This is a genomic window from Acidovorax sp. sif0632 (assembly GCF_019218805.1).
GTDB classification, from domain to species: Bacteria; Pseudomonadota; Gammaproteobacteria; order Burkholderiales; family Burkholderiaceae_C; genus Acidovorax; species Acidovorax facilis.
Map to the genome: position 1 here is coordinate 56,539 of NZ_JAHUWW010000003.1, position 57,408 is coordinate 113,946.

A 57,408-nucleotide genomic window follows, 5' to 3' on the forward strand; every position below is an offset into this window, starting at 1 on the left:
CCCAGGTCTTGCGCAGGTAGGCGATGTCTTCAGCCAGCTCCGCATCGGTCGAATCCTCGCCGTTGGTGCGCAGAATGAAGCCGCCGCCACCGCCCGTGGATTTATCGCCCACCAGCGCCTGCAGCCGCGCGCGCAGCGCATCGCGCTCGGCAGGCGGAATCTTCTGCGACACGCCCACATGGTCGTCCTGCGGCAGAAACACCAGCAGGCGCCCGGCCACGCTGATCTGCGTGGACAGTCGTGCGCCTTTGGTGCCAATCGGGTCCTTGATGACCTGCACCATCAGCGCCTGCCCCTCGAACACCTGCTTTTCAATCGGCACCTGCGGCTCGTTCTTGCGGGCGAATGCTGGCGGCTCGCCATCGGGCTGGCGCTGCCACACATCGGCCACATGCAAGAAGGCCGCACGCTCCAGGCCGATGTCGATAAAGGCGGACTGCATGCCCGGCAGCACGCGCGACACCTTGCCCAGGTAGACATTGCCCACCAGGCCGCGCTCCAGCGTGCGCTCGATGTGCAGCTCCTGCACGGCGCCGTGCTCCACCACGGCCACGCGGGTTTCCTGGGGCGACCAGTTGATCAGGATGTCTTGTTGCATGGCGTTGTTGTTGTCTGTTGTTGCTGTCGCCTAGATGGCGAAACCTGCCGCGCGCAGCAGCTGTGCCGTCTCGTACATCGGCAGCCCCATGATGCCCGAATAGCTGCCCGCCAGGTGCTCCACATACGCCGCCGCCCGGCCCTGGATGCCGTACGCCCCCGCCTTGCCCAGTGGCTCGCCAGTGGCGACGTAGGCGTCGATCTGCGCGGGCGTCATCGCGGCAAAAGTGACGCGCGACACCGACAGCGCGCTCAGGCGCTTGGGGCCCACCTGCAGCGCCACGGCGGTGAGCACGCGGTGCTCGTGGCCCGCCAGCTCGGCCAGCATGCGCGCGGCATGGAGCGCGTCGTCGGGCTTGCCGTAGATGGTGCGGCCCAGCGTCACGGTGGTGTCAGAGCACAGGATGGGCGCATCGGGCAAACCACGGCGGGCACGCCGGGCCACAGCCGCGTCGAGCTTAAGGGCGGTCACGCGCTCCACATAGGCCGTGGGCGCTTCACCGGGCAGCACCACCTCGATGGCTTCCGCGTCTTCGGGCTCGTCGCCGTCCACATTGGGCAGCAGCAGTTCGTGGCGCACGCCCAGTTGCTCCAGCAGCTGGCGCCGGCGGGGGCTTTGGGAGGCGAGGTAGATGAAGTCAGGCATGAACAGATTTTGATTAAAAATCGGCTCTAGCGCTTACCCATCAAGCGCTAGTAGCTATAAAAAATATAGTATTCCACCCACACCCCGATCCAGGCCTCATTCTCGGTGGTAGGGGTGCCCCGCGTTCACCGACCAGGCGCGGTACAGCTGCTCGATGAGCAGCACCCGCACCATGGCGTGTGGCAAGGTCAGGTCCGAGAGGCGAATGCGCTCGTGCGCGCCCTGGCGAAAGGCCGGGTCCAGCCCGTCGGGGCCGCCGATGACCAGAGCCACATCGTCACCGCCCAATTGCCAGCCTTTCAAGCGCTCGGCCAGAGCCTTGGTGGTGAGATTGGTGCCGCGCTCATCCAGCGCCACCACGCGCGTGCCACGGGGGATGGCCGCCTCGATGCGCTCGCGCTCGGCCGCGTAGAGCGTCTCCAGCGTCTTGGAGCCGCGCGGTTCGGTCTTGACGGCTTTGAGTTCGACCTTGAGCTCCGGCGGAAAACGCTTGGCGTAGTCGTCGTACGCCGTCTGCGCCCAGTCGGGCACGCGCTGGCCCACGGCCACGATCAGCAGCTTCATGGCAACTCAGGCGCGGTGCGCGGGTACAGGTGGTAGTCGATGGGCCGAGGCTGCAGTCACTTGCGGCCCGGTGCCCTCTTGACGGCGGGCTTGGCGGCTGCTCCGCCACGCGCGGGTGCGGGCTTGGCGGCAGCGGTCTTGCTACGGGGGGCCGATGGCTTGACGACCACGGTCTTGATCGGTGCCTTGGTCGCTGCGGGCTTCTTGGGGGCAGTGGCTGGCTTTGCGGGCGCCTTGGCCGGTGCGGCCTTGGCACTGCTGCTTTTTGCAGGGGTCTTGGCTGGGGCCTTGGCGATGGCTTTGGCAGGTGCTTTTGCGGTTGTCTTGGCTGCAGGTTTGGCAGCAGATTTAGCAGGTGCGGCAGCTGACTTGGCAGCTGTTTTGGCCACGGCCTTGACCGTAGCTTTGCCCGACCGGGCCGGCACGGCTGGTGCCGTTGCCTTTTTGGCGGTCGCCTTGCCTGCAGCCTTGGCATCGGACTTGGCAGCCTTCTGGGCCGACTTCTTTTCGGCCAAATCGGTGGCAGCGCTGGAAACAGGCTTGGCGGCGCCCAGCTTCAGGCGCACGGGCGTATCGCCCCACAGCTCTTCCAGGCGGTAGTACTGGCGGATGGCGGGCTGCATGATGTGCGCCACGGCGGCGCCGCAGTCCACGATGATCCATTCGCCGTTGTCTTCGCCTTCGATGCGCGGCTTGGTAAAGCCCGCTTCCTTCACCGCGTCGCGCACGCTGGCGGCCAGGGCCTTGGTCTGGCGGTTGGAGGTGCCCGATGCCACGATCACCCGTTCAAACAGCGGCGAGAGATGCTCGGTGTTGAAGACCTGGATGTCTTGCGCCTTGACGTCCTCCAGTCCATCAACGATGGCGCGCTGGAGTTTGGTAACGTCTTTTTTGGCGGCGGTTTCCGATTTGGTGGAGGTGGTCATCAGGCGGTGATTAGAGAGGAAATGGAATCAATATAGCGTGCAACGCAGCGCGCAACCAGTGGGGCTGCGCCTTGGGTGTTGCGCAGCTGTTGCGCGTTGGCGCTGCGTCCGTTTGAGGTGTTTTTGGCCTCTTGCGCTGGTGTGAAAAGCGCGGGCAGCTATTGAAATTATAGCTTTTGCGCTTTTCAAGGCTTTCAAACCGCTGCAGCCGACTCGCCAGCCAGCCAGTCGCGCCGCAGCAGAAAGCGCTGCGTGAGATCAGCTTCGGCGGAATCGGCCGCATCCGAACGCTGGTACGACCACGCCACCAGCGGCGGCATGGACAGCAAAATGGACTCGGTGCGCCCACCCGACTGCAGGCCAAAATGTGTGCCCCGGTCCCAGACCAGGTTGAACTCCACATAACGGCCGCGACGGTAGAGCTGGAAGTCCCGCTCGCGCTCGCCGTAGGGCGTGCCCTGGCGCTTTTCCACGATAGGCAGGTAGGCCTTCAAAAAGGCGTCGCCCACCGACTGCGTCATCGCCAGGCTTTGCTCAAAGCCCAGCTCGGAGAAGTCGTCATAGAACACGCCACCCACGCCTCGCTGCTCGCTGCGGTGCTTGAGGTAGAAGTATTCGTCACACCATTGCTTGAAGCGCGGGTACTTGTCGTCACCAAAAGGCGTCAATGCATCACGGCAGGTGCGGTGAAAGTGCACCGCATCTTCCTCAAAGCCGTAGTACGGCGTGAGGTCCATGCCACCGCCAAACCAGCAGGTCGGCGCTTGCCCAGGGTGACCAGCCGCGATCATGCGCACGTTCATGTGCACCGTCGGCACGTAGGGATTGCGCGGGTGGAACACCAGCGACACGCCCATGGCCTCGAACGGTGCGCCCGCCAGCTCGGGCCGGTGCTGCGTGGCCGAGGGTGGCAGCTGGGGGCCGCGCACATGGCTGAAGCCGCAACCCGCGCGCTCGAACACGCGGCCGCCTTCCATGATCTTGGTGATGCCGTCGCCTTGCAGTGGCTCCCCGGGAGGCTTGCTCCAGGCGTCGGCCAGAAAGCGTGCACTGCCCTCGCCTTCAGCGGCTTCCACGGCTTCCAGCGCATCGGTGATGCGGGCCTGAAGGCCCTGCAGATAGCCGCGCACACGGGTCACCGTGTCGGCGGTGTTCAGGCTTTGTGCATCTGCCATCAGCTTTTCAGGGCACGGAAGCCGATATCGCGGCGGTACTGCGCACCATCGAACTGGATGCCGCGCGCCACGTCATAGGCACGCTGCTGCGCCTGCTTGACGCTGTCGGCCAGCACCGTCACGCACAACACGCGGCCACCGGTCACGCTGACCACACCGTCTTTCAGCTGCGTGCCCGCATGGAACACCACGGCATCGTCCGCCTCGGCTGGCAGGCCGGTGATGGGGTCACCCTTGCGCGGGTTCTCCGGGTAGCCATGGGCGGCCATGACCACGCCCAGTGCGGTGCGGCGGTCCCATTGCAGTTCCATCTGGTCGAGCTTGCCGTCAGCGGCAGCAGCCATCACGTCGCTGAAGTCGCTTTTCAGGCGCATGAGGATGGGTTGCGTCTCGGGGTCGCCCATGCGGCAGTTGAATTCGAGCGTCTTGGGCTGGCCCTTGGCGTCGATCATCAGGCCGGCGTACAGGAAGCCGGTGTAAGGGATGCCATCCTTTTCCATGCCACGGATCGTGGGCAGAATGATCTCGCGCATGGCGCGGGCATGTACATCGGCCGTGACCACTGGCGCGGGCGAATACGCACCCATGCCGCCGGTGTTGGGACCTTCGTCGCCGTCTTTGAGGCGCTTGTGGTCCTGGCTGGTGGCCAGGGCCAGCACGTTCTTGCCATCGCACAGCACGATGAAGGAGGCTTCCTCGCCTTCGAGGAATTCCTCGATCACCACGCGCGCGCCACCTTCGTTGTGGGTCACGCCGTATTTGTTGTCCACCAGCATGAAGTCCACAGCATCATGGGCCTCCTGCAGCGTCATGGCCACGACCACGCCCTTGCCCGCCGCCAGGCCGTCGGCCTTGATGACGATGGGCGCGCCCAGCCGGTCCACAAACGCGTGGGCCGCAGCGGGGTCGGTGAAGGTGTCGTAGTCGGCGGTGGGGATGCCATGGCGGCGCATGAAGGCTTTGGAAAAGGCCTTGGAGCTTTCGAGCTGGGCAGCAGCCTTGGTGGGGCCGAAGATGCGCAGGCCATTGGCACGGAACTCATCGACCACACCGGCCGCCAGTGGCGCCTCGGGGCCCACCACCGTCAGTGCGATCTTTTCGGCCTGCGCCCACACACGCAGTTCGCGCACGTCGGTGATGGCCACGTTCTCGAGCTTGGAATTCAGCGCGGTGCCGCCGTTGCCCGGCGCCACGTACACCTTGGTCACCTTGGGGGACTCGCTCAGTTTCCACGCCATCGCGTGTTCACGGCCGCCGCCACCAATCACAAGTACTTTCATAGGAACCTTTGGTGAACCCTGCTCGCAGCGCTGGGCTGCTTGGCGGGGTTCGGGGAAATATCAGTCGGAAAACAAGTCAGCGCAAGAAAAAAGCGGCGGTCCACAGGCGCAATGTCACAGGGCAGCGTTGTGGTAGACCTCCTGGGTATCGTCCAGGTCCTCCAGCACATCCAGCAGCCGCTGCATGCGCGCCGCGTCGTCGCCCGTCAGTTCGATGGTGTTTTCAGGCCGCATGGTCACGCCCGCCACTTCGGGCGTCAGGCCTGCCGCTTCCAGGGCATTCTTCACGGCTTCAAAGTCGGCGGGGGCGGTCAGCACCTCTACTGCGCCGTCGTCGTCGGTCACCACGTCTTCGGCCCCCGCCTCCAGCGCCACTTCCATCACCTTGTCTTCGCTGGTGCCGGGGGCAAAAATCAGTTGGCCGCAGTGCTTGAACTGAAAAACCACCGAGCCCTCGGTGCCCATGTTGCCACCGTGTTTGCTGAACGCGTGTCGTACTTCGGCCACGGTGCGCACCCGGTTGTCGGTCATCGTGTCGATCATGATCGCTGCGCCACCAATGCCATAGCCCTCGTAGCGGATTTCCTCGTAGGTCAATCCCTCGGCGTTGCCCGTGGCCTTGTCGATGTTGTACTTGATGCGGTCGGCGGGCATGTTGGCCGCCTTGGCCTTGTCCACCGCCAGGCGCAAGCGGGGGTTGGCTGACAGGTCGCCGCCACCGGCGCGGGCGGCCACAGTGATTTCACGAATGATGCGGGTCCAGATCTTGCCGCGTTTTTCATCCTGGCGCCCTTTGCGGTGCTGGATATTCGCCCATTTACTGTGTCCTGCCACGAGAAGTCCTTTTGTATTGATTTAATCTAGTCGGTGGATTTTACTTTTTGCCGAACCCGTACCCCCGAGGAAACCCGAAATGGCCGAACCCCTCCTGATTGCCAAGCACGACACCATCGAATGCCACCTGCTGCCCGGCCTGGCCAACCGCCACGGGCTCATCACCGGAGCCACCGGCACGGGCAAGACCGTCACCCTGCAGACGCTGGCGGAAAACTTCTCGCGCATTGGCGTGCCGGTGTTCATGGCCGACGTGAAGGGCGACCTGACCGGCGCCAGCCAACCCGGCAAGATTGGCGACAAGCTGGCGGCGGTGCTCAAGGAGCGGGGCCTTCCCCTGCCCGCCCCCCTGGCCTGCCCCACCACGCTGTGGGACGTATTTGGCGAACAGGGCCACCCTGTGCGCGCCACGGTGTCGGACATGGGCCCGCTGCTGCTGGGCCGCATGCTCAACCTGAATGAAACCCAGCTGGGCGTGCTCAACCTGGTGTTCAAGATCGCCGACGACAACGGCATGCTGCTGCTGGACCTCAAAGACCTGCGCGCCATGCTGCAGTACGTAGGCGACAACGCCAAAGAGTTCACCACCGAATACGGCAACGTGAGCGCCGCCAGCGTGGGCGCCATCCAGCGCGGGTTGCTGCAGATTGAGCAGCAGGGCGGCACGCAGTTCTTTGGCGAGCCCATGCTCAACATCCAGGACTTCATGCAGACCGTGGACGGCCACGGCGTGGTCAACATCCTGGCGGCCGACAAGCTCATGAACTCGCCGCGCCTGTATGCCACCTTCCTCTTGTGGATGCTGTCTGAGCTGTTCGAGCAACTGCCCGAGATCGGCGACCCCGAGCAGCCCAAACTGGTGTTCTTCTTCGACGAGGCCCACCTGCTGTTCAACGAGGCGCCGAAAGTGCTCATCGAGCGCATCGAGCTGGTGGTGCGCCTGGTGCGCTCCAAGGGCGTGGGCGTGTACTTCGTCACACAGAACCCGCTCGACATCCCCGACAGCGTGCTGGCCCAGCTGGGCAACCGCGTGCAGCACGCGCTGCGCGCCTTCACTCCGCGTGATCAGAAGGCCGTGAAGGCCACGGCCACCACCATGCGGCAAAAGCCGGGCCTCGATATCGAGACCGCCATCACCGAACTGGCCGTGGGCGAGGCGCTGGTGAGCTTTCTGGACGCCAAGGGCCGCCCGAGCGTGACCGAGCGCGTGTTCGTGCTGCCGCCCGGCAGCCAGCTCGGACCCATCACAGCGCAGCAGCGCCAGGTGCTGGTGGCCAACTCGCTGGTGGCGGGCGTGTACGAAAAGGTGGTGGACCGCGAGTCAGCCTACGAAAAACTCAAGGGCCGCGCCGCCGAAGCCAGTGCGCAGGCGCCTGCCAATGGCAAAGGTGCACCCGCCAACACGGAAGACAGCGGCGGCGGCCTGATGGGCGGGCTCAATGACGTGCTGTTTGGCAGCACCGGTCCGCGCGGCGGCAAACGCGACGGCTTGGCCCAGACCATGGCCAAGTCGGCGGTGCGCACCATGGGCACCACCATCGGCAAGGAAATCCTGCGCGGGGTGCTGGGCAGCATTTTCGGCGGCAGCAAGCGGCGTTGAACGCAGGGGGGCACAGATTCCGCCCCTCCCCTGCTCAGCGCCTCCAAGCGCGGCCCCATCACGGCAGCTTCGGCATGCGATGGTGCTGGGGGTAACCCCCGCGTGACCATCTGGCGACACCACCCAAAGTGTCATCAATCAGTCACCAAACAGCCGTGAAATCGCCACACAACAACAAAAAAGGAGGGACGATGAAGCGCATCGACAACGTTCTGCTGTGGTGGGGAAGCAAGGTCGTGCTGCTGGCGATTGCCGTGTGGGTGGCCGCCATCGTCGGGATCTTCGCGGGCGCCTGGCGCCTGCGGTGGCCCTGGATTCTGTATTTTTTGGCCACAGTCATCATCACCGCCCTGGTGATCCAGTGGACCAACGCGGTCCGCCAGCGCTATATCCGCGAGGCCCCCCTGCCCCGCTTTCTGCAGCGCAAGCTGCGCGAAACCTACCCCCACCTGAGCACCCGCGACTGCGAGCTGGTCGAACGCGGCCTGCGCCAGTTCTTCATGGCCTGCCTGCGCGGCAACAAACAGTTTGTGGCCATGCCCTCCAAGGCGGTCGACGCGCTGTGGCATGAGTTCATCCTGCACACCCAGGCCTACAAAGCCTGGTGCCACAACGCCCTGGGCTTCTTTTTGCACCACACACCCGCCGAGGCGCTGGGTAAAAAGGCGCGCCACAACGATGGCCTGCGCCGCTGCTGGTACTGGGTATGCAAGGAGGAGTCCATCGACCCCAAGGCCCCCAGCCGCCTGCCCCTGCTGTTCGCGCTGGATGCCAAGTTCGCCATTGCCGGCGGCTTCACCTACGTGCCCGACTGCTCCGACATCGCCCGCAAGAGCGACGCGGGGGGCAGCGGGGGAGACAGCTACTGCGGCACCAGCTTCTCGGACGGCAGCTACAGCGGCAGCTCGGGCGACTTTGGCGGCGCCGAAAGCTCGGATGGAGGTGGAAGCGACGGCGGAGGGGATGGCGGCGGCTGTGGTGGCGGGGGAGGCGATTGACAGACTGTGCCTGTAGACGTCCGCCGCCCGTTCTGCCGCACGCGCGCAAAAGCACTCATGTTTTCATAGCTGCCAGCGCTTACCAGATAAGCGCTGGCAGCCAAAATAGCTCAAAGTCACCCAGGCGACGACCCGACCTGCATTCACCGGTCTACAGTGGCACCCCATGAACACCCTCACCTGCTTTTCCCTCAGCATCACCGACCACGTGGCCCATCTGGTGCTGAACCGCCCCGAGGCCATGAACACCATGCACCCCACCTTCTGGCGTGAGCTGGACGAGGTGCTGGCCCAGCTCAACAAGGCGGGCGAAGCGCGGGCGCTGGTCATCAGCAGCACCGGCAAACATTTCAGCGCAGGCATGGCGCTCGAAACCTTTGGCGGCGCCATCACCATGGACGACCAGAGCCCCGAGGGCCGCGCCGCCATCTTTGACTTGCTGACCGACATGCAGGCCACCTTCACCCGCCTCGAAAGCCTGCGCATCCCCGTCATCATGGCCATCCACGGCGGCTGCATCGGCGGCGCGGTGGACATGGTCACCGCGAGCTGCATCCGCTACGCCACGCAGGATGCGTTCTTCTGCATCCAGGAGATCAACATCGGCATGGTGGCCGACGTGGGCACGCTGCAGCGCCTGCCCAAGCTGATCCCGCTGGGTGTGGTGAAAGAGCTGGCCTACACCGGCCGCCGCCTGAGCGCAGCCAAGGCCCTGGGCTACGGCCTCGTCAACGAAGTGTTCGAGACCCAAGAAGCAATGCTTGCCGCCGCGCTGCAGTGCGCGCAAGAGATCGCCAGCAAGCCGCCCGTGGCCATCTGGGGCACCAAACAGGCCGTGAACTACGCCCGCGACCACAGTGTGGAAGACAGCCTGCGCCAGATGGGCTGGCTGCAAGGCGCCATCTGGAGCAACCAGCATGTGCGCGAGTCGGTCACGGCGATGAAGCAAAAGCGCGCGGGCGACTTCCCGGCACTGACGCCGCTGCAACGGTTCAGCGAGCTGGGCTGACCCGCCATCAACCATCAAAATCTATAGCTGCTCGCGCTTGCCACACAAGCGCGTAAGGCCATTTTGGATTGAAACCACGCGGCAACCCGCTATCATCCGAGGGCTGAAGGGGCAAGCGTTTGCCCCGCCACCAGGGATGCCGCCATGACCTTGCCCAGCCTCACCCCGCCCACCTACGACGACGTGGCCGCCGCCGCGCACCGGCTCAAGGGCATGGCGCACCACACGCCGGTGCTGCGCTCCACCACCGCCGACGACCTGCTGGGTGCGCAACTGTTCTTCAAATGCGAGAACCTGCAGCGCACCGGCGCCTTCAAGTTTCGGGGCGCCTTCAACACCCTGGCCCAGTTCACCGATGAGCAGCGCGAGCGCGGCGTGCTGGCCTTTTCGGCCGGCAACCACGCGCAGGCCATCGCGCTGTCGGCCCGCATGCTGGACATGCCCGCCGTCATCGTCATGCCCGCAGACGCGCCCTCCTCCAAGATGGCGGCCACACGGGCCTACGGCGCCCAGGTCGTCACCTACGACCGCTACACCGAAGACCGCGAAGCCATCAGCCGCCACCTGGCGCTGGAGCGCGGCATGACGCTGGTGCCGCCGTTTGACCACCCGCACGTCATTGCGGGCCAGGGCACCGCCGCCAAAGAACTGTTTGAAGAAGTGCCCGACCTGGACTACCTTTTTGTCTGCGTGGGCGGTGGCGGCTTGCTGGCAGGCAGCCTGCTGGCCGCGCAGGCCCTGGCACCCCAGTGCCGCGTGGTGGGTGTCGAGCCCGAAACGGGCAACGACGCCCAGCAGTCGCTGCGCGCCGGGCACATCGTGCGCATCCCCACGCCCCACACCATCGCCGACGGCGCGCAAACCCAGGCGCTGGGCGAGCTCACCTTCCCCATCATCCGCGACCATGCCGAAGACATCATCAGCGTGAGCGACGAACAGCTCATGCAATCCCTGCGCTTCTTTGCCGAGCGCATGAAGATCGTGGTGGAGCCCACCGGCGCCCTGGCCTATGCGGGTGCGCAGGCCTTCTCTGGCGCTGACAACGGAGGAAAGCTGCTGCACGGTGAGCGCGTGGGCGTTCTCATCAGCGGCGGCAACGTTGACCTGTCGCGCTATGCGCGGTTTCTGGCGGACTAGCCCGCGCCCCCCTGAGTCGCCTGCGGCGCCTTCCCCTCAAGGGGACGCCGCCAGTGGCCTGGCGAAGCCAGTTCCACGGCGTCCACTGGCCTGGGCCGCGCCAGTTTTTACGGGCGCTGGCGCAAGTACCGTCAAAATACCGCCACCCCTTTCATTTCTACCTGTAGACCATAGGCCTCGCCATGAGCACTGCCAGCACCAACAACAACGTCACCGTCATCACCCACCCCCTCGTCCAGCACAAGCTCACGCTCATGCGCCGAAAGGACGCCAGCACCAACAGCTTTCGTCGCTTGCTGGGGGAGCTAAGCACGCTGATGGCGTATGAAGTCACGCGCGACATGCCGCTGCAGGACATCGAGATTGAAACCCCGCTGGAGACCATGACCGGCAAGGTCATCGACGGCAAGAAGCTGGTGCTAGTCTCCATCCTGCGCGCGGGCAACGGGTTCCTGGATGGCATGCTCAACGTGGTGCCCGGCGCCCGCGTGGGCCACATCGGCCTGTACCGCGACCCGGCTACGCTGCAGCCCGTGGAGTACTACTTCAAGATGCCGTCCGAAATGGACGAGCGCGACATCATCGTGGTGGACCCCATGCTGGCCACCGGCAACTCGGCCTCCGCCTGCGTAGACCGCCTGAAAAAGCTCAACCCCCGCTCCATCAAGTTCGTCTGCCTGCTGGCCGCCCCCGAAGGCATCGCCACCATGCAAAAGGCACACCCCGACGTACCGATTTTCACCGCAGCGATTGACCGCGAACTGAGCGACCACGGCTACATCCTGCCGGGCCTGGGCGATGCGGGCGACCGGATTTTTGGCACCAAATAGGCCACGCACCCGCAAAAAAGCCCCGCAAATGCGGGGCTTTTTTGATACTGCAGTACCGCAGTTCAGCAGATGGCTCCAGGGAGCTGCTGCATGCACTGGTGCGAGGTTGTGTTCGAACGGCCGGGCGCGGGTGCGTTTGCCTTTGCCGTAACCGAGCCAGCCGCTAGGCCTTTCACCACGGCATCCCCGGTCTGAAGCGATCGGTCGAACACCAGCGACTCGCCAAATACCAGCTCCACCCAGGTCGGGTAGGTGTAGGCTGTACCACGGTTATGGTCCACCACTGCGCCGATGACGCCGCCAAGGACGATATTCCCCGCCATCCCGCCATTGGGGCGGGATATCAAGCGTGCGTTGGCTGGCTGCTCTCCATTCTTCGTGCAGACGATCGTCATATCGCCCGCTGAACGGCGCAGTGCCTGCGTGCCACCAGACTTGAAGCTTGTCGATCCATAGTCGTTAGTTGCCACACAGTCGGCGCCAGCTACCACCGCGCCACTCTTTTGCCTTGTATCCACGCGGACGCCGTGGGTGGTGTCGTTCGTTACCGAAGCACACCCGACCAACGTCATTGCGGTTGCCACTGCCATCAATGCTTTCACAAGAATCCCTCCCAAGTCATTTTGTAGTCACACACAAGCGCTTCGGGCGAGTTCAGGGGAACCTCGCAAGGCCCCGTCTTCAGCGCCGCCCTGGCATCCATCCAATGAATTCAAGGAACATCTGAAAACTCCCCGCGCCGTCTCGTACCAGCCAGCCGGTCCAGACGCCCTCATTCGAGCGCAGGATGGTAGTGCGAGAAATACGCTCGACAGCGATGGGCTTGCGAATTTCGGGGGCTACCGAAACACAATGTTCTAACGCTTGCATCTTGCAATCAAGATACCGCCATGCCCTTTGTGTGCATACTTATTGCTTGGACCCGAGCGCACGTCCCCTTTTGTTGCATTTCACAAGGACCCCAACCATGACCACTCGCCGCATCTTCACTGGCAGCCTGCTCTGCACCTCCATGGCCCTGTCCACAGCCCTGACGCTTGCACCATCACTGGCCACAGCGCAGTCCAAGCTCAAGGTCGCGGCGATCTACACGGTGCCCTTCGAGCAGCAATGGGTCAGCCGTATCCACAAGGCCCTGAAGGCCGCCGAAGCACGTGGCGAGATCGAATACAAGGCCAGCGAGAATGTGAGCAACGCCGACTACGAGCGCGTGATGCGCGAATACGCCACCGGCGGCAACCAGCTCATCCTGGGCGAGGCCTTTGCGGTGGAAGCCGCCGCCCGCAAGGTGGCCAAGGATTTCCCCAAGACGTCCTTTCTGCTCGGTTCCTCCGGCAAGCCGCAGGCGCCCAACTTCAGCGTGTTCGACAACTACATCCAGGAACCCGCGTACCTCAGCGGCATGGTCGCGGGCGGCATGACCAAGACGAACAAGATCGGCATGGTGGGCGGCTTCCCCATCCCCGAGGTCAACCGCCTGATGCACGCCTTCATGGCGGGCGCCAAAGAGACCAATCCCAAGGTCGAGTTCACCATCACCTTCATCAACAGCTGGTTTGACCCGCCGAAGGCCAAGGAAGCCACCTTTGCAATGATCGACAAAGGCGCCGACGTGCTCTACGCCGAGCGCTTTGGCGTGAGTGACGCGGCCAAGGAAAAGGGCAAGCTCGCCATCGGCAACGTGATCGACACCCAGCCGCAGTACCCCGACACGGTGGTGGCATCGGCCATCTGGCACATGGAGCCCAGCATCGACCGTGCGCTCAAGCTGATCAAGGAAGGCAAGTTCACCGCCGAAGACTACGGCCCGTACTCGATGATGAAGCACAAGGGCTCTGAACTCGCGCCGCTGGGCACGTTCGAGAAGAAGGTGCCCGCCGACATCGTGGCCAAGGTCAAGGCGAAAGAGGCCGACATCCTGGCGGGCAAGTTCACCGTCAAGGTAGACGATAGCCAGCCGAAATCGACGGCCAAGTAAGCACTGAATGTGGCGGGCACCCACCCTGCCCGCCCCTGTTCCAGTCTGTGCACAGGCCACCCCAGCAAAGCGGTGGCCTGTTTGTTTTTTCGCGTTGACTGCGCGCACCGCTGTTTTTCTTTGACGAGGCACCACACCCATGCAATCCCTCCCCGCCGCCAAGCCCTCCCTGATCTCCCGGTGCACACGCCTGCTGGGCACCCTCACCCTCGCCGCCGTGGTGGCAGGCTGTGCCGCCACCGCGCCCGGCAAGACGGTGGTGCGGCTGGACGACACGCCCCGCATCGCCGTCATCTCTGCCTTCGCCCCCGAGCTGACCGTGCTGCTGCCCCAGGTGCAGCAGGCCGCCAAACACAGCATCAACGGCGTGGAGTTCACCACCGGCACGCTGGAGGGCAAGCCTGTAGTGGTATTCCTCTCCGGCATCAGCATGACCAACGCGGCCATGAACACGCAGTTAGTGCTGGACCGCTTCAACGTTAGTCATGTGGTCTTCAGCGGCATTGCGGGCGGCGTCAACCCCAGCCTGCACATTGGCGACGTCACGGTGCCCGCGCAGTGGGGCCAGTACATGGAATGGCTGATGGCGCGTGAGGACAAACCCGGCAAGTACAGCGCCCCCGCCTGGATGAAAAGCGAGCTGACGATGCCCGCCTTCGGCATGATGCACCCGCGCCCCGTGGAAGTGCGCTCGGCAGCCCAGCCCAAGCTCTCCAAAAAATTCTGGTTTGAAGCCGACCCCAAGATGCTGGCCACTGCCCGCAGCCTGCAGAACGTGGGCCTGGAACACTGCCTGGCCGCCATCTGCCTGAAACAGCGCCCGCAGCTGGTGGTGGGCGGCAATGGTGTGTCGGGCCAGGCCTTTGTGGACAACAAGGCCTTCCGCGAATACGCGTTCAAGACCTTCGAGGCCAACGTACTAGACATGGAAACCGCCGCCACCGCCATGGTCGCACACAGCAATGGCGTGCCCTACATCGCGTTCCGGTCGCTGAGCGACCTGGCCGGTGGTGGCGAGGGCGAGAACGAAATGGGCACCTTCATGGGCCTGGCGGCGGCCAATTCGGCGAAGGTGCTGCGGGCCTTCCTGGCAGCGTGGAAGTGAGCGCGATGAACATACAACGGCCTTCGCGATGCGCCGGTAGCCCCTCCCCCCTCGCGGGGGAGGGGTTGGGGAGAGGGGGAAGCTGGAAACCGGCGCCGCGCTGGGTACGTAAGCCTCGCCCCCTCTCCCCCACCCTCTCCCGCGAGGGGAGAGGGAGCGAAAGCCAACGGCAGCTAGCGCGCGGCACGGTGGAGGACTGACATGCCCCATGTCCTGCGCCTCACCCACATCACCAAACGCTTCGGCAAGCTCGTCGCCAACGACAGCATCAGCCTGACGCTGGCGCGCGGCGAAGTGCTGGCCCTGCTGGGCGAAAACGGCGCGGGCAAGTCCACGCTGATGTCCATCCTGTTCGGGCACTACGTGGCCGACGAAGGCAGCATCGAAGTCTTCGGCCATCCCCTGCCGCCCGGCCAACCGCGCGCGGCGCTGGCGGCGGGCATTGGCATGGTGCACCAGCACTTCACGCTGGCCGACAACCTCACGGTGCTGGACAACGTGCTGCTGGGTAGCGAGCCGCTGTGGCAGCCCTTCTCGCGCCGCAGCGAAGCGCGGGCCAAGCTGCTGGCCGTGTCGCAGCAGTTTGGCCTGCCCGTCAGCCCCGATGCGAAGGTCGGCAGCCTCTCGGTGGGCGAGCGCCAGCGGGTCGAAATTTTGAAAGCGCTCTACCGGGGCGCCCGCATCCTGATCCTGGATGAACCCACTGCCGTGCTCACCCCGCAGGAGAGTGAGGCGCTGTTCGACACCCTGGCGCAGATGGTGGCGCAGGGCCTGTCCATCATCTTCATCAGCCACAAGCTGGGCGAGGTGCTGCGCGTATCGCACCGCGTGGCCGTGCTGCGCCAGGGCAAGCTGGTGGCCGAGGCGCCTGCGCAGGGCACTACCCAGGGGCAGCTCGCGCAATGGATGGTGGGCCATGCCATCGAAGCCGCCAAGCGCCGCCCCGCAAAGAATGTGGGCGAGCCCATCTGCGTCCTGACCCACGTGAGTACAGCCCCCACCGGGCGCGACCGGTTAAACGATGTGTCCCTGGCCCTGTGCGCAGGCGAGATCGTGGCGATTGCAGGCGTGAGCGGCAATGGCCAGGTGGCGCTGGCCGATGTGTTGTGCGGCGTGCGCAACACCACATCAGGCCAAGTCATGCTGCGTGGCGCACCGCTGCCAGCCCGGCCCGCGTGGCTGGTCGGCCAAGGCGTGGCCCGCATCCCCGAAGACCGGCACGCCGTGGGCGTGGTGGGCGATTTGCCGCTGTGGGAGAACGCGGTTTCCGAACGCCTGCGCAGCCACTGGTTTGCGCACCCGTGGTTCCGGGCCTTCTGGATCAAGCGCGGCGCTGCACGACAGCATGCCGAGCGGGTGGCCAAGACTTTTGACGTACGCGGCGGCGGGCCGGATGCGCCTGCGCGGTCGCTGTCGGGCGGCAACATGCAAAAGCTCATCCTGGGCCGGGCGCTGATGCCGCCACAGAATGGCGCGGGCAACACCGCGCCCGCCCCCCAACTCATCGTGGCGCACCAGCCCACCTGGGGGCTGGACATTGGCGCGGTGATGTTTGTGCAGCAGCAGCTCATCAACGCTCGCGACAGTGGTGCTGCGGTATTGCTGATCTCCGACGACCTGGACGAAGTGCTGGCGCTGGGTGACCGCGTGGCAGTGATGCACGACGGGCACTTGAGCGAGGCCCAGCCCGCAGAAGACTGGACGCGCGAAGCCATCGGCCTTGCCATGGCCGGTGCGACCCACTGAGCGACAACAAGAAAAATCCATGAGACTCGAAAAACGCAACCACACCTCCCCCGCCGCCTATGTGCTGGCACCGGTGGGCGCCGTGGTGTTCACATTGATCGTCAGCGCCCTGCTGGTGCTGTGGGCCGGTGCGCCCGTGGGCCAGACTTATGCATTGCTGCTGCAAGGCGCGTTCGGCTCAGTGTTCGCGCTGACCGAAACCCTCACCCGCGCCACGCCGCTGATCCTGACCGGGCTGGCGGCCGCAGTGGCCTTCCGCGCCCGGCTGTTCAACATTGGGGCTGAAGGCCAGCTCTATGCAGGCGCGCTGGCCGCCGTGGCCGTGGGCGGCATGCACGGCGGAACGGGACTGGAGTGGTCGCCCTACCTGCTCTTCCCGCTCATGATGCTGGCGGCTGCGCTGGCCGGGGCCGCGCTGCTGCTGGGCCCGGCGCTGATGAAGGCGCGGCTGGGGGTGGACGAGGTCGTCACCACGCTGCTGCTCAACTTCATCATGCTGCTGCTGGTGTCGGCCCTGCTGGATGGGCCGATGAAAGACCCGCTTTCCATGGGCTGGCCGCAGAGTGTGGCGCTGCAGGGCGACCTGGAACTTTCCAAGCTGGTGCCGCAGACGCGGCTGCACACGGGGCTGCTGTGGGCCATCTCTCTGGCAGTGATGCTGTGGGCGCTGCTGGCGCGCACGGTGCCGGGGTTTGACATTCGCGCCGCCGGGGCCAATGCGCGCGCTGCGGCCTTCGCAGGTGTGCCCATCACCCGCACCGTGGTGCTGGTCGCCCTGCTCTCGGGCGGGCTGGCGGGGCTGGCGGGGGCTATCGAGGTGGCGGGCCGCACTGGGTATGTGACGCTCGACATGTCCCCCGGCTACGGCTACAGCGGCATCGTGATCGCGATGCTGGCGGGGCTGCACCCGCTGGGCGTGATTGCGGCGGGCACCTTTGTGGCGGGCGTGCTGGTGGGGGCTGACAGCATGAGCCGTGCGGTGGGCGTGCCGACCTACATTGCGGATGTGATCGTGGCGACCTCGCTGATCGCAGTGCTGGTGGCGGGGCTGCTCACGCAGTACCGCGTGCGCTGGAAGTGAGGGCGGCATGAACCTTCATTCACACCAAAATTTCAAGAAAAATGGGCCGTTACCGCGCGTCCATCATGCCTTTTTAGCTATCAAAAACAAAGCAAACCATGCCGGAGCAGCCGCATGACCGAACTGCTCGACATCCTCGCCAACCCTGCGTTCTGGATCGCCACACTGCGCGTGGCCACCCCGCTCATCCTGGGCACGTTGGGGGTTTTGCTGTGCGAACGCGCGGGTGTGCTCAACCTGGGCATTGAAGGGATCATGGTGGCCGGGGCCTTTACCGGCTGGCTCACGGTGTATGCAGGCCATGGATTGTGGACCGGGGTGCTGGTGGCGGCGCTCACCGGCGCTGTCTTCGGGCTATTGCACGCCTGGCTGACCGTGGGGCTTGCGCTGTCGCAGCATGTGTCGGGGCTCGGCATCACGCTGCTGGCCACGGCGCTCAGTTACTACGGCTACCGCGTGAGCTTCCCCAAGGTCAACACGCCGCCCACCATCGAGCCGTTTGCACCGATGGAGTGGCTGGGCATTCCTATCCTGTCTGCGCAGACGCCGCTCACGCTGCTGGCCCTGCTGCTGGTGCCGCTGCTGGCCTGGGTGCTGCTGCGCACACCGCTGGGATTGGCCGTGCGCATGGTGGGCGAGAACCCGCAGGCGGCCGAAGGCCAGGGCATCTCGGTGGCGGCCACACGCACGGGCGCCATCGTGGCGGGCTCGGCGTTGATGGGCGTGGCGGGGTCATTTCTCACGCTGTCGGCCTTCAACGCGTTTTTCTTCAACATGATCAACGGCCGCGGCTGGATCTGTGTGGCGCTGGTGGTGTTTGCCTCGTGGCGGCCCGGCAAGGCGCTTCTGGGCGCGCTGCTATTCGCCTTCTTCGACGCGCTCCAGTTGCGACTGCAGCAGGCGGGGGATGCATGGCTGCCGTACCAGGTGTATTTGATGCTGCCCTACCTGCTGTCGATCCTGGCGCTGGTGCTGGTGGCGCGTAAGGCGGCGTATCCGCAGGCGCTGATGAAGCCGTATCGCAAGGGAGAGCGATGAAGCTTGTTCCACATACTTTTGCCCGTTGGCTGGCCCCGGCTCTGCTGGCCTGCGCGGGCCAGGCCCACGCACTGGGGATGGAGATGCCGTATGAATCCTTTGCCACTGCACCCGATGTGGACTGGATCAAGGTCTGCGGCCAGTGGCCCGCGCCCGAGCAGCCCGGAGAAAGCCGCGGCATGTATCGCATCGTGCACGCCACACGCTACGCGCAGTCGTTCTTGTACCTGCAATGGATCGTTCGCGACGGCACCGACAGTGCCACCGAGGTCCACTCCGAGAGCTTTGCGCAGATCAACAACGACCACGCCTCCCTCACGCTGAGCCAAATGAACTGCCAGGCCACGCGCCGAGGCATTCGTTTCACGGCCCGGGCGGAGTCGGGCCATGGAGACCGTGCTTTCCGCATCACCATCGATGCAGGGCACAAGCCAGGCGATGTGCGTTTTCGCACCAACCAAAGGCGTTGAGCCCCCTGCCGACCATGCCCGCCACGCAGCTTCATCCCATCGCACCACCCGTGTTGCCAGCCACGGTGCTGGCACGTTGGCAGTTCAACACCACCGACGCCAACCCGACCACGGTGTTGCCCGATGGCTGCAGCGACCTCATCCTGCATACCAATGCGCGCGGCCAGTCTGACTGGCATATCTCTGCATTGGCCGATGCTGCAATGGTCGTGCCGGGGCGTGCGGGCGAACAATGGCTGGGCTTTCGCCTTGTACCGGGCACCCGCATTGACGCGCCAACCTTGTTGAGGTCTGCACAAGCTATCTGGCAGCAAGCCCAGCACCGCGCAGGGCGGCCCCCCTTCAGCTTTGCCGGTGGTGGCACAACGGCGCCGGAAGCCTTGTTGCTGGAAGCCATCGACCAGCACACCCGCGCGGACCCGCGTGCGCAAGAAGCGCTCCGCTCGCTGGCGCATTGCCGCACCGTAGGCGCGGCGGCGCACAGCCTGGGAGTCTCAGAGCGCAGCCTGGAGCGCCTGACCCAACGTACCACCGGCCAAACGCCCCGCTTCTGGCGCGCCCTGGCCCGCGTGCGCAGAGCAGCACAGGCCTTGGGCACTGTACAACCGCTGGCCGAAATTGCGGCGGATCACGGCTATGCCGACCAGGCGCACTTCAGCCGCGATTGCCTGCGCTGGCTGGGGCAAACACCTGCGTCGTTGCGCAGCACACCGCAACTGCTGGCCACGGTGGCACAGGCGGGCTATGACTGATTCTTGTATGAACTTAGCGCTGATGACGGGGCGATGCTGCCAGCGCAGAAGTGATCCCCACAGTTCAAGCGGTCGGCGGCCCCACAGGCGTGCACAGCTCCACCAGCGCCCCGTTGATATCCGCCACATAGGCCACGGTCTGGCCCCAGGGCATCTGCTCCGGCGCCTGCACCAGGCGCGCACCGGCATCCACCGCGCGCTGCACAGCGGCGGCCACGTCGGCCGTGGTGAACGCGATCTCGAAACTGGGCGCATCGGCCGACGCGCGCTGCGGGTTCTTGCCCAGCTCGGCCATCAGCCGCAGCGACGAGAAGGCCAGTGCGGTGGCTCCGGTGTCCAACTCGCCAAAGTCGCCTGCCTCGTGCACAAAGCGGCGAGCAAAGCCGAAGGCAGCTTCGTAAAAAGCGATGGTTTTGGGAACGTCTTCGACGTAGAGAATCGTGTAGCCAAATTGCATGAGAGCTGCCTTTGTAAGAATGGATGCGCTAAAACGTTGATGCGCAAAGCGAGACCCAGAGCTTAGGCACAGAGCCCGCTCACGTCTTGAAAAAACCCGACACTACGACCTGAACCGCCCACGCCATGCTCGACCTGCTCATCACCCACGCCACCCTGCCCGATGGCCGCCAGAACATGTCCATCGCCGTGCAGGACGGCCGCATTGCCGAAGTGACCGAGGGCCTGCAAGCGCCCGCGCATGAGACGGTAGATGCCGGTGGCCTGCTGGTGAGCCCACCGTTTGTGGATGCGCATTTCCACATGGATTCGACCCTGAGCTACGGCCAGCCGCGCGTGAACGAGAGCGGTACGCTGCTGGAAGGCATTGCGCTGTGGGGCGAACTCAAGCCCACGCTGACGCACGAGGCCATCGTGCAGCGCGCGCTGCAGTACTGCGACATGGCCGTGGCGCGCGGGCTGCTGGCCATCCGCAGCCATGTGGACACCAGCCACCCCAGCCTGCTGCCCGTGCAGGCCCTGCTGGATGTGAAACAGCGCGTGGCGCCCTACCTGGATTTGCAGTTGGTGGCTTTCCCGCAAGACGGCGTGCTCCGCGCCCCCGGCGGGCTCGACAACCTGAAACGGGCTCTGGATATGGGCGTGGACGTGGTGGGCGGCATTCCGCACTTCGAGCGCACCATGGCCCAGGGGGCCGAGAGCGTGAAGATCCTCTGCGAGCTGGCCGCCGACCGCGGCAAGCGCGTGGACATGCACTGCGACGAATCCGACGACCCGCACTCGCGCCACGTCGAAACCCTCGCCTTTGAAACCCAGCGCCTGGGCCTGCACGGCCGGGTGACCGGCTCGCACCTCACCTCCATGCACAGCATGGACAACTACTACGTGAGCAAGCTCGTCCCCCTGATGGCCGAGGCCGATCTGGGCGTGGTGGCCAACCCGCTCATCAACATCACCTTGCAGGGCCGCCACGACACCTACCCCAAGCGCCGGGGCATGACCCGCGTGCCCGAGCTGATGGCCGCAGGCCTCACGGTCGCGTTTGGCCACGACTGCGTGCTGGACCCCTGGTACAGCGGCGGCAGCGCCGACATGCTGGAGGCCGCGCACATGGGCCTGCACGTGGGGCAGATGACCAGCCAGGCTGCGATGCGGCAGTGTTTTGACGCGGTGACGGTGAACCCCGCGCGTCTGCTGGGGCTGGAGGGTTACGGCATTGCGCCCGGCTGCCACGCCGACTTTGTGTTGCTGCACGCGCGCAACCCGGTGGAGGCCATCCGCCTGCGCGCTGCGCGGCTGGAGGTGTGGCGGCGCGGCCAGCGGGTAGCGAGCAGCCCAGCGCCGGTGGCACAGTTGCGCCTGCCAGGGCGGCCAAGCAGTACAAATTTCATTTCAACGGGCAGCTCTTGAGGTCTGTCGCAGTTCGCATGCCTCGACGCCGAACGCCACGACCTCGGGTGACCCAGCGTGCCAGACGGCTACCATCGGGACACTCCAGCGGGGAATGATCATCTCGTGCTGCACCACCTCCAGCGCCTGAACCCCTTGGTCGCTTTCGCCATGCACAAACAACTCCTCCTCTTCATTGCGGCGCTGACATTCAGCGCCACTGCCAGGGCGGAAGCAAGCCTTGCGGATCTGATTTTCATGATGCCCAAGCTCGTCTTGATGGGTATCTACAACGAGTTGGCCAGGCCCTGGCTGCTGGCGGGCCTGTGGGGCGCTGCCGCTTTGTTCTGGCTGGTGCGCGCCATCACCGGCCGAGATGCCGTCGGCGAACTGCTGGATGCGTTCACCTATCCACGCAAGCCCTGGATCAATACCAGCAGCTACGGTGCCATGGCTTTGCTGGCAATGGCCACGCTGCTTTATGTGCTGATGGGCTATGCCCTGTGGGGAGCCCCCCAACGCTATGGGGGGCCCAGTTTCCCGCAGCATTCAGCACAGCCATCGAAGGGGCCTGTCGTCAAGCACACCCTGCCCTACCCTCATGGCAAATCACCAGATAACCGGCGAGGCGAATGGCCCAAATCCAGTGGCCGCTTACTCGGCCAACCTTACCTGGCCGCTGGTGGGGACACCCTGATCACGCTAAACAATCCCGGCGATGAAGGACTATGGGTGCGCCTGTGCGCAGCGGATGCCAACCCCTGTTCCCCGCTGAGGCAGGCCTACTTGTCGCCCCGCGGAGGCTACACACTGGACCGCGTGGACGAAGGCAAATACCGCGTGATATTTACCCAGACCAGTGGCAAGAACCTGTCAGGAAGCACCCGCGTGTTCTCAGTCACCGGAGACCGAAGGGGCAGCTTCAATCTGCCCCTGAAAGAATTCGACACCAAGCCCTGAAACTCTCGCCCGGTGTGGGACACAGGAAGCGCTGGTGCACTCATGCCATGCGCGCAATCGTCTTGCGAAACCGCGCCAGCGCCAGGCTGAACAGTACCGCCCCAATGCCCAGCAGCCACACCAGCGACGGCCACACCACCGCCCAGCCCGCGCCCCGGTAGAGGATGGCCTGGGCCAGTTCGGTGAAGTGCGTGGTGGGCGCCAGCGCCATCACGTACTGCACCCACAAGGGCATGCTCTCGCGGGGCGTCATGCCGCCGGACAGCATCTCCAGCGGCATCATGACCAGCACCATCAGCAGCCCGAACTGCGGCATGCTGCGCGCCACCGTGGCCATGAAGATGCCCATGGACGTGGTGGCGAACAGATGCAACGTGGCCCCCAGCAGAAACAGCGGCACCGAGCCCTCGATGGGCACGCCAATCGCCCAGCGGATCACCGCCGTGAGCGACACCCAGGTAGCGACCAGCACCACCAGCGCCATGGCCCAGACCTTGGCCAGCATGATCTCGCCCGGGGTGACAGGCATGACCAGCAGGTGCTCCACTGTGCCATGCTCGCGTTCGCGGATCAGCGCGGCGCCGGTGAGGATGATGGAGAGCATGGTCACAATGTTGATCAACTCCATCAGCGACCCAAACCACGCAGGGTTGAGCGCCGGGTTGAAGCGCGAGCGCACCGTCAGCTCGATGGGCTGCTCGGCCACGGTGCGGTCGCGCTGCACGAACTCCGCCACTTCCAGCTGCACAATCTGCTGCACCGCCCCATTGGCCGCAAACGCCTGCCCCATGCGCGTGGCGTCGATGTTGAGCTGCACCTGCGGCACCCGGCCCGCCAGCACGTCGCGCTGGAAATGGGCGGGAATATGCAGCACCAGCGTGAAGCGGCCAGCATCCAGCAACGGGTCTACCTCGCGCATGCTGATCATGGCGGGGCGTGTGAACTGGGGCGCATAAAACGCCGTGGCGATGCGCCGGGACAGCGCCGAGTCGTCCTCGTCCACGATGGCAATGGGCACGTGGTACAGCGTCTCAGGCTGCGCCATGCCCGCCGAATACACCGCCAGCGTGGTGGTGTAGACGATGAGGAACAGCATGGCCGGGTCGCGCCACAGGCTCCATAGCTCCTTGATGCCTAACCGAAATATGTTCGACCACCGGCCACGCAGTGCCATGTCAGGTCTCCTGCTTTTTGAGGAGCGCAATGGCGGTGCCGATGATGATGGGCACCGCCACCAGCATGGGCCAGAACTCGGCCTGCAAATCCTGCAGGCCCAGCGCCTTGTTGAACACGCCCCGGCTGATGGTGAACATGTGGCTGGCCGGGTAGGCCTCTCCGAACCAGCGCGCAAAGCCCGTCATGGACGACACGGGGTTGATGAGCCCCGCAAACTGCACGGCCGGAATAATCGTGCCCACCATGGCAAAGAACATCGCCGCAATCTGGCTGCGCGTGACGGTGGAGGCCAGCAGGCCCATGCCCGTGGAGCACAGGCTGAACACCACGGCGGCCAATGTCAACGTGGCAAAACTTCCGGTCATCGGCACGCCAAACACCGTCACGGCCGCCAGGCACATCAGGCCAAAGTTGAACAGCGCCAGCAGCACATAGGGCAGCTGCTTGCCCAGCATGAATTCGGTGCGTGTGGTCGGCGTGACATACAGGTTGATGATGGAGCCCAGCTCCTTCTCGCGCACCACAGCCAGGGCCGTGAGCATGGCGGGCAGCATCAGCAACAGCAGCGGGATCACGGCAGGCACCATGGACGGCAAGCTGCGCACGTCGGGGTTGTAGCGGTAGCGCGGCTCCACCTCCAGCAGGCCCCGGGGCACAACGCCCGTGCGGCTGCGGCTTTGCTCCACCAGCCATTGCTGGTGCAGGCCCTGGGCGTAGCCGATGACGGTTTCGGCACGCTGCGGCATGGCCCCGTCCACCCAGGCGCCGATCTGCACCGGCTGGCCGCGTGCCACATCGCGTGCAAAGCCGGGCGGGATCTCCAGCGCCAGCGATATCTCGGCGGATCGCATGCGTGCATCCAGCTCGGCATAGGTGGTGATCGGCGGCTGCTCGGTGAAGTAGCGCGAGCCTGCCAGGTTCAGCGTGTAGGCACGACTCAGCGCGGTCTGGTCGCGGTCCAGCACGGCAAAGCGCAGGTTCTCCACGTCCATGCTGATGCCGTAGCCCATCACGAACATCAGGATCAGCGAGCCCAACAGCGCCATGGCGCCCCGCACCGGGTCGCGGCGCAGCTCCAGCGCTTCGCGCCACTGGGTGCTGTGGATGCGGGCCAGGCTCTGGCGCAGTCGAGTGGGCCAGGTGGGGGCGTTGGGTGCGTGCCCAGGTGATGGGGTGGGCGGTGCCGTAGCCGCAGCAGGTTCCTGGGCCGGCGCGGTGCCAGCAGCGTCTTCCAGGTAGCCAATGAAGGCCTCTTCCAAGGTGGCCGCACCCCGCTTGGCCACGATCTCCTGCGGCGCCGCGCTCTCCAGCACCCGCCCCGCGTGCATCAGCGAGATGCGGTCGCAGCGCTCGGCCTCGTTCATGAAGTGGGTGGAGATGAAGATGGTGACCTTGTCGCGCCGCGCCAGCTCCACCATCAGGCGCCAGAAGTTGTCGCGCGCCATGGGGTCCACACCCGATGTGGGCTCGTCCAGAATCAGCAGCTCGGGCTGGTGCACCATGGCCACGGCCAGCGACAGGCGCTGGCGCATGCCCAACGGCAGCTTCATGGGCAACGAACTGCGCACGGCCTGCAGGTCAAAGCGCTCCAGCATGGCCGCCACGCACGCGGGCACCTCGACCTCGGGCACGTGGAACAGGCGGGCATGCAGCACCAGGTTCTGCTCCACCGACAGCTCGCTGTACAGCGAGAACGCCTGCGACATGTAGCCCACGCGCCGCCGTGTGGCCATGTCCTTGGGGTCCACCGGCTGGCCAAACAGCCAGGCCTGGCCTTCGCTGGCGGGCAGCAGGCCGGTGAGCATCTTCATGGTGGTGGACTTGCCGCAGCCATTGCTGCCCAGAAAGCCAAAAATCTCGCCGCGCTGGATGCGAAAGCTCACATGGTCCACCGCCACAAAGTCGCCAAACCGCATGGTGAGGTCGCGCGCCTCGATGGCCACATTGGCGGCGTCATCCGCCTGCGACCGGTCCAGCGGCGGAATCTGCACCGCCCGGTGGCCCCGGCGCTTGGCCTCGGGCAGCAGGGCCACAAAGGCCTGCTCCAGCGCATCATGCCCGGTGCGGGCCATCAGCTCGGCAGGCGTACCGGTGGCCAGAATGCGCCCTTCGTCCATGGCCACCAGCCATTCAAAACGCTGAGCCTCTTCCATGTAGGCCGTGGCCACGATCACGCTCATGCCCGGCCGCGCGGCGCGGATGCGGCCGATCAGGTCCCAGAACTGCGCGCGCGCCAACGGATCCACGCCGGTGGTGGGCTCGTCCAGGATGAGCAGGTCGGGGTCGTGGATGAGCGCGCAGCACAGGGCCAGCTTTTGCTTCATGCCGCCCGAGAGCTTGCCTGCAGGCCTTGCCAGAAAAGGATATAGCCCCGTGCTGCGCGTGAGCTCGTCAATGCGGCGGCGCCGCTCGGCCGCGTCGTGCCCGAACAGGCGGCCAAAAAACTGCAGGTTCTCTTCCACCGACAGCGTGGGGTACAGGTTCTTGCCCAGGCCCTGGGGCATGTAGGCGATGCGGGGGCACACCCGGCTGCGGTGGCGGCTGTGGGCCATGTTGCCGCCCAGCACCTCCACGGTGCCCTGCTGCACCGCGCGTGCGCCCGCCACCAGCGCCAGCAGGCTGGACTTGCCCACGCCATCCGGCCCGATCAGGCCCACCATGCGGCCCGCGGCCACTTCCAAATCGATGTCTGCGAGCGCCACCGTGCGCCCGTAGCGCTGGCCCACGCCACGCAGGCGGGCCACGGGTGCCGCGCTGCCGGGGAGGTTCACTGGCCGGCCTTGACAGCGAGATTAGCGGGCCATTCCACTGCGGGGTCTACCCGCAGCCAGGCCACGCCGGGCAGGCCGGTCTTGACCTGGTCCTGGTGGCGCAGCAGCAGCGCCTTGTCGATCTGGGCCCGCACGCGGAACATGAGCTTCTGGCGCTCGCTGGCGGTCTCCACCGTCTTGGGGGTGAACTGCGCGGTGCTGGCGACAAACGAGACTTCTGCAGGAATCACAAAGCCCGGCGCAGCATCGAGCACGATGCGCACCTCGCTGCCCAGCGCCACGCGACCCGCCACGGTCTCTGGCAAAAAGAAGATCATGTACACGTCGCTCAGGTCCACCAGCTGCAGCACCCGTGCGCCCGCGCCCACCACCTCGCCGGGCTGCACCACGCGGAACTGCACACGGCCATCGCGCGGGGCCTTGAGTTCACTGTCGGCCAGCTCCACATCGATCCGCGCGAGCGTGGCCTGAAGCGCGCGCACGTTGGCCTCGGCACTGGTCACCTGCGTCCGGGACGCGCCAATACCCGCCTGTGCGGCCTTGGCCTGTGCTTTGGCAGCGGTCACAGCGGCCTGCTGGCTGCGCACCTTGGCGCGGTCATCGTCGAGCAACTGGCTGGAGAAAAAGCCTTCGCGCGCCAGCTGCTCAGAGCGCGGCAGACGGCGGCGGGCAGTGTCGAGGTCGCTCTCGCGCTGGGCCACCACGGCCAGCGCGGCCTGGTAGTCGCTTTCGCGCTGGGCCACCTGCACCTGGGCGCTGCTGATGGCCAGCTGCGCCTGCTGCAGCCGGGCCACGGCCTCTTCGCGCTGGGCCTGCAGGCCGTCGATCTGCATCCGGGCCAGGGGTTGACCGGCTTTTACAAAGTCGCCCTCGGCCACCAGCACCTCCAGCACCCGGCCCGCCAGCTTGGTGGCCACGGCGATCTCGGTGGCCTCGATGCGGCCGTTGCCGCTCACAAAACCCGGGCCTGGCCCCTGGGCCTGCCAGGGCGCCCAGCGCAGCAGCAGCCATCCCCCCAGCAGCACCACGGCCAGGGCCGCGGCGATCTTCCATTGCTTGCTCATGGTCCATCCTTGTGGGCACATGGGCCCATCGGGGGATGGTAGCTTTGCACTCAACGTTGCCCCAAGCTGCAGCACGCCCTCTCTTGACCTGCATCAATCGTCCCCCCAACATCCGGCCTGCACCGGCCGCGCGTGGCTCTCACAACCGAAACCCATGACCGCCTTCACCCCCCGCCCCTTTCCGATACTCTCGCCTGGCTGCTGGGCCGTCCTGTCAGCGCCGAAGACGGGCTGCCGGAAGATGAACTCGCTGCCGCAAGCCATCGCCTGGGGTGCCAGGTGCCCCCTGCCCTGCACGCTTACTACGCCGCCGTGGGCAGGCGTGCCGATTTGATGGCCGGTTTTCAGCGGTTTGCGCCGCTGCAGGATTTGGAGTGCCTGGGCGACAAGCTGCTGTTTCTGGAAGAAAACCAGGCCGTGTGCTGGTGGGCCACCGATGCGCAGCAGAGGGTATGGCAAACCACCGACCTGGACGCTCCCGACTGGCACGAGGAAGACGTGGGCCTGGATGCGTTTTTGCACACCATCGCCTACTACCAGATGGCCCAGGGTGGCTACCCGTTCTACGGCATGCGCGCATGCCATGGGTTCTCAACGCAGGGGGACCTGGCAGCGCTGCTTCACGCCATGCAGGCGCAGGCCGTGGTGGATGTAGCGGGGCTGCGCATCTTCACCGTGGGGCCGCAGGCGCTGGTGTGGTATCTGCATGCCGAAGGGGCGCTTGCAGAGCCGGGCTTGTTCCTGAGCGCCCTGGACGGCGATCGCTTTGAGGCGCTGTGCGCCCAGTGGGACTTTGACGATCTGGGCTGATCTGACAATCAGAAAATGTTAAGAAAAATGGCTCCGGCACTTATTAAACAAGCGCTAGTAGCTATATTATTTGCAGCAAACAATCTCAGTCAGGGTTGAATTCCGCGGCCCACACCGCACGCGTTGCACCAGCCCTCCACTCAGCCCCGCACATCAAAAGCCGACAGGTGATTGGCCAGGTGCATGGCGTGCGCCTGCTCGTACTGCGCGCGGCTCAACGCCCCGTAGGCAAAGTGCGGCTGCAGCGGCCCGGCATGGGCGGCAAAGTCCTGCACGGCCTTGCGCAGCCGGGCCAGGGCCGCTGACGCGTCGGGCGTGGACGCATCCAGCGCGGGCGCGCCGGGAATGGGTTCTGCCAGGTTGTGGCTCATGCGGCCGCGCAGGGCAAACACGTTGAAAGCTGCTGCACCCAGCGTGTTCTGGAACAGCGCCGACTTGGGGGCCGGAAAACCCTGCAGCGAGAACTCGATGCTCTGTGCGCAGTGCTCCAGCGTCTGCGACCAGTTCCAGGCCGTGGCGGGTGCCAGCGGCTGGACCGCCGCGCCTGCAAGGCGTTCTACCTCTTGCATGGCGCCCGCCAGGGTGCCAAAGACGAGTTGCCGATCGTTTCCGGGCCGGTAAAGCAGATAACCAGCACCAGAGACCGCCACCACACCCAGGGTGGTCAGCCCCGTACCCGATCGGAGGAACGCCCTGCGCGGTGCAGCGGGTGGGGTAGGCGACACATCGAACGGGGCGCCCGGATTGCTGCCGTGGGGATTGATTGCCATGGGATGGTGGTCAGGTTGTTGTGGGCCGAAGGGGTGCCCGCCATTTTGCCGCCAGCAAATGCTGCAGCGGCGCAGCGAAGGTCGGGCAGCCGACACAGGCGGCGCGTACGGCGGCTCAAGCAGCAGTCGCTGCTGGCGCCACCGGAGTGCCCAAGATTTTTTCAGACACTTCCACGCGATTGCGGCCGCGCTCCTTGGCCAGGTACATGGCCTCGTCGGCGCGCTGCAGCGCAGCGCCCGCCGCGTCGCCGTGGGCACACAGGGTGACGCCCACACTCACGGTCAGCGGGATGGACTGCGGGCCCGTGGCAACTGGCTGGGCTTCGACCAGCGCGCGCAGGCGTTCAGCCACGGCCAGGGCGCCAGCGGCGCTCGCGTTGGGCAGGAAGATGGCGAACTCTTCGCCCCCCAGGCGCCCCATCACGTCTTCCTTGCGCAGGCAACGGTGGGCCAGCATCACAAAATGGCGCAGCACATCGTCACCCGCCCGGTGACCCCAGGTGTCGTTGATGTTCTTGAAGTGGTCCAGGTCCATCACCAGCACGGGCACAGCCGTCCCGGTGCGCTGGGCGGCACTGATGGCCTTGTCCAGCAGCGTGAGAAACGCGCGGCGGTTGAACACGTTGGTCAGCGGGTCCATCTCGGCCAGGTGCCGCAGCTCGCTGGTGATGAACTCGTTGGCCAGCATCAGCGCACCAAACCCCAGCAACACCACGGCCACAATGGCCTCCAGCAGAACAAACTGCGATACCAGAGCCACCAGTCCTGCGTCTGGCAAGCCGCCGGGCGCAACGGGAGCGAGCTTGAACAGTGCCGGACGCAGCAACAAAAACAGGCCATGCAGACCCGCCACCAACGCAAACAGGTAGCGCGCGGGCACGCGGCGCACGCCACCATCGGCCATCGTGCGCGCCGTGAGCAAAAAGCAGATGCCCGCACCCAGCCCCACAAAAACAAACCGCATGCCCAGATGGGGCTGCACCACGGTGAAATACACCGACGCGACCATCAGGGCCCCGATACCCAGGACCGCATACCAATGAGAAAACGGGCGTCGCCCCATGTACATGCGGCTGGCCATCAGGCACAGGTAGGCTGCCAGCGACACCGAACCTTGCGAGATCACCACCGCAACCACCTCGGGAAACCAGTCCCGCACCAGCAGACTCACGCTGAACACCGATCCCAGCAGGAACGACACCATCCACAGGCGCAGGCCGGGGATGTTCCGGTTGAACGACCACACGGCATACAACACCGTGGTGACGAGCGCAGTCAGAAGCGCTGCAATGATGAGGAGTGTGGGGCTGTGCACTTTGATGGCGGGCTGGCGGGCGGCTGGAATGTTAACCGGACCGCCGCCGGGCACCGCGCTGCGCGGCACCTTTCCTTGACCTGTGTAAAGGTGCCGCCTGGTGCAAATGGGATAAATAGGGTGGATGACGGCGCCAAGCCCGCAGCGTGCCGTTCGCGGCTAGGAGGCTGCGCGGAAGAAGGCATCGAAGCGAGACCTGCGAAAACCGAGGATCGCGTGGTGCTACCGACAAGCCCAGGGTGGGCCCCTGGGCGCAGGAGGTGGTACCGCGCGAGACCGGTTTATCGCGCGTTGCAGCCGATGTTTCTTCTGCCGCGCAGCCTCCTAGCCCACCACATTGCATTCCCGGCGCAGCAGGGCCAGGGCATCGTGCATCTGGTAGTCCATGTCGCTGAGCAAGGTTTTTTCTGCGTCCTGCACAAAGCTGGTCCACAGCGCGATGTAGTCCTGCTGGTGCACACCGGGCGCGTGGGTGCGGATGAACTCGGTGGCCAACGCGGGCTGCAGGCCGGATTTGCGCAGTTTGCGCACCAGGCTGGCGGCGGTCTTTTCGGTCAGCAGGGTTTTCTTGGGCACACCCGCAGCCAGGCACAGGAACAGCGTGAGCAGCGAATGCTCGTCATCGTTGCCCTGGGTGGTTTTTGTCCAGGTCTTGCTGGCGGGCAGCGGGGGTTCCTCGCCCTCCTCCAGCGCATCCAGGCTGCGGTGGAAGTTGTCCACCTCGGCCAGCGGGTCGTCCAGCAGAAAGTAGCGCGCGCGGAAAGCGCCGGTGGGGCGCAGCAGCGCACGCACCAGTGTGGCGGAATCCAGCAGCCTCGGCAGGTCGGCCAGCACACTGGCGCAGTGCGCCAACACCACCTCGCGCAGTTCAGCAGGCAAACCGGGGGGCAGGAGCAGCTGTGAAGGCGGCGCCAGCTTCTTCTTGCGCTGTGCCATCAGCATTTTTTCGAACGCGACGGTGTTCGGCCATTCGCCCAGATCCATGGACCTGGGCGCCAGGGCCAGCATGAGCAGGCCGGTGCGGATGACGGCTTCAGCATCGGCACCCGCAGCTTCGAGCTCGTCCGGGTCCAGGTCGAACTGCTCGGCCAGCCACTGGGCGGCATGGATGGCCTGCGCAATCTGCGTGCGGCGCGCCAGCTCAGCCCGGTAGTCAGCATGGCTGCGCAGTGACCACACGGCCAGCAGCGGGGTCTCGGCATCGGCATAGCCCGCCATGCCAAAGTTGCTGCTCTCGGGCATGCCAATCAGGCGCTTGAGCATGTCTGAGCCGCCCTTGGAGCGCGACAGCAACGAATGGTCGCGCAGCGAGATGGCGGCCTGGTGCAGGTCGCCCCCGGTGGTATCGAGCAGGTACAGGCTGATGAGGTTGACCATGCGGTCACGCGCCTTCTCCAGCTCGGGCCGCAAAAACTCGCTGCCAAAGTAGCGGGCAATCTGCACCATGCCCTTGGGCGCATCGGCATTGATGGCGGCCAGCTTGTCGGCACCAATCACGCCATGCTGGACGCCATAGGCCAGCGCCTTTTCAAAGAACGGGCGGGCGTCGTGCAGTTGCAGGGTGTTCGCGACTGCAACCGGATGGGCATCAGGGGAAGGCGTATCGGGCAGGGTCATGTGGGTATCCATCGCGCTAGGTGTTGCTCACGGGCCCGGCAACTGGCGCGGCCCCAGGCCAGGACCGCCGAGCAAGGGCCGCCCCGCAGCGAGGGCGGTGTCCCCCGTCCCGAATGGCGCAGCCATTCGAGAGAAGGGGGAAGGCGCTACGCGCCTCAGGGGGGTTGTTCTCTAAATCGCCGATTCCTCATCCGACGTACGTGCGGCGGGCGTGGCCTTGCCGCGATCCGTCTCGCTGGTCTCGAATTTGCCGTCGTCTTCCTCGGCGGGTGATTCGTCGCCCTCTTCCAGGCCCAAGTCAAAGGCACGTGCCTTGGCGCGCAGCACCAGCAAGGTTTCGATGAACAGGTCGCGGCACTCGTAGCGCAGCAGCCAGGCCATCTGCATCCAGTCGCGGTCGGCCACCTCGTCCAGATCGATGCGCGGCTGCACATAGCCCGAGGCGAGCAGCTCGTCGTCGGTCAGCGTGGGGCCATAGTCTTCCACCGCGTCAAACGTGCCGGTGCGGGCAAAGGCTTCGATGCGGCTCCACTTTTCGGCAAAGTAGTTGGCCAAGGCCTCGGCGCCACCGTCCAGGTCGCCAATGGCAGTAAGAAACTCCACCGGGTCGGCATCGTCGCGGAAGATGACCGCGTTGACCATGCTGCGCAGGTGCGTGTGGGTGAGGTCCTTGTACTGCTTTTCAAGCACCATGGCGCGCGCGAACTGCTCAGGCGTCACCAGCATGTTGACCACAGAGGCCTTGGACTCGTCGTACTCGCGCATCACGGCCAGAATGTCCTTGGGGGCCAGCTGGTCCAGCACCACCATCAAGGCGTTGTCGCCCTCAGCATCCGCCAGCTCCGACAAGGCCGATTCGGCGCCCACGATGTCGCCAGCCGCGATCAGGCTAGTGGTCTTGGTGATAAGGGCGAGGTGTTGGTTGTTGCTGCTCATGGTCGTCACTCCTTGCGGTCAAAACCCGCGTCGGCCAGCCAGTTGGAGCTGGCCTCTTCGCGGCTGCGGCTGTTTTGTGGGTCCGCAGCGTCATCGGCGCTCAGTGCGTTGTAGTCGTCATCATGCTCTGCGGCGTCTTCACCGTCATCGGCATCGCTGTCCCCCTCGGCCGACGAGGCCGCATGGTGCGCCAGGCGGGCGTGCTGCTGCAGGTATTCCAGCCCTGCAGCCACAGCCATGAAGCGGGCGCCCTGCGGTTCGCGCAGCACGGTTTGCGCCAGGCTGCTGGCCCAGGGCTCCAGCGCGATGGCAGGCGAGAGGCTGTGCCAGTCGGGCAGTTCGTCCACCGGCAGGCTCAGCAGGTGTTCCACCACAGCCGGCTTGGTGAAGCGAAAACCCTGGTGGAACACCACGGCCACCATTTCGGGGGCCAACTCCATCATCTGGACCAGAAAGGCAATCTCGTTGCGCTTTTCGGCCAGCCGCTTGCGCAGCACATCCTTGCCTTCGGAGTCGGAAACCAGGTCGTCCAGCTCGGCCTGGTAGGCAGAGCGCAGGTCATAAAAATAAGGGGAAAGTTTCACGGAGTGGTCGTTGTCAAAATGCGCGTGGAATAGGCTTGCCAGATCTCTTGGGCAGTGTGCAGCGGGTCGTCCAGCAGGTTGCGGCGGCGGTTGTCGTCGTAGGCCTGGCGGGCGGTGTCGTCCGACAGCACTTCATAGGCTTTTTGCACAGCCTGAAAGCGCTGGGCAGCGTCGGGGGCGTCGTTGCGGTCCGGGTGGTAGAACGACGCCTTCTGGCGAAAGGCTTTCTTGATGTCGGCCAGCGATGCGTTGGCCGCAAGCCCGAGGGCGGCGTAGTGGTCTGCGGTCATGGATGATTCAATGGAGCGGGGGCGGGATGAAACTGGCACCGGCGACCAGGCCAGCGGGCCACCACCATCAGCCGCCCAGGCTCACAAACACGTTCTGCACGTCGTCGTTGGAATCGATGGCGGCCAGGAAGTTCTCCACCTCTTCGAGCTGTTCGGCGGTCAGGTTGGCGGGGTTTACCGGGTTTTTGGGCTTGTAGCCCAGCTTGACCGACAGCACATTGAAGCCGTGGGCGGGCAGCGCACGGCTCACCAGATCGAGGTCGGTGGGGTCGGTCCAGAAGGTGGTGGTGCCTTCTTCGTCGCCTGCTTCAAAATCTTGTGCACCGGCTTCGATGGCGGCCAATTCGGGGTCGGCGTCGGGGTTGGCGGGCTCGGCCTCGATCATGCCGACATGGTTGAAGTCCCAGGCCACCGAGCCCGAGGTGCCCAGCTGGCCCTTGCGGAACAGCACGCGCATTTCGGGCGCGGTGCGGTTGACGTTGTCGGTCAGGCATTCGACCATCACGGCGACCTGGTGGGGCGCAAAGCCTTCGTAGATCACGCGCTCGTAGTTCACGGCATCAGCACCGGTGCCCGAGCCCTTTTTGATGGCACGCTCCAGCGTATCTTTGGGCATCGAGGCCTTGCGGGCCTGCTCTACCACCAGGCGCAGGCGCGCATTGCTGGCCGGGTCGGCACCGCCGCGCGCGGCCACGGTGATTTCCTTGACCAGCTTGCCAAACAGCTTGCCCTTGGCGTCGGCCACCTGTGCCTTGCCTTTTGCTTTCCACTGCGCGCCCATGGTGATGTCTTTCTTGGAGTTGTGGCGCGCCAGGGCGCCTGTCGATGTGATGGAGGCCCATTCGAGCACCAAAAGCCCGAAATAAGCCCCTGTGCAGGTTGGAACCGAACCCTATAGGGTACCACCGAGCCACCCGTTGCCTTGCCGCCACGCCCAAGCCAGCGCCCAGCCTGGGGGCAGGTAACCTCACCACCATGCAGGCCCTTCGCTTCCCCGTCATTCAGGACCACTGATGCTCAACACCTTGTGGCTGGGCTTTTTTCTGACCGCTGCCGTGGCCGCACTGGCCCAGTGGCTGGTGGGCGGCAATGCCGAGATCTTTTCGTCGATGGTGCAGGCCCTGTTCCAGATGGCCAAGCTGTCGGTCGAGGTAATGGTGCTGCTGTTTGGCACGCTCACGCTGTGGCTGGGTTTCTTGCGCATTGCCGAAAAGGCGGGCATTGTGGACGCCCTGGCGCGCTGGCTGGCACCGCTGTTTGCCAAGCTCATGCCCGAGGTGCCGCGCGGCCACCCCTCGCTGGGGCTGATCACGATGAACTTTGCCGCCAACGCCCTGGGGCTGGACAACGCGGCCACCCCCATGGGCCTGAAGGCGATGAAAGCCCTGCAGGAGCTGAACCCCGAGCCCGACACCGCCACCAACGCGCAGATCCTGTTCCTGGTGCTCAACGCCTCTTCGCTCACGCTGCTGCCGGTGACGATCTTCATGTACCGCATGCAGCAGGGAGCGCCCGACCCGACGCTGGTTTTTTTGCCCATTCTGCTGGCCACATCAGCGTCCACGCTGGTGGGCCTGCTCAGCGTGGCAGTGGTGCAGCGCCTGCCGCTGTGGAGCCCCGTGGTGCTGGCCTATCTGCTGCCCGTCGCACTGGTTCTGAGCGGCTTCATGGCGCTGCTGACCACCTTGAGCGCCGCCGCGCTGGCCCAGTTGTCGTCCTTGCTGGGCAACCTCACGCTGTTTGCGCTGATTGTCCTGTTCGTCGGCATCGGCGCGTGGCGCAAGGTGCCCGTGTACGAAGCCTTCATCGAGGGCGCGCGCGAAGGTTTTGACGTGGCCAAGGGCCTGCTGCCCTATCTGGTGGCGATGCTGTGTGCCGTGGGGGTATTCCGTGCATCGGGGGCGCTGGGCTATGTGCTCGATGGCATCCGCTGGTGCGTGCAGGTGCTGGGTGCAGACACCCGGTTTGTGGACGCCCTGCCCACTGCGCTGGTCAAGCCGTTTTCAGGCAGCGCTGCGCGCGCCATGCTGATCGAGACCATGCAGACGCAAGGGGTGGACAGCTTTGCGGCGCTGGCTGCAGCCACCATTCAGGGCAGTACCGAGACCACCTTTTATGTACTGGCCGTGTACTTTGGGGCGGTGGGCATTCAGCGTGCGCGGCACGCGGTGGGCTGCGCGCTGTTGGCCGAACTGGCGGGGGTGGTGGCGGCCGTTGTGGTGTGCTATCGGTTTTTTGGTTAAAGATATTGAAGAAAAATGGCCCTATCGCTTATCCATCAAACGCTATTAGCTACAAATTGAATAGCAGCTTGCTCCCACCCAATTCCTTCTTACTGGGGCCATTCCGACGCTCCCACCGGGGGTTGCCCCTGAGCGCACCACTGACCCCAAAGACTTCGGGGTGGCTTGCACGGACCATCCAAAGCCAATTGGTGGTTTCCACCATGCGGGCGACTGAGGCGGTACCTATGCTCTGCCTCATGGGCGCGCAAGCGGCGCCACGGCAGCGATCGAGCACGTCGTCCCTTGCTCCAGGGCTCCCGGAAAACGCCCTTCACCACGTTCCATGACATTGCCCCCCAACCCCACAGCGCCCCACGACGCCGAAGAGCGCAGGCACTCCGAGGCCCTGCTCCAGCTGTGCAAACGCCTGGAACGCGCCTGGACCTTGTCCGACGTGCTCGATGCCGTCAAACCCATGGGAGAGAGTGTTTTTGACTACCGCCACGTCTGGCTGGCCCTGATTGACGAATCCTCGGGGATGCTGGACTTCCTCACACACACCACCAGTGGTGAGGAGGGTGCCCTGAGCCGCCAGCTGCAGACCATGAAAATCCCCGTGGAGGGGGATGCGCTGCTCGAAGAAATCATGCAGGCCACCCACGTCGTGGTGGTGGAAGATGCCCGCACCGACCCACGCACCAACAAGGCCGTGGTCGCCGTGCTGCACAACCGTACCATCGTCAATGTGCCGCTCATCATGGCGGACCAGCGCATGGGCGCACTGGGCATGGGCACTTATGGCGACGAGGAAGGTGTGCGGCCCCCCAAGCCCTGGCAGATCGCACTGATGCAGGCCACCGCTGGGCATCTGGCCGTGGCACTGGACCGGGTGCGGTTCATGACCGCGCGGCATGAGGCCGAAGAAGCGCTGCTGCAGCAAAAGGAGCGCCTGCAGGTCACCCTGCATTCGATCAGCGACGCCGTGGTCACCACCGACGCCACGGGGCTGGTGCAGTACCTGAACCCTGCAGCCCAGACGCTGACAGGCTGGTCGCTGTCCGCCGCCTGCGGACGCAGGCACCAGGACGTGCTGGGCCTGGCCCCCGAACCTGGCACCCAGGCTGCCCCCGACCTGGTGGGCCGCGCACTGGCGCAAGGCAGCACCCAGTTGCATTCCAAGCTGCGCTCCACACCGCTGGCAGGAGCCCCCCTGCTGATGGACCTGTCCGCCTCACCACTGCTGCGCCCCGGCGGGGATGCTGACGGTGTGGTGCTGGTGTTTCGCGACGTGACCGAGGCCAGCCGGCTGAGTCGCGAAATGGAGTTCCAGGCCCTGCACGACACGCTCACGAGCCTGGGCAACCGCCGCGCGTTCGAGCACCTGCTGGCCCAGGCCTTTGCCGCCACGCGGGAGGCCTCCGACCGCCACTGCGTGTGCTACCTTGACCTGGACAATTTCAAGGTGATCAACGACACCTGCGGCCATGCGGCAGGGGACGAACTGCTGCGGCAGGTGGCGCGCCTGTTCCTGGCCCACCTGCAGCCTCAGGATCTGCTGTGCCGCCTGGGAGGCGACGAGTTCGGCATCCTGCTGTGGCAGCAGGACCTGCAACAGACTTTGAAGGTCGCAGAGCGCATGCAGCAGGAACTGGCCGCATTCCGTTTTGGTTGGCGCGACCATGTGTTCAGTGTCAGTGTCAGCATCGGAGCCGTGGTGCTGGATGCCGCCACCGAAAGCGTGGGCGCCTTGCTGCAGGCGGCAGACAGCGCCTGCTACGTGGCCAAGGACAGGGGGCGCAATCGCATCCACGTCTATGCCGAGAACGACCCTGCCCTCGCGCAGCGCTATGGCGTCATGGAATGGGTCAGCCGCATCGAGCATGCGCTACAGCATGACCGGTTTGAGCTGTTTGGCCAGCCCATCGCCCGCCTGGGCACACTGCAGGGCAGCCCGCCGCACGGCCTGCATTGCGAGATCCTGCTGCGCATGCGCACGGCCGACGGCCAACGGGTCTCGCCGGGCGAATTCATGCCCGCCGTGGAGCGCTACCACCTGGCCGCGCGGGTGGACCGCTGGGTCATCAAAAAAGCCCTGGCCTGGATGGCCGAACACCAGGAGCGTGTGGAGCTGTGCTGCATCAACCTATCGGGCCAGTCCGTGGGCGATGCCGCTTTTTTGGGCCAGGTGCTGCAGGCCATGGACCAGACCCCGGTGCGCTGCGACCGCCTGTGTTTCGAGATCACCGAAACCGCCGCCATGGGCGACCTGGCAGCGGCCAACCGTTTCATCCACGCCCTGCGCGCGCGGGGCTGCCAGTTTGCGCTGGACGACTTTGGCAGCGGGTTATCGTCGTATGCCTACCTGCGCGAGCTGGCGGTGGACATGCTCAAGATCGACGGGCAGTTTGTGAAGAACATGGCCGACGACCCGGTGAGCTTCGCCATGGTGAAGTCCATCCACGAAATTGGCTGCCTGATGGGCAAGAAGACCGTGGCGGAGTTTGCCGAAAGCCAGGCCGTCGTGGACCTGCTGACCGGGCTGGGCGTGCACTTTGCCCAGGGATACGCCCTGGGCCGCCCTGCCCCGCTTGACGAGCTGCTACTGCAAACCGTGGTGCACTGACTCCCTGGTTGCCGAGCCAGCGGCAGACGCAACGGAAGCACTTCAGCCGCGCGGCGCGGAAGGCGATGCCGGTGTTACCGGGGCGGGAGGGGCAGCCACCAGCTCCCACTCGGCCAGTTGCTCGTTGGTCGCAATCAACCGCCCCACCAGCAGCTTGATGAAGGCCTTGTCAAAACACGACTGCAGGTCTTCGGACGCCCCGCGCAGCGCGGGGTTGCGCACCTTGAGCACCAGCACTTCGGACTCGGCCACGGCGGTGGCGGTGCGCAGCCTGTTGTCGGGGCGCAGGTAGGTCATTTCACCCAGGGTGACGCCCGCACTCAGTGTGCTGAGATTCCAGCCTTGGCGACTCACGGCCACCTGGCCCTCGATCAGGATGCAGAACGAATCGCCGGGCGTGTTTTCGCGCATCAGCACCGTGCCCCGCTCCAGCCGCCGCCAGTTGCCCAGGCGCATCAGCTCCCACAGAGCCACGTCGTGAAAGTCGGCAAAAAACGGCAGCGCGCGCAGGCGCGCAAAACGCTCGGCCTCGGTGTCTTGGGATTTTTGGCGGGGCAGGCTCTGGTGGGCGGCCAGCAGCGCCCGTGCAAAATCGTCCCAAGTCGCAAAACGGTCGGAGGGCTGCTTGGCCAGGGCGCGCAGCAACACGTCGTCCACATGGGCTGGCAGCGACGCGCGCAGCAGGCTCGGTGGCGTGGGCGCCTCGTTGCTGATCTTGTAGAGCGTGGCGAAGTCGGTGTCGCCGTCAAACGGGCGGCGGCCCGTGAGCAGCTCGTACACAACAACAGCCAGCGAGAACATGTCGCTGTGGTGCGTGAGGTCGTGTTCACGCACCTGCTCGGGCGACATGTAGGACGGCGAGCCCACCAGGCCCGACAGTTGCGTGGCATCGCTGCGCAGTGACAGCGCCGCACCAAAATCGGTCAGCTTGATGTCGCCGTCTTTGGCCAGCATGAGGTTGGCGGGCTTGATGTCGCGATGCACCAGGCCTTCGCGGCACGCGTACTCGAGCGCGTTGCAGCACTTGAAGGCAATGTCCAGCACCTGGGGCACGGGCAGCAGTGCATCCGGCGTGGCATAGGCTGACAGGGGCTGGCCATCCACATATTCCAGCACCAGGTAGGGGGGCAGCGCCTCCTCGTCCGCATCGAGCAGGCGCACGATGTTGGGGTGGCGCAGGCGGCCCGACAGCGCAGCCTCGTTGCGCAGCAGCTTGCGGTAGCGCTCGGCCTGCTCGGGTACTTTCAGCAGATGGGCATGCGTCTGCTTGATGGCCACCTTGCGCCCCCTAAAGCCGTCGAGCCCCAGAAACACGATGCCGCTCGCACCCCGGCCCAGTTCACGCTCGATGCGGTACTTGCCGATGCTGGCGGGGGGCGCCGAGGTTGCTGTGGCCATGAGGGACTCCTGGGCGGGTATTTGACAGGTCAGGCGCCTGCAAGGGCCTGCTCAAAGTCAGCGAGCAGGTCTTGTGGGTCTTCCAGGCCCACTGACAGGCGGATCATGCTGTCACCAATGTCCATGGCGGCACGCACGGCGGGGCCGGCCTCCCAGAAGATGGTGTGCGCTACCGGGATGATCAGCGTGCGCGTGTCGGCCAGCCCCGTGGCCTTGATGGGCAACTGCAGGCGGTTGCACACGGCCAGGCACTGGTCGGGGTTGCGCAGCTCGAACGACAGCAGCCATGAGCCCGCCTGGAGGAGCTTTTTGGCAAAGGCATGCTGGGGGTGCGAAGGCAGCATGGGGTACAGCACGCGCGAGACGGCCGGGTGCGCCTCCAGCCACTGCGCCAAGGCCAGGGCCGTGGCGCTGGTACGGTCCATGCGCAGCGACAGCGTTTCAGCGCCCAGCGCCAGCTGGTGCGCAGCATGGGACGACAGCGTGCCACCCATGTCGCGCAGGCCCTTTTTGCGCAGCTGCTGAAGGCCCCAGCCCTTGGGGTCGCCCTTGCGGTAGGGCGCAAAGATGTTGGGGTAGCCCGACCAGTCGTACAGCCCCGTGTCGGTGATAGCGCCACCCAGCGCAGCGCCCTGCCCGCCGATGCTTTTGGTGAGCGAATTGACCACCAGGCCCGCGCCCACCGTGGCAGCGCGAAACAGATAGGGCGATGCCACGGTGTTGTCCACCACGTAAAGCACGCCACGTTGCTGGCACAGCGCGCCAATGCCTTCCAGGTCGGGGATCTGCGTGCCGGGATTGGCAATGGTTTCGACAAACACCATGCGGGTGTTGGGGCGCAGGGCAGCAGCCACTTTGGCCGCGTCGGTCACATCCACCGTGGTCACTTCAATGCCCAGGTCGGCCAACGTGCCGAACACGCTGTTGGTGTTGCCAAACACGAACTGGCTGGCCACCAGATGGTCACCCGCCTTGAGCAGGGTGAGGAACACCGCGCAAATGCCCGCCATGCCGGTGGAGAAAACGATGGAGCCGTGCCCGCGTTCCATCTGCGTGATCTTGGCCTCCAGCGCCGCCGTGGTGGGCGTGCCCTGGCGCGCATAGTTGAAGCCGCCCTTGCTCGTGCCCTGGAAAACGGCGATCAGCTCTTCCATCTTCTCGTACCCGTACTGAACAGACGTATGGATCGGCTTGTGGATGGCCCCATGCTCGGCGCCGCCCAGGCGGTCGGCGTGCACGATCTGGGTGGTGAAACTGTGGTTCTGCGGTGTCGTCATAAAAATCTGCGGCTGCTTTGTTTCTACTGGTCTACGTACGAGGCGGGGCGATCACTACTGGCGCGCCCTGATGCCAGTGCACCCGTGGAACCGGCTTTACCAGGCCACCGGGTGCGTCCCCCTCCGGGGGAAGGCGCGCAGCGCCTCAGTGGGCTACCTCTCCGGCGCGATGTGCTCCGCGTAATCGTACAAGGCGCCCAGAATGTCCTGGGTCCGCTCATCGTCGGCGGTCTCCGAAAGTTCGTCGATCTCGGTGAACAGCTGCTCCACCGTACGCGCCCCGCCCTGCCCGTCGAACAGGCAGGCAGCGCGGTGAGCCTCCCAGCGTTCCTGCTCATCGGGCGACAGCGTTTGCGGAAAGTTGCGCGCCCGGTAGCGCCACAGCAGATCGGCCAGCCGCGGGTCATCAAAGTTCGCACGCGCCTTGGCCAGCTTGTCGCCGCTCAGGGTGCGCAGGTCGTTCAGCAGGCGCCGGTCGTTATTGCCCACAAAACCGCCGTACAGGTCCTGGTCCACATCCGGCGCCGGCTCTTGCGGGCGGGCAAACACTGCGGGCCAGATGCCGCTCATGTCGGGCAGCGCGCGCGCCACCTCGGCGTGCTGCGCGGCCTGGGCCAGGTCGATGCCCCAGCGCTGGGCCAGCGCGGGCGTGAGCGTGTTCACATTGCCCACCACCATGGGTGACTTGTTCAGGTGGATGGTCTTGATGGGCAGGCGCGTCACGCCCTCGGGCAGCGCGTCGGCCTTGCTGAACATGCGCAGGCGGATGTCCTCCACATTGAGTGTGGCCAGCTCGCGCGGGTCGTGGGCCAGGTCCCAGGCGATCAGCTCGTTTTTGTTGGTAGGGTGGCTGGCCAGCGGCCACATCACGGCCAGGCAACCGCGCCCGGTGGGGAACATGCCGGACACATGCAGAAACGGCCGCGCCGTGCTGGTGGTGGCGGGCAGGCGCAGCTCGGCGGCCACGCGGTCTTTCTTGTGCAGGCTCAGTGCAAAGTCAAACAGCTTGGTGTTGTGCTGGCGGATCAGCCGCGCCAGCGCAATGGTGGCGCGCACGTCTGACAGCGCATCGTGCGCCGCGTCGTGCTGCAGGCCATTGGCCTTGGAGAGGTGTTCCAGCTTGAAGCTGGGGGTCACGCCGTCTTCTTTCTTTGGCCAGGTGATGCCATCCGGCCGCAGCGCATAGGTCATGCGCACCACGTCCAGCAGGTCCCAGCGGCCGCACTGGTTTTGCCACTCGCGCGCATACGGGTCGATGAGGTTGCGCCAGAACATGAAGCGCGTGATCTCGTCGTCAAACCGGATGGTGTTGTAGCCCACACCAATGGTGCCGGGCTGGGCAAACTCAGACTCAATGCGCGCAGCGAACGTGTGCTCGGGCACGCCCTTTTCCAGACACAGCTGCGGCGTGATGCCTGTGATGAGACACGACACCGGGTCGGGCAAGTAGTCGTTGGCAGGCTGGCAATAGAACATCAGCGGCTCGCCGATTTCGTTCAGCTCCGCGTCCGTGCGGATGGCCGCGAACTGCGCAGGCCGATCGCGGCGCGTGTTGGCACCAAAGGTTTCGTAGTCGTGCCAAAGGAAGGTGTGGGGGGCCATGGTCGATGGGCAAACAGGGGGCGACAGAAGAACAGGGCGAGGGAGACCGTGAACTGTAACCTGATTTACAAGCTTTTTAGGCCCCTAGCGCATACTGATAAAGCGCTAGCAGCTATAAAATATATAGCAAATACAAATACCCCTCGGATGCCGCTTCACGCCGTGATACACCTGCAGCGCAGCACCGCCGCTGCAGCGCGGGACAATGGCGCATGCAAAGCACCCACCCAGCCAATCCCTCCGTTTCGCGGCTCCGCCCTTCCCTTTTGTCCTCTTGGTCCCCACGTTCCCTCGCAGCATGTTGGGCAGCCCTGGCTCTGGCGGGCTGCGCCGCAGCGCCTCCCCATCGCCCGGACGCGGTGAAAACACCGCCGCCAGCCAGCGCCCCCCCTGCCACCACCAGCACACCGGCCCAAGATGCCGCAGCATCTACCGGCAGCCCCACCGCTGGCGTGGACCATGCGGCAGGCTTTGCCGCATGGCGCGACGCGTTTTCGGCGCAGGCCTTGCAGGCGGGCATCCAGCCCCGCACGGTGCGCGAAGTGCTGGGCCAGGCGCAATGGCAGCCGCGTGTGGTGGAGCTTGACCGGGCACAGCCTGAATTCACGCGCACACCCTGGGCCTACCTTGACAGTGCGGTGTCGCCGCAGCGCATTGCCCAAGGCCAGGCCAAGCTGGCCGAACACAGCGCCACGCTGGAAGCCACTGCCGCCCGCTATGGCGTGCCTGCCACCGTGATCACCGCCATCTGGGGCATGGAGAGCAACTACGGCAGCAATTTCGGGACGTTCCGCACCGTGGACGCGCTGTCCACGCTGGCCTATGAAGGCCGCCGCCGCGTCTGGGCCCAGGCCGAACTGTTGTCCGCGCTGCGCATCGTGGACCAGGGCGACATCGCAGCAGACCGCATGCTCGGCTCCTGGGCCGGCGCCATGGGGCACACGCAGTTCCTGCCCTCGGTGTTTCTGGCCTACGCCGTGGATGCCGATGGCGATGGCCACCGCGACATCTGGGGCAGCATCCCGGACGTGACGGCGTCTACGGCGCATTTCCTGGCGCGTTCGGGCTGGCAGGCGAGCGAACCCTGGGGGGTGGAGGTGCAGTTGCCCGCGTCCTTCGACCACGCCCGCGCAGACCCTTCCGTACGGCAGACCACAGCCCAGTGGGACGCTGAAGGTGTGCGCGGCATCGACGGGCAGGCATTGCCCACCCTGGCCTCCGCGTCCATCGTCACGCCCGCAGGTGCCCGAGGCCCGGCCTTTCTGGTAGGGGGCAATTTCCGGGTCATCCTGCGCTACAACAACTCGGTCAACTACGCGCTGGGGGTGGCGCTGTTGGCGCGCCAGATTGGCGGTGGCGGGCCCGTGGTTGCCGCCTGGCCGCGCGACCTTGCACCCCTTTCACGCCAGCAATTGCAGGAGCTACAAGAGGCGCTCAACCGCAAGGGATTTGCAGCCGGCACCCCGGACGGCGTGATGGGCCCCGCCACCCGCGCGGGGCTGCGAGGCTACCAGCGCAGCATCGGCGTTGTGGCGGACGGCTATCCCACCGTGGAACTGCTGGAGCGGCTTACGGCGCGCCAGTAGGCCGAGCCCCAAGGCCTGCCCGACTGGCCGCCCCACGGAGTCATGGCGTCACCAGCCCGTCCATGCGCACGACCTCGAAGTCGCGGCCCAGCACCTGGCGCAGTTCGGACTTCAGGCGATCGTTGTTCCAGCGTTCGTCCGGCGCCCCGCTCAGGAACCAGTTGGAGCCGTTGTCGGCCACCATCATCCCGTGGGTCTTGAGGGCGGTGAGGATAGCCTGCGCTTCGGCAGAGAAGCCCGGCGGGATCGCATAGCCCGCCTTCAGGCGCACGCGCATGCCCATGGGGGGAAGGTTGGGGCTGGTATTGCTCGATGCCCAGTGGGTCGCGGGCGGCACGTAAGCGCGGCGGGTCTGGCTGACGGTAAAGCGCAGCGCGTGGCGGATGCCACCGGCGCCCAGCGACGCCTCGTCGTACCGCACCAGGCCCGGAAAGATCGGCAGGCCCGCTGCGTCCGCGCTGGTCCATCGTGGCTTGGCGGTGGGACGCACGTTGTTGCTGTCCAGGTGAAAGACCGCACCACCCGACGCACGCCAGCTGCCGTCGGACTGCGGGTAGCTGTTGCCGGTTTCATACAAGCGGTTGTTGTCGCGGTCGATCACGATGACGTGCCGGTCACCTGCGCTGGAAGGGCCGCCTTCAATGGGGGCATTGGGCGGAATCGGGTACGGGCCTGCATCGCTCTCGTCGCCGTAGTCGGTGAACTGCACCGCCACACGCGGCTGGGTACCTGCCACCACCACATAGGGAATGCCGATAGGCGCGCCTTCCCACAGGCCCGCGCCGAAATCCGGGAACAAACCCCGGGAGAGGCCAATGCTGGCGATGAGGTTGTCAGAGTTGGGATCGATGGGGAGCCCACTGATATCCGCGTTCCAGTCATTGCCGGCAGGGAACGGCAGTGCGCCATTGAGCGGCGCGCCCACACCCAGGGTTGCGCCGCGCACATCGCCATACACATGGCCCCCGGGGGGCGGAACTGGCGCTGGCGCGCCTGGCGCCGGGGAGCCCGGAGGCGGCGAAACCGGCGCCGCATCACCCCCGCCGCCGCCACAAGCTGCCACCAGGGCACCAAAACTGGCAATGGCGAGGCACCGGCTGATCGCGCCCAGACGTCGCTTGCGAAAGGCATCACCGGGAACCAACGGGGCGCAAGGTGTGGGGGTCATGGTCATGGGGGCGTCTCCTCAGTCAGCGCGCAGTATGCCGCCCCAAAGGTCCTGGCTTGCCGCGGAACTGTGCGAAAACGTTTCAATGATTTTGGGGCACCGGACGGCGTTCGCGCACACCAGTTCGCTGGTCCAGCTCGGCAAAGACTGCCTGTGCAGGCTTCGCCACCACCACGCTGTAGACACTGCACTACGGACAAAAAAAAGCCAGCCATCGCAATGATGGCTGGCTTCGGGAGGGTGCCGGTGTGTGTCGGCAAGCGCCAGTGGCGCCAGTTTCCATCAGTCCGCTGTGGCTTCCTCGGGCTCGGCGGGCTCGGACTTGGCAGAGCGTTCCTTCTTGGCCAGCGGCTGGATGTCCAGCAGCACCTCGGAGGTTTCCACGCCCTTGTCGTCGGTCTTCACCTCGATATCGACCGTCAGACGCCCACCGTCCGTCAGGCGACCGAAGAGCAATTCATCGGCCAGCGCGCGGCGGATGGTGTCCTGGATCAGACGCTGCATCGGGCGGGCGCCCATGAGCGGATCGAAACCCTTCTTGGCCAAGTGCTTGCGCAGCGTATCGGTAAAGGTAACCTCCACCTTCTTCTCGGCCAGTTGCGTCTCCAGCTGCAGCAGGAACTTGTCCACCACGCGCAGGATGATCTGCTCGTCGAGCGCCTTGAAGTTGACGATGGCATCCAGCCGGTTGCGGAACTCGGGCGTGAAGAGGCGCTTGATGTCGCCCATTTCGTCGCCCGCCTGGCGCGGGTTGGTGAAGCCAATCGTCGCCTTGTTCATGGTCTCGGCGCCCGCATTCGTCGTCATGATGATCAGGACGTTGCGGAAGTCGGCCTTGCGCCCGTTGTTGTCGGTCAGCGTGCCATGGTCCATCACCTGCAGCAGCACGTTGAAGATGTCCGGGTGCGCCTTCTCGATTTCGTCGAGCAGCAGCACAGCGTGCGGCTTCTTGGTGATGGCTTCGGTCAACAGGCCACCCTGGTCGAACCCGACATAGCCCGGAGGCGCACCAATCAGGCGGCTGACCGCATGGCGCTCCATGTACTCCGACATGTCGAAGCGCAAGAGCTCGATGCCCATGATGTAGGCCAGCTGCTTGGCCGCCTCGGTCTTGCCCACGCCTGTGGGGCCGCTGAACAGGAACGAGCCGATGGGCTTGTCGCCCTTGCCCAGACCGGACCGCGCCATCTTGACCGCGCTGGCCAGCACTTCCAGGGCCTTGTCCTGGCCGAACACCACACTCTTCAGGTCGCGTTCAAGCGTCTGGAGCTTGCCACGGTCGTCATTGGACACATTCGCAGGCGGAATACGCGCAATCTTGGCCACGATCTCTTCGATCTCGGCCTTGCCGATGGTCTTCTTGCGCTTGCTCGGCACCATGATGCGCTGCGCTGCACCGGCTTCGTCAATGACGTCAATCGCCTTGTCAGGCAGATGGCGGTCATTGATGTACTTGGCGCTCAGCTCGGCTGCAGCCTGCAGGGCGGCCGCCGCGTACTTCACGCTGTGGTGCTCTTCAAAGCGCGACTTCAGGCCCTTGAGGATGTCGATGGTTTCGGCCACGCTGGGCTCCACCACGTCCACCTTCTGGAAACGGCGCGACAGCGCTGCATCTTTTTCGAAGATGCCACGGTATTCCGTGAAGGTCGTTGCACCAATGCACTTGAGCTGGCCGCTGGAAAGCGCGGGCTTGAGCAGGTTGGAGGCATCCAGCGTGCCGCCCGACGCGGCACCCGCACCGATCAGCGTATGGATCTCGTCGATGAACAAAATCGCATTGGGCTTGTCCTTCAGCGACTTGAGAACGCCCTTGAGGCGCTGCTCAAAATCACCCCGGTACTTGGTGCCTGCCAGCAATGCGCCCATGTCGAGCGAGTACACCGTGGCCTCGGCCAGGATTTCAGGCACATCGTTCTGGGTAATCCGCCAGGCCAGACCCTCGGCAATCGCCGTCTTGCCCACGCCAGCTTCACCCACCAGCAGTGGGTTGTTCTTGCGGCGGCGGCACAGGATCTGGATCGTGCGCTCCACCTCGTAGTGGCGCCCGATCAGCGGATCGATCTTGCCGTCTTTGGCGGCCTGGTTCAGGTTCTGGGTGAACTGTTCCAGCGGCGAGGCTTTCTCGTTGCGCTCAGAAGAACCACCCTCTTCGCCTTCCGCCTGGTTGTCCGGCTTGGCAGGCTCTGGGGGTTCGCCCTTCTTGATACCGTGGGCAATGAAATTGACCACGTCCAGGCGCGTCACGCCCTGCTGGTGCAGGTAGTACACGGCATGCGAATCCTTCTCGCCAAAGATGGCCACGAGCACATTGGCACCCGTGACTTCCTTCTTGCCATTGCCCGTGGACTGCACGTGCATGATGGCGCGCTGGATCACACGCTGGAATCCCAGCGTGGGCTGCGTGTCCACCTCATCGGTGCCAGCCACCTGGGGCGTGTTGTCTTTGATAAAGTTCGCCAGCGATGAGCGCAGATCATCGATATTGGCCGAACATGCGCGCAGCACCTCCGCTGCGCTGGGGTTATCGAGCAGTGCAAGCAACAGATGCTCCACGGTGATGAACTCGTGGCGCTGCTGACGGGCCTCAACAAAGGCCATGTGCAAGCTGACTTCCAGTTCCTGGGCAATCATGTGAACTCCTTTGTGCTTGCGTGGAAGGGATAACTGTAGATCGGGATCAAAAACCTGTTATTCAACAGGTTCACTGACACATTGGAGTGGGTGGCCCGCCTTGAGGGCGGCGTCAAGCACTTGTTCCACCTTGGTGGCAGCCACATCGCGGGAATAAACACCGCAGACGCCTTTGCCATCGAGATGGATCTTCAACATGATCTGGGTGGCTTGTTCACGGTCCTTGCTGAAAAACTCCTGCAAAACCACGATGACGAACTCCATGGGGGTGTAGTCGTCATTGAGCATGACCACCTGGTACATCTGCGGCGGCTGGGTCTTCTGGGTGCGTCTTTCGAGCACGACCGAACCGCCATCATCCCGCGCGGGCCGGGTCACGGGCAGCGCGGTGGGGGGTGAAGGTGGTTTTGTTGCCATGAAAATCATTCTAGCGATCCGCGCGGCATGCTGCCGTGAGAGAAATCTGACGTTGATCCGGTTTTTTTCAAGCTGTCGCCTTCACGATATTCACCGAATGGTTCCCAACACCCGATTTATTCGTAAACCACGGTGGCCGAACCACTGCCCGCCTGGGCGGTCCAGGCGGCCAGCGCAGCATCGGTGGGATAAAAACGGGCGCTCTCACCCAGTTGCAGCTCCGCCACAGCGGCCGCATCCTGCGCCACACAGCGCACACCCATGCGCACACGCAGGCCGTGGAGCAATTCACCCTCGGCAAGCTCCTCTCTGCGCGGCGGAAACTCCTTGACCAGGCGGTGCACATCCGGCCCCTTGTCGCCGACGGTGACATGCAGGTATTTGCCAAAACGGCAACGCGCCCCTGCCAAGTCCCACACCTGTTGCACCTTCACGCGCAGGCCACCGCTGAAATGGTCCAGTTGCAAGCGGCCCATCATCACCACGAACTCGTCTTCCTTGAGCTGATTGCGGTACGTGTTGAGCAAGGCCTCATCGGCAGACGCCTCAATGACGGCAGACTTGTCGTCCAGTTTGAACAGGCCCAATTTGCCCCGCTGTCCATTGATGACCCGGAAATCACTGATGATCCCGGCCAAGACTTGGGGTTCGCGACTGTCCAGCAGCTCATCGATCTGGGTGCGGACAAAGCGGCGCACCTCGGTGGCCACTTCATCGAACAGATGGCCGGACAGATAGAAACCGACCGCCGTTTTCTCCAGGGTGAGTCGCTCCTTGATCCCCCAGGGAACCGCGTCCACCAGTTCAGGCTCCTGCGTGCTGGAACCATGGGCATCATCGCCCATCATGTCGAACAAGCCACCCTGGTTCACGTTGGCCAGCGTGGCAGCCGCAAAGTCAAAAGCCCGGTCGATGGACGCCACCATCGATGCCCGGTTCATGTTGATGGAATCAAATGCACCCGCCTTGATCAGCGCCTCCACCGTGCGCTTGTTCATGCGCGCCTTGTCCACGCGCAGGCAGAAATCGAAAAGGCTCTTGAAAGGCCCGGTGGTGGCGCCATGGGGCCCTTCGCCACGCCCCTCGCGCGCCGCCACCATGGCCTCGATGGCCTGCTGGCCCGTGCCCTTAACGGCGCCCAGGCCGTAGCGGATGATTTTGTCAGTCACGGGCTCGAACCGGTAGAAGCCACGGTTGACGTCCGGCGGCTCGAAAGAGAGCCCCATTTTTTGCGCGTCTTCGAACAGCACCTTGAGCTTGTCGGTGTCATCCATTTCCACGGTCATGTTGGCGCAGAAGAACTCTGCGGTGAAGTGCACCTTGAGCCAACCCGTGTGGTAAGCCAGCAGAGAGTAAGCAGCCGCGTGCGACTTGTTAAAGCCGTAGCCTGCAAACTTCTCCATCAAATCGAACACCTCGTCAGCCTTCTCCTGGCTGATGTTCTTTTCGGCCGCACCCTTTCGGAAGATCTCCCGGTGCTCGGCCATCTCCTCGGCCTTCTTCTTGCCCATGGCGCGGCGCAGCATGTCGGCGCCGCCCAGGCTGTAGCCCCCCAGAACCTGGGCGGTCTGCATCACCTGCTCCTGGTACACCATGATTCCGTAGGTCTCGGCCAACACGGGCTCCACCAGCGGATGGGGGTACTCCACCACTTCCTTGCCGTGTTTGCGGTTCACGAAACTCGGGATCAGATCCATGGGACCCGGCCGGTACAGCGCGTTCAGTGCAATCAGGTCTTCAAGCCGACTCGGCTTCGCTTCCTTGAGCATGCCCTGCATGCCACGGCTTTCAAACTGGAACACGGCCTCGGTCTTGCCGTCGGAAAACAGCCGATAGGTGGGGCCATCGTCCAGCGGAATGTTCTCGAAGGCGAAGTTCTCCTGGCCTTTGTGGCGCTTGATGATGAACTCACGCGCGATTTCCAGAATGGTGAGAGTGGCGAGACCCAAGAAGTCGAACTTCACAAGGCCAATAGCCTCCACGTCGTCCTTGTCGTACTGGCTCACAGCCGATTCGCTGCCCGGCTGCTGGTAGAGCGGGCAGAAATCCGTGAGCTTGCCAGGCGCAATCAAAACCCCACCCGCGTGCATACCGATGTTGCGGGTCATGCCTTCGAGTTTTTGCGCCATCTCGATGATGGTCTTGACGTCTTCTTCCTTCTGCACGCGTTCGTACAGCAGCGGCTCCAGCTCCAGTGCGTAGTTGTTCTTGTCGCCTTCCTTTTTCACCTCGGGCGGATAGGCCAGCGTGTACGACATGCCGGGCTTGCCCGGTACCAGCTTGGAGATGCCGTCGCAGAACATGTAGCTCATGTCCATCACCCGGCCCACGTCGCGGATGGCGGCTTTGGCAGCCATGGTCCCGAAAGTGGCAATCTGGCTCACGGCATTCTTGCCGTACTTGTCCTTCACATAGTCGATCACCCGGTCACGATTGGACTGGCAAAAGTCAATGTCGAAGTCAGGCATGGACACACGCTCGGGATTCAGAAACCGCTCGAACAGCAGGTTGTATTGCAGCGGATCCAGGTCGGTGATCTTGAGGGCATACGCCACCAGCGAACCGGCACCCGATCCCCGTCCCGGCCCCACGGGGCACCCGTTGGCCTTGGCCCACTGAATGAAGTCCCCCACGATGAGGAAGTAGCCCGGAAAACCCATCTTGAGAATGGTTCCGATCTCGAACTCCAGGCGCTCCACATAGCGGGGACGCTGCTGGTCGCGGTCGGACTCCTTGGGGAAGAGAAGCTTCAGGCGCTCCTCCAGCCCCTCGAACGAGGCAAAACGAAAGAACTCATCGATCGGCATGCCATTGGGGGTGGGAAAGTCCGGCAACTGCGGCTTGCCCAGCACCAGCGTAAGGTTGCAACGCTGGGCGATTTCCACCGTGTTCGCGATGGCCGATGGAACATCAGCGAACAAGGCCTGCATTTCTGCAGACGACTTGAAATACTGGTCGCGCGTGAACTTGCGCACGCGGCGCGGGTTGGCCAGGATCTCCCCCTCTGCAATACAGACGCGCGCCTCGTGGGCCTCATAGTCGTCTGGAGTGGCGAACTGCACAGGATGTGTGGCCACCACGGGCAAGCTCAGGCGCGCCGCCAACTGCGCAGCAGCCACCACGTGGCTTTCATCGTCCACACGGCCCGCACGCTGCAACTCGATGTAAAACCGGTGTGGAAACAGCCCTGCCAGGCGCAAGGCAAGCTCTGCGGCGCCCGACTCGTCCCCCTTCAGGAGAGCCTGGCCCACGGGCCCAGCCTGAGCCCCGGCCAGAGCAATCAGCCCTTCCGACAACTCTTCCAGCCAGGCCCAGGTGCACAGCGCCAGGTTCTTGACTACATTGCGCGTCCACGCACGCGCGAGCAGTTCGGACAGATTGAGGTAGCCCTGGCGGTTCTGCACCAGGACGATCAGGCGTGAGGGGGCTGCGCCCGCTTCGCCTTCCAGAAAAATCTCGGCCCCCAGGATGGGCTTGACACCCTTGCCCCGCGCCTCCTTGTAGAACTTGATCGCGCCAAAAAGGTTGTTGAGATCGGTGATGGCCAGTGCAGGCTGGCCGTCTTTGGCAGCCGCCTTGGCCGCCTCATCGATTCGATTGGTACCGTCTACGACGGAGAACTCGGTGTGCAGGCGCAAGTGAACAAACATGGGGGCCATTGTAGAAAGCCCAGCACCGCCACCGAGAGAAAGCCGGCAGCGCAACGCCTCTTGACAGGTGCCACCCCCAGTACAATGCTTTTTCGTGCCCTGGATGCCAGCGGCGCCTGGCCCTCTGGACCGGCCCAGCTATCCTGCACCCCTGTTTCTTTTTTTGCTGAAAGCTGCCTGCGATGCTGCGTGCCCCACTGCCCCTCGTTTCTGCCCTGCTGCTTGCTGGTCTGCTGGCAGGTTGCTCCAGCACAACCGAAGACAAAACGGCCAACTGGAGCCCCAATCGCATCCATTCGGAAGCGCAGGACGAAATGAACAGCGGCGCCTACGACAAGGCGGTTCCTCTGCTCGAAAAGCTGGAGGGGCGTGCGGCCGGCACCCCGCTGGCGCAGCAGGCCCAGATCGACAAGGCCTACGCGCACTACAAGGCTGGCGAAAAAGCCCAGGCCATTGCAACGCTGGACCGCTTCATGAAGCTCCATCCCGCCAGCCCTGCGCTTGACTATGCGCTGTACCTCAAGGGCTTGGTGAACTTCAACGACAACCTCGGTCTGTTCTCGTTCATCTCGCGCCAGGACCTTTCCGAGCGCGACCAGAAAGCAGCCAAGGACTCCTTTGAGGCCTTCAGTGAGCTGGCCACCCGCTTCCCGGAATCCCGCTACGCACAGGATGCACGCCAGCGCATGACGTACATCGTGAATTCGCTCGCGCAGTACGAAGTGCATGTGGCGCGCTACTACTTCCAGCGGGGCGCGTATGTGGCAGCCATCAGCCGTGCCCAGGTAGCCCTGGCAGATTACCAGGGCGTGCCCGCGCTCGAAGAAGCTCTGTACATCCTCATCCAGTCGTACGACGCACTGGGCATGACGCAGCTGCGCGACGATGCACGCCGCGTGATGGACACTTCGTACCCCCAAAGCGCCTATCTGCGCGGTGGCCTCAAGGAAAAGGCGGAGCCGTGGTGGAAGCTCTGGTAAGCGCCTGAAGAGCAGCTTCAAACTCAGGCTCTGACTCCAGGCGCCGCATCGGGGGCAAGGCCGCCAGCAGGCGCTTGCCATAGCCCATGGTGATAAGGCGGGTGTCACCCACCACCAGAATGCCCTGGTCGGACTCACGCCGGATCAACCGCCCCGCCCCCTGCTTGAGCGCAACGGCTGCCTCGGGCAGTGCGTAAGACTTGAACGCTTTCCCGCCAGATTTCTCAATACGCTGCGTACGCGCCTCCACCAAAGGGTCGCCCGGGGGAGGAAAAGGAAGCTTGTCAATCACAACAAGCTGCAAGGCATCCCCAGGCACATCAAAACCTTCCCAGAACGTCGCGGAAGCCACCAGCACACAGCCTTGCTGCCCGTGCTCGCTCCCTTCGCGAAAACGCTCCATCAGCCGCCGTTTGGGCCACTCGCCCTGCACCAGCACCTCCAGGACAGCGGAGCCCGCAAACTGCGCTTTCAACGCATCGCCAATGGTGCGCAAGGCCTTGAGCGTCGTGGTCAGCACTAGGGTGCGGCCACCCAGTTGCGCTGCAGCCTCGCCCACCCAGCGCGCAAGCGCCATGCTGTGCGAAGGATCGGCCGGAGACGGCAGGTGGCGTGGCACATACAGTGCTGCCTGCGCCCCATAGTCAAACGGGCTCGCAACCCGCAGGATCTGCGCGTCCTGCAAACCCGCCCGCTCCGTGAACCAGCTCAGTTGCTCGTCATCGCCCAAGGTGGCCGAGGTGAAGACCCAGGCCCTGCCGGGTCCGGCAGCAGGCTCCCCGGGCCACCCATCGTCACCCACGGGTTCCGCAGGGGTGACCAGCAGGCGTGTGCGCATGGCCTCGGCAATGTCCAGGGGGGATTCCGTCAAGCGCAGCTGCGGCCCCACATCGACCCAGCGCACCGCATCCGGATTGCCGGGGCCAGAAAAATGGGCCAGGCGCGCCAGCAGTTCAGTCCCGCGCTCATACAGGCGCACAAAGTCGGGCGCTATTTCGCTGACAGTGTCGAGCGCCTCCTGCGCCTGGGCGCAGGCGAGCGACACGCGGCGCAGGGCAGTCTGCCATTCATCCGGCCTGACGCTCTCCGGCGTTTCATCGGTCCAGCGCAGCTTTGCGCTGCCCCGCATATCTCCCGCCGCCAGGCGCAAATCCCGGGCAGACAGATCCACCTGGCTCGCAAGCCCCGTCCAGTCCGCAAGGCCCCGCGCATGCTGCAGCCCTGCTGCCAGCAGGTCCTTGCCAAAATCCATCAGCTGGCCCGTGGACAGCGTAAGCCCCAGAAACTGCACGCCCGTCTCGTTGATCTGGTGCGCCTCATCAAACACCACCACACGCACGGACGGTAAGAGCTCGGCCATGCCCGATTCGCGCACAGCCACATCGGCGAAGAAAAGGTGGTGGTTGATGACCACGATGTCCGCCGCCAAGGCCTCGCGCCGCGCCAAATGCACGTGGCATTCGCGAAATCGGGGGCACTGCGAGCCCAGGCAGTTCTCACGGGTGGAGGTGACCAGCGGTATCACGGGCGAGCGTTCGTCCAACCCCGTCAGCTCTGCAAGATCGCCCGAGCGCGTGCCATGCGACCAACTCTCGACCTTGGCCAAAACCCGTGCCACGCCAGGCTCACGGGCAGACACATCCTGGCGCGCCAGTTCCATGCGGTACAGGCACAGATAGCTCGCCCTGCCCTTCAGAAGCGCCATGCGCACCGGCAAGCCCAGGGTCTGCGCCAGGCGCGGGAGATCGCGCGCAAACAGCTGGTCCTGCAAGGCCTTGGTGGCGGTGGACAACAGCACCCGCTCGCCGCTCAGGAGTGCCGGGACCAGATAGGAAAAAGTCTTGCCCACCCCCGTGCCTGCCTCCACGACCAGCGCCCCGCCCGCTTCGATGGTGTGCGCCACGGCCATGGCCATTTGCGTCTGGCCTTCGCGCGGCTGGAAATGCGTGTCGGCCCGAGCCAGCACGCCGCCGGGGGCAAACACCTCCTGCACCATCTCTACCAGCGCCATCAAGCGGGCTCTTGGGGTTGAAGGTCCCGTTCCAGGCGATCCAGGGCATCACGCAGAGCAAGGCGGCGCTTTTTGAGGCGGCGCAGTGTGAATTCGTCCGCCACGCCGTCGGGGGCACACCGGTCGATCAGAGCGTCCAGATCAGCATGCTCGATGCGCAGCTCAATGAGTTGGCGTTGGGGGGAATGGAGGCTGGGGTTCAAGGCAAGGGGCCGTGGGATGGCAAAAATGCCACAGGCGGGCGGATAATACGCGCTTGCCCCCGTTTGCGCGATGGCCCTTTGCGTACGCGCCCCCACAATCACCAGCATGACCAAAGCGTTTCGCCTCATCGCGTCCACCGGCATCCACAAGGGTGACCGGGAGTACCAGCAAGACCAGGTGATCCTGATCTCCCACGAGCGGCACAATGGCTGCATACTGGGTGTCATTGCCGATGGCATGGGCGGGCGCAGCGGCGGGCGCAAGGCGTCCGACCAGGTCATGATGACTGCGCGCCAGCTCTTCGAGCGCTATTCGCCCGACACCGACGACCCGGTGGCCATGCTCAAGAGCATGGTGGAAGAAGCTCACATCGTGATCCGGCTCACAGCGATTTCTGCCGAGCAGGAACCGCACAGCACCATCGCAGCCTTTCTCATCAACCCGCGTGGCGACTGCCACTGGGTGCATGCCGGTGATTCACGCATCTACCATTTCCAAGGTGCGCGCATGGTGTTCCGCACCAGCGACCACTCCTATGTCCAGGCTCTCGTGGACCGGGGCGAGCTGACCGAAGCCGAGGCCAACAACCATCCGCACTCGAACATTTTGGTGGGCTGCCTCGGCACTGAAAGCGACCCGCCCATCACCACCCATGTGATCCCCCAGCTGCAGCCTGGCGATGTGCTCATGGCCTGCAGTGATGGGGTGTGGCACTACTTTTCGCCCACCGAACTCGGCTCCGTGGTTGATTCCCTCTCGCCACGGGAAGCCACGGAGTTTCTGATTGAAAAAGCCCGCTCCCGTGCGCGGGGCGGTGGCGACAACCTCTCGCTGGTCATCGTGAAGATGGAGGCGCTGGTGGAGGAAAAGAAGGTCGCTCGCCTGGTACCCGCTGACGCAGGGCGTCCCTGAAGCAGCGCCCCACCCGCTGGCACGTGCGTGGGTGAGTGACCAAAAGGGTAAGTGCCTAGGCGGCCCCTGAAGAATGCGGCACTGACGCTAACCGAGCCTCTGCACCCACTGGCCCGCTGCGCCTTTTTGGGCGCCATGCGCACTCCCAGCACCTGGGGCTGCCACCCCAAATAAACCTGTTTCAGCGTGCTGCCGAACCCGCTGGCAACGGAGCCGCAGGGACCCGCCCCTGGGCTGCGGCCTCTGCCCGTGACTTTTCGACTCGGTCGCGGCGCTCCTGCGCAGCCTGAAGCGTTTGCGCGTGGCGTGCGCGCGCCTCTGCGGCACGCTCGGCATTGCCACTGGTGCGCGCTGCCTGCTCCTGGGCCTGCTTTTGCACCTTAATGCGCTGCTGCTGTGCTCGCAGTTCAGCCTCGTGGTCACGCTGCGATTTCAGGCCCTGGGGGTCTTGCGACGGCTTGCGCACCACAGCGCTTGCAGCACCGCTGCCCGCTGAGGGGCTATCCGGCACGCCGCGCTGCTTTTCTTCAATGGATTTGAGACGCTCCGCCGCTTTTTCCTTGCGCTCGGCATCATTGAGCTCGATCTCCTGTGCACGCAAACGGGCTTCCGCATCGCGCACGCCCGCCCGCACACTGCGCAGACAGTCTTCTACGGAAAATCGCTGGTAACAGGCCGATTCGTCCTGTTGTCGCCTGGCCTTGATGGCCTCGCGTTCGGAGCGGATGCGGTCGTGTTCCGCTTTACGTTCGGCCGCCTTGGCGGCTGCCTGCTGGCCGTTGGCCTCCGCACCCGCAGCTACCGGCTGTGCCATGGCCGA

General features: G+C 64.8%; 49 protein-coding genes (2 of these 49 cut by a window edge). 20 read left to right on the forward strand and 29 right to left on the reverse strand.

Translation table 11 applies throughout. The features are described 5' to 3' along the window. The 7 genes from rng to KW832_RS10260 form a co-directional block, all read right to left on the reverse strand. Positions 1–598, reverse strand: the beginning of a protein-coding gene (gene rng / locus KW832_RS10230; RefSeq protein WP_121420308.1) for a ribonuclease G. 890 nt of this gene lie to the left of the window's left edge; the window shows 598 of its 1,488 coding nt (coding positions 1–598); its start codon is at positions 596–598; its stop codon lies off the left edge, out of view. 30 nt (positions 599–628) lie between these two features. After that, a complete protein-coding gene (locus KW832_RS10235) occupies positions 629–1,243 on the reverse strand; it encodes a nucleoside triphosphate pyrophosphatase (RefSeq protein ID WP_218299823.1) in 615 nt (204 codons plus the stop codon). Between the two features lie 96 nt (positions 1,244–1,339). Next, positions 1,340–1,807, reverse strand: a complete 468-nt coding sequence (gene rlmH, locus KW832_RS10240; protein ID WP_010458753.1) for a 23S rRNA (pseudouridine(1915)-N(3))-methyltransferase RlmH — start codon at positions 1,805–1,807, stop codon at positions 1,340–1,342. A 56-nt stretch (positions 1,808–1,863) separates the two neighbouring features. Next, on the reverse strand, positions 1,864–2,733 hold the full coding sequence (rsfS, locus tag KW832_RS10245; protein WP_218299824.1) for a ribosome silencing factor: 870 nt from the start codon (positions 2,731–2,733) through the stop codon (positions 1,864–1,866). Between the two features lie 194 nt (positions 2,734–2,927). Then, positions 2,928–3,908 carry an oxygen-dependent coproporphyrinogen oxidase gene (hemF, locus tag KW832_RS10250; RefSeq protein WP_218299825.1) on the reverse strand — a complete coding sequence of 327 codons (981 nt, stop codon included), beginning with the start codon at positions 3,906–3,908 and terminating at the stop codon, positions 2,928–2,930. Beyond that, complete coding sequence (gene purD / locus KW832_RS10255; RefSeq protein ID WP_218299826.1) at positions 3,908–5,188, reverse strand: phosphoribosylamine--glycine ligase; 1,281 nt, start codon at positions 5,186–5,188, stop codon at positions 3,908–3,910. The genes hemF and purD overlap by 1 nt, the downstream gene beginning before the upstream one ends. Positions 5,189–5,302: 114 nt before the next feature. After that, a complete protein-coding gene (locus KW832_RS10260; RefSeq protein WP_218299827.1) occupies positions 5,303–6,022 on the reverse strand; it encodes a YebC/PmpR family DNA-binding transcriptional regulator in 720 nt (239 codons plus the stop codon). Positions 6,023–6,101: 79 nt separating this feature from the next. Between KW832_RS10260 and KW832_RS10265 the strand changes: the two genes are divergently transcribed. The 5 genes from KW832_RS10265 (at position 6,102) to upp (ending at position 11,596) form a co-directional block, all read left to right on the forward strand. Then, positions 6,102–7,622, forward strand: coding sequence for a helicase HerA-like C-terminal domain-containing protein (locus KW832_RS10265; RefSeq protein ID WP_218299828.1), 1,521 nt, complete (start codon positions 6,102–6,104; stop codon positions 7,620–7,622). Between the two features lie 191 nt (positions 7,623–7,813). After that, complete coding sequence (locus KW832_RS10270) at positions 7,814–8,620, forward strand: hypothetical protein (RefSeq protein ID WP_218299829.1); 807 nt, start codon at positions 7,814–7,816, stop codon at positions 8,618–8,620. A gap of 166 nt (positions 8,621–8,786) precedes the next feature. Beyond that, positions 8,787–9,629, forward strand: coding sequence for an enoyl-CoA hydratase-related protein (locus KW832_RS10275; RefSeq protein WP_218299830.1), 843 nt, complete (start codon positions 8,787–8,789; stop codon positions 9,627–9,629). A 144-nt stretch (positions 9,630–9,773) separates the two neighbouring features. Then, the gene (locus KW832_RS10280) at positions 9,774–10,766 is read left to right on the forward strand and encodes a threo-3-hydroxy-L-aspartate ammonia-lyase (protein WP_218299831.1); all 993 of its coding nucleotides are present in this window, start codon (positions 9,774–9,776) and stop codon (positions 10,764–10,766) included. 182 nt (positions 10,767–10,948) lie between these two features. Then, on the forward strand, positions 10,949–11,596 hold the full coding sequence (gene upp / locus KW832_RS10285; RefSeq protein WP_121420316.1) for a uracil phosphoribosyltransferase: 648 nt from the start codon (positions 10,949–10,951) through the stop codon (positions 11,594–11,596). A 62-nt stretch (positions 11,597–11,658) separates the two neighbouring features. On the opposite strand, the gene KW832_RS10290 is transcribed toward upp, so the two are convergent. Further along, a complete protein-coding gene (locus KW832_RS10290; protein ID WP_199731217.1) occupies positions 11,659–12,198 on the reverse strand; it encodes a hypothetical protein in 540 nt (179 codons plus the stop codon). Between the two features lie 365 nt (positions 12,199–12,563). Between KW832_RS10290 and KW832_RS10295 the strand changes: the two genes are divergently transcribed. The 7 genes from KW832_RS10295 (at position 12,564) to KW832_RS10325 (ending at position 19,766) form a co-directional block, all read left to right on the forward strand. Further along, the gene (locus KW832_RS10295; protein WP_218299832.1) at positions 12,564–13,574 is read left to right on the forward strand and encodes a BMP family protein; all 1,011 of its coding nucleotides are present in this window, start codon (positions 12,564–12,566) and stop codon (positions 13,572–13,574) included. A gap of 139 nt (positions 13,575–13,713) precedes the next feature. Further along, positions 13,714–14,679 carry a 5'-methylthioadenosine/S-adenosylhomocysteine nucleosidase gene (locus KW832_RS10300; RefSeq protein WP_218299833.1) on the forward strand — a complete coding sequence of 322 codons (966 nt, stop codon included), beginning with the start codon at positions 13,714–13,716 and terminating at the stop codon, positions 14,677–14,679. A gap of 201 nt (positions 14,680–14,880) precedes the next feature. Further along, positions 14,881–16,425 carry an ABC transporter ATP-binding protein gene (locus KW832_RS10305; protein WP_218299834.1) on the forward strand — a complete coding sequence of 515 codons (1,545 nt, stop codon included), beginning with the start codon at positions 14,881–14,883 and terminating at the stop codon, positions 16,423–16,425. A gap of 19 nt (positions 16,426–16,444) precedes the next feature. Beyond that, positions 16,445–17,506, forward strand: coding sequence for an ABC transporter permease (locus tag KW832_RS10310; protein WP_218299835.1), 1,062 nt, complete (start codon positions 16,445–16,447; stop codon positions 17,504–17,506). A gap of 114 nt (positions 17,507–17,620) precedes the next feature. Beyond that, complete coding sequence (locus KW832_RS10315) at positions 17,621–18,544, forward strand: ABC transporter permease (RefSeq protein ID WP_055396734.1); 924 nt, start codon at positions 17,621–17,623, stop codon at positions 18,542–18,544. Continuing rightward, positions 18,541–19,014: a hypothetical protein gene (locus KW832_RS10320; RefSeq protein WP_218299836.1), complete on the forward strand. Its 474-nt coding sequence runs from the start codon at positions 18,541–18,543 to the stop codon at positions 19,012–19,014. The genes KW832_RS10315 and KW832_RS10320 overlap by 4 nt, the downstream gene beginning before the upstream one ends. Before the next feature lie 14 nt (positions 19,015–19,028). Then, the gene (locus KW832_RS10325) at positions 19,029–19,766 is read left to right on the forward strand and encodes an AraC family transcriptional regulator (protein ID WP_218299837.1); all 738 of its coding nucleotides are present in this window, start codon (positions 19,029–19,031) and stop codon (positions 19,764–19,766) included. 64 nt (positions 19,767–19,830) lie between these two features. Here KW832_RS10325 and KW832_RS10330 read toward each other — a convergent pair whose 3' ends face one another. After that, on the reverse strand, positions 19,831–20,223 hold the full coding sequence (locus KW832_RS10330) for a VOC family protein (protein ID WP_218299838.1): 393 nt from the start codon (positions 20,221–20,223) through the stop codon (positions 19,831–19,833). A gap of 125 nt (positions 20,224–20,348) precedes the next feature. Between KW832_RS10330 and KW832_RS10335 the strand changes: the two genes are divergently transcribed. Together KW832_RS10335 and KW832_RS10340 are read left to right on the forward strand one after the other, a co-directional pair. Further along, complete coding sequence (locus KW832_RS10335) at positions 20,349–21,632, forward strand: amidohydrolase family protein (protein WP_218299839.1); 1,284 nt, start codon at positions 20,349–20,351, stop codon at positions 21,630–21,632. A 105-nt stretch (positions 21,633–21,737) separates the two neighbouring features. Beyond that, on the forward strand, positions 21,738–22,571 hold the full coding sequence (locus KW832_RS10340; RefSeq protein ID WP_218299840.1) for a hypothetical protein: 834 nt from the start codon (positions 21,738–21,740) through the stop codon (positions 22,569–22,571). 40 nt (positions 22,572–22,611) lie between these two features. Here KW832_RS10340 and KW832_RS10345 read toward each other — a convergent pair whose 3' ends face one another. Genes KW832_RS10345 through KW832_RS10355 form a run of 3 tightly spaced genes read right to left on the reverse strand, consistent with a single transcriptional unit; the run spans position 22,612 to position 27,582 of the window. Then, positions 22,612–23,745, reverse strand: coding sequence for an ABC transporter permease (locus KW832_RS10345; protein WP_142146232.1), 1,134 nt, complete (start codon positions 23,743–23,745; stop codon positions 22,612–22,614). Between the two features lies 1 nt (position 23,746). After that, the gene (rbbA, locus tag KW832_RS10350; RefSeq protein WP_218299841.1) at positions 23,747–26,518 is read right to left on the reverse strand and encodes a ribosome-associated ATPase/putative transporter RbbA; all 2,772 of its coding nucleotides are present in this window, start codon (positions 26,516–26,518) and stop codon (positions 23,747–23,749) included. Then, a complete protein-coding gene (locus KW832_RS10355) occupies positions 26,515–27,582 on the reverse strand; it encodes an HlyD family secretion protein (protein ID WP_218299842.1) in 1,068 nt (355 codons plus the stop codon). Before KW832_RS10355 ends, rbbA begins: the two co-directional genes overlap by 4 nt. Before the next feature lie 132 nt (positions 27,583–27,714). Between KW832_RS10355 and KW832_RS10360 the strand changes: the two genes are divergently transcribed. Then, a complete protein-coding gene (locus KW832_RS10360; protein ID WP_218299843.1) occupies positions 27,715–28,392 on the forward strand; it encodes a hypothetical protein in 678 nt (225 codons plus the stop codon). Positions 28,393–28,532: 140 nt separating this feature from the next. On the opposite strand, the gene KW832_RS10365 is transcribed toward KW832_RS10360, so the two are convergent. The 7 genes from KW832_RS10365 to KW832_RS10395 all read right to left on the reverse strand — a co-directional run bounded on the left by KW832_RS10365 (position 28,533) and on the right by KW832_RS10395 (position 34,685). Continuing rightward, positions 28,533–29,162 (reverse strand): DUF1569 domain-containing protein, encoded by a 630-nt coding sequence (locus KW832_RS10365; protein ID WP_218299844.1) that lies wholly within the window; start codon positions 29,160–29,162, stop codon positions 28,533–28,535. Between the two features lie 115 nt (positions 29,163–29,277). Then, the gene (locus KW832_RS10370) at positions 29,278–30,477 is read right to left on the reverse strand and encodes a GGDEF domain-containing protein (RefSeq protein ID WP_218299845.1); all 1,200 of its coding nucleotides are present in this window, start codon (positions 30,475–30,477) and stop codon (positions 29,278–29,280) included. Positions 30,478–30,801: 324 nt separating this feature from the next. Beyond that, positions 30,802–32,094 (reverse strand): hypothetical protein, encoded by a 1,293-nt coding sequence (locus KW832_RS10375; RefSeq protein ID WP_218299846.1) that lies wholly within the window; start codon positions 32,092–32,094, stop codon positions 30,802–30,804. A gap of 171 nt (positions 32,095–32,265) precedes the next feature. Further along, positions 32,266–33,030 carry a hypothetical protein gene (locus KW832_RS10380; protein ID WP_121420331.1) on the reverse strand — a complete coding sequence of 255 codons (765 nt, stop codon included), beginning with the start codon at positions 33,028–33,030 and terminating at the stop codon, positions 32,266–32,268. Between the two features lie 5 nt (positions 33,031–33,035). After that, a complete protein-coding gene (locus KW832_RS10385) occupies positions 33,036–33,614 on the reverse strand; it encodes a hypothetical protein (protein WP_121420332.1) in 579 nt (192 codons plus the stop codon). After that, complete coding sequence (locus KW832_RS10390; protein ID WP_055396708.1) at positions 33,611–33,904, reverse strand: J domain-containing protein; 294 nt, start codon at positions 33,902–33,904, stop codon at positions 33,611–33,613. The genes KW832_RS10385 and KW832_RS10390 overlap by 4 nt, the downstream gene beginning before the upstream one ends. A gap of 67 nt (positions 33,905–33,971) precedes the next feature. Next, positions 33,972–34,685, reverse strand: a complete 714-nt coding sequence (locus KW832_RS10395; RefSeq protein WP_055396756.1) for a YebC/PmpR family DNA-binding transcriptional regulator — start codon at positions 34,683–34,685, stop codon at positions 33,972–33,974. A gap of 232 nt (positions 34,686–34,917) precedes the next feature. Here KW832_RS10395 and KW832_RS10400 point away from each other — a divergent pair, with 232 nt between their 5' ends. Together KW832_RS10400 and KW832_RS10405 are read left to right on the forward strand one after the other, a co-directional pair. Beyond that, positions 34,918–36,147, forward strand: coding sequence for a nucleoside recognition domain-containing protein (locus KW832_RS10400; protein ID WP_218299847.1), 1,230 nt, complete (start codon positions 34,918–34,920; stop codon positions 36,145–36,147). 325 nt (positions 36,148–36,472) lie between these two features. After that, entirely contained in the window at positions 36,473–38,752 is a 2,280-nt protein-coding gene (locus KW832_RS10405) for an EAL domain-containing protein (protein ID WP_218299848.1), read from the forward strand. 42 nt (positions 38,753–38,794) lie between these two features. Here the strand turns inward: KW832_RS10405 and KW832_RS10410 are convergent, their stop codons facing one another. The 3 genes from KW832_RS10410 to sbcB all read right to left on the reverse strand — a co-directional run bounded on the left by KW832_RS10410 (position 38,795) and on the right by sbcB (position 43,029). Then, entirely contained in the window at positions 38,795–40,150 is a 1,356-nt protein-coding gene (locus tag KW832_RS10410) for a protein kinase (protein WP_121420335.1), read from the reverse strand. Positions 40,151–40,179: 29 nt separating this feature from the next. Beyond that, on the reverse strand, positions 40,180–41,427 hold the full coding sequence (locus KW832_RS10415; protein WP_055396703.1) for a cystathionine gamma-synthase family protein: 1,248 nt from the start codon (positions 41,425–41,427) through the stop codon (positions 40,180–40,182). A 153-nt stretch (positions 41,428–41,580) separates the two neighbouring features. Next, positions 41,581–43,029, reverse strand: coding sequence for an exodeoxyribonuclease I (gene sbcB, locus KW832_RS10420; protein WP_218299849.1), 1,449 nt, complete (start codon positions 43,027–43,029; stop codon positions 41,581–41,583). Positions 43,030–43,241: 212 nt separating this feature from the next. On the opposite strand from sbcB, the gene KW832_RS10425 reads away from it, so the two are divergent. Further along, the gene (locus tag KW832_RS10425; protein ID WP_218299850.1) at positions 43,242–44,615 is read left to right on the forward strand and encodes a lytic murein transglycosylase; all 1,374 of its coding nucleotides are present in this window, start codon (positions 43,242–43,244) and stop codon (positions 44,613–44,615) included. Between the two features lie 40 nt (positions 44,616–44,655). Here KW832_RS10425 and KW832_RS10430 read toward each other — a convergent pair whose 3' ends face one another. From KW832_RS10430 to dnaE, 4 genes are all read right to left on the reverse strand, one after another. Beyond that, complete coding sequence (locus KW832_RS10430; protein WP_218299851.1) at positions 44,656–45,789, reverse strand: hypothetical protein; 1,134 nt, start codon at positions 45,787–45,789, stop codon at positions 44,656–44,658. 276 nt (positions 45,790–46,065) lie between these two features. Further along, positions 46,066–48,414, reverse strand: a complete 2,349-nt coding sequence (gene clpA, locus KW832_RS10435; RefSeq protein WP_055396695.1) for an ATP-dependent Clp protease ATP-binding subunit ClpA — start codon at positions 48,412–48,414, stop codon at positions 46,066–46,068. 57 nt (positions 48,415–48,471) lie between these two features. Then, on the reverse strand, positions 48,472–48,840 hold the full coding sequence (gene clpS, locus KW832_RS10440) for an ATP-dependent Clp protease adapter ClpS (protein WP_055396693.1): 369 nt from the start codon (positions 48,838–48,840) through the stop codon (positions 48,472–48,474). Positions 48,841–48,947: 107 nt separating this feature from the next. Further along, the gene (dnaE, locus tag KW832_RS10445; protein ID WP_218299852.1) at positions 48,948–52,481 is read right to left on the reverse strand and encodes a DNA polymerase III subunit alpha; all 3,534 of its coding nucleotides are present in this window, start codon (positions 52,479–52,481) and stop codon (positions 48,948–48,950) included. 182 nt (positions 52,482–52,663) lie between these two features. On the opposite strand from dnaE, the gene KW832_RS10450 reads away from it, so the two are divergent. Beyond that, complete coding sequence (locus tag KW832_RS10450) at positions 52,664–53,461, forward strand: outer membrane protein assembly factor BamD (protein WP_055396690.1); 798 nt, start codon at positions 52,664–52,666, stop codon at positions 53,459–53,461. On the opposite strand, the gene KW832_RS10455 is transcribed toward KW832_RS10450, so the two are convergent. Together KW832_RS10455 and KW832_RS10460 are read right to left on the reverse strand one after the other, a co-directional pair. Then, a complete protein-coding gene (locus KW832_RS10455) occupies positions 53,424–55,472 on the reverse strand; it encodes an ATP-dependent DNA helicase (protein ID WP_218299853.1) in 2,049 nt (682 codons plus the stop codon). The genes KW832_RS10450 and KW832_RS10455 overlap by 38 nt on opposite strands. After that, positions 55,472–55,675 (reverse strand): YdcH family protein, encoded by a 204-nt coding sequence (locus tag KW832_RS10460; RefSeq protein WP_055396751.1) that lies wholly within the window; start codon positions 55,673–55,675, stop codon positions 55,472–55,474. The genes KW832_RS10455 and KW832_RS10460 overlap by 1 nt, the downstream gene beginning before the upstream one ends. Positions 55,676–55,781: 106 nt before the next feature. Between KW832_RS10460 and KW832_RS10465 the strand changes: the two genes are divergently transcribed. Continuing rightward, positions 55,782–56,588 carry a PP2C family serine/threonine-protein phosphatase gene (locus KW832_RS10465; protein WP_121420339.1) on the forward strand — a complete coding sequence of 269 codons (807 nt, stop codon included), beginning with the start codon at positions 55,782–55,784 and terminating at the stop codon, positions 56,586–56,588. A gap of 181 nt (positions 56,589–56,769) precedes the next feature. Here the strand turns inward: KW832_RS10465 and KW832_RS10470 are convergent, their stop codons facing one another. Further along, a protein-coding gene (locus KW832_RS10470; protein WP_218299854.1) for a hypothetical protein crosses the window boundary here: on the reverse strand, positions 56,770–57,408 show its 3' portion. The gene runs 60 nt beyond the window's last position; only the last 639 of its 699 coding nucleotides appear in the window; its start codon lies off the right edge, out of view; the stop codon is at positions 56,770–56,772.

What these genes read in the sequence shown, in the direction of transcription:
- KW832_RS10235 (WP_218299823.1), bottom strand. Translation starts at nt 1,243, where the DNA reads ATGCCTGACTTCATCTACCTCGCCTCCCAAAGCCCCCGCCGGCGCCAG.
- rlmH (WP_010458753.1), bottom strand. Translation starts at nt 1,807, where the DNA reads ATGAAGCTGCTGATCGTGGCCGTGGGCCAGCGCGTGCCCGACTGGGCG.
- rsfS (WP_218299824.1), bottom strand. Translation starts at nt 2,733, where the DNA reads ATGACCACCTCCACCAAATCGGAAACCGCCGCCAAAAAAGACGTTACC.
- hemF (WP_218299825.1), bottom strand. Translation starts at nt 3,908, where the DNA reads ATGGCAGATGCACAAAGCCTGAACACCGCCGACACGGTGACCCGTGTG.
- purD (WP_218299826.1), bottom strand. Translation starts at nt 5,188, where the DNA reads ATGAAAGTACTTGTGATTGGTGGCGGCGGCCGTGAACACGCGATGGCG.
- KW832_RS10265 (WP_218299828.1), top strand. Translation starts at nt 6,102, where the DNA reads ATGGCCGAACCCCTCCTGATTGCCAAGCACGACACCATCGAATGCCAC.
- KW832_RS10270 (WP_218299829.1), top strand. Translation starts at nt 7,814, where the DNA reads ATGAAGCGCATCGACAACGTTCTGCTGTGGTGGGGAAGCAAGGTCGTG.
- KW832_RS10275 (WP_218299830.1), top strand. Translation starts at nt 8,787, where the DNA reads ATGAACACCCTCACCTGCTTTTCCCTCAGCATCACCGACCACGTGGCC.
- KW832_RS10280 (WP_218299831.1), top strand. Translation starts at nt 9,774, where the DNA reads ATGACCTTGCCCAGCCTCACCCCGCCCACCTACGACGACGTGGCCGCC.
- upp (WP_121420316.1), top strand. Translation starts at nt 10,949, where the DNA reads ATGAGCACTGCCAGCACCAACAACAACGTCACCGTCATCACCCACCCC.
- KW832_RS10295 (WP_218299832.1), top strand. Translation starts at nt 12,564, where the DNA reads ATGACCACTCGCCGCATCTTCACTGGCAGCCTGCTCTGCACCTCCATG.
- KW832_RS10300 (WP_218299833.1), top strand. Translation starts at nt 13,714, where the DNA reads ATGCAATCCCTCCCCGCCGCCAAGCCCTCCCTGATCTCCCGGTGCACA.
- KW832_RS10305 (WP_218299834.1), top strand. Translation starts at nt 14,881, where the DNA reads ATGCCCCATGTCCTGCGCCTCACCCACATCACCAAACGCTTCGGCAAG.
- KW832_RS10310 (WP_218299835.1), top strand. Translation starts at nt 16,445, where the DNA reads ATGAGACTCGAAAAACGCAACCACACCTCCCCCGCCGCCTATGTGCTG.
- KW832_RS10315 (WP_055396734.1), top strand. Translation starts at nt 17,621, where the DNA reads ATGACCGAACTGCTCGACATCCTCGCCAACCCTGCGTTCTGGATCGCC.
- KW832_RS10320 (WP_218299836.1), top strand. Translation starts at nt 18,541, where the DNA reads ATGAAGCTTGTTCCACATACTTTTGCCCGTTGGCTGGCCCCGGCTCTG.
- KW832_RS10325 (WP_218299837.1), top strand. Translation starts at nt 19,029, where the DNA reads ATGCCCGCCACGCAGCTTCATCCCATCGCACCACCCGTGTTGCCAGCC.
- KW832_RS10330 (WP_218299838.1), bottom strand. Translation starts at nt 20,223, where the DNA reads ATGCAATTTGGCTACACGATTCTCTACGTCGAAGACGTTCCCAAAACC.
- KW832_RS10335 (WP_218299839.1), top strand. Translation starts at nt 20,349, where the DNA reads ATGCTCGACCTGCTCATCACCCACGCCACCCTGCCCGATGGCCGCCAG.
- KW832_RS10345 (WP_142146232.1), bottom strand. Translation starts at nt 23,745, where the DNA reads ATGGCACTGCGTGGCCGGTGGTCGAACATATTTCGGTTAGGCATCAAG.
- KW832_RS10355 (WP_218299842.1), bottom strand. Translation starts at nt 27,582, where the DNA reads ATGAGCAAGCAATGGAAGATCGCCGCGGCCCTGGCCGTGGTGCTGCTG.
- KW832_RS10365 (WP_218299844.1), bottom strand. Translation starts at nt 29,162, where the DNA reads ATGGCAATCAATCCCCACGGCAGCAATCCGGGCGCCCCGTTCGATGTG.
- KW832_RS10375 (WP_218299846.1), bottom strand. Translation starts at nt 32,094, where the DNA reads ATGACCCTGCCCGATACGCCTTCCCCTGATGCCCATCCGGTTGCAGTC.
- KW832_RS10380 (WP_121420331.1), bottom strand. Translation starts at nt 33,030, where the DNA reads ATGAGCAGCAACAACCAACACCTCGCCCTTATCACCAAGACCACTAGC.
- KW832_RS10390 (WP_055396708.1), bottom strand. Translation starts at nt 33,904, where the DNA reads ATGACCGCAGACCACTACGCCGCCCTCGGGCTTGCGGCCAACGCATCG.
- KW832_RS10395 (WP_055396756.1), bottom strand. Translation starts at nt 34,685, where the DNA reads ATGGGCGCGCAGTGGAAAGCAAAAGGCAAGGCACAGGTGGCCGACGCC.
- KW832_RS10400 (WP_218299847.1), top strand. Translation starts at nt 34,918, where the DNA reads ATGCTCAACACCTTGTGGCTGGGCTTTTTTCTGACCGCTGCCGTGGCC.
- KW832_RS10405 (WP_218299848.1), top strand. Translation starts at nt 36,473, where the DNA reads ATGACATTGCCCCCCAACCCCACAGCGCCCCACGACGCCGAAGAGCGC.
- KW832_RS10410 (WP_121420335.1), bottom strand. Translation starts at nt 40,150, where the DNA reads ATGGCCACAGCAACCTCGGCGCCCCCCGCCAGCATCGGCAAGTACCGC.
- KW832_RS10415 (WP_055396703.1), bottom strand. Translation starts at nt 41,427, where the DNA reads ATGACGACACCGCAGAACCACAGTTTCACCACCCAGATCGTGCACGCC.
- sbcB (WP_218299849.1), bottom strand. Translation starts at nt 43,029, where the DNA reads ATGGCCCCCCACACCTTCCTTTGGCACGACTACGAAACCTTTGGTGCC.
- KW832_RS10425 (WP_218299850.1), top strand. Translation starts at nt 43,242, where the DNA reads ATGCAAAGCACCCACCCAGCCAATCCCTCCGTTTCGCGGCTCCGCCCT.
- KW832_RS10430 (WP_218299851.1), bottom strand. Translation starts at nt 45,789, where the DNA reads ATGACCATGACCCCCACACCTTGCGCCCCGTTGGTTCCCGGTGATGCC.
- clpA (WP_055396695.1), bottom strand. Translation starts at nt 48,414, where the DNA reads ATGATTGCCCAGGAACTGGAAGTCAGCTTGCACATGGCCTTTGTTGAG.
- clpS (WP_055396693.1), bottom strand. Translation starts at nt 48,840, where the DNA reads ATGATTTTCATGGCAACAAAACCACCTTCACCCCCCACCGCGCTGCCC.
- dnaE (WP_218299852.1), bottom strand. Translation starts at nt 52,481, where the DNA reads ATGTTTGTTCACTTGCGCCTGCACACCGAGTTCTCCGTCGTAGACGGT.
- KW832_RS10450 (WP_055396690.1), top strand. Translation starts at nt 52,664, where the DNA reads ATGCTGCGTGCCCCACTGCCCCTCGTTTCTGCCCTGCTGCTTGCTGGT.
- KW832_RS10455 (WP_218299853.1), bottom strand. Translation starts at nt 55,472, where the DNA reads ATGGCGCTGGTAGAGATGGTGCAGGAGGTGTTTGCCCCCGGCGGCGTG.
- KW832_RS10465 (WP_121420339.1), top strand. Translation starts at nt 55,782, where the DNA reads ATGACCAAAGCGTTTCGCCTCATCGCGTCCACCGGCATCCACAAGGGT.